Consider the following 55,786-nt stretch of genomic DNA (forward strand, 5'->3'; position numbering starts at 1 on the left):
TCCGGACCTACTGGTCCAGCCATTGCGAAGGTTGCGTGCTCAAGGACAAATGCACCAACAGCAAGGAGCGGCGCATTCGCAGATGGGAACACGAAGACGTTCTGGAACGCGTTCAGCAGCGCCTAGACAAAGACCCCAATCAACTGGCTGTTCGCAGCATGACCGTTGAGCATCCCTACGGCACGATCAAGTCCTGGATGGGTCCCACGCACTTCAAGATGTGAAGATTGAAAAACGTCGCCACCGAGATGGCCTTGCACGTCCTCGCCGACAACATGACCCGCGTCATGAAGATCATTGGGGTTCCGGCTTTGGTCGCCGCGATGAAGGCCTGAAAGGCAGCTGCTTGGCCAAAGACCCTTCTCAACGAAGCCCAATCGCCCCAGATCGCCTTAAGAATGGCATTCAGACCAAATCTGAACGATCAGAAAGGCCGACTGGCAGACCACCCGATAATAAAGCATCTCAAGAAATGCCGCAAAAACTCCAACCGTTTCCACACAGACTTCGGACGAAGTTGCCGTTCACATAACAAGCGTCAATGACAGCTTTCTTGTCGCCGAACAGGGTCGGTAGTCGACGGCGCAGAACACGTTGGGCACTGCACTATCGCTCGTCCTTTGCTCCAGCTTCACCATAACCTGCAAGTCGCAAACCCATTTGCGCATTCCAAAGGCCGCAACCGAACCGGCGCATCGGCGTGGCAATTCGCAGCAGTATAGGCCGGGCTGCACCGAAGCTCATACTGATCGATAGGTGCAGCGGTGACGTGGAGGTCTGGAGATACATTTTCGGCTTTTCCCAAGTGCCTTCATCTGTTCGCGTCCAACCTGATAGCTTCTCGGCAAGGCGAGAGATCATGGCGTCAGTATCGAGTTCGGCAAGTCCTTCCACTGGTTTACCAGTGACAAGCGCTGAGTAAACGGCGTGATGGTCACGGTCGAGAGTCTCCACGTAGCGCCAAAATGCAATGTCGTAGCTCATGTTTTGGGGCGATCTCAACGTAAACCTTATGAGCTGACGTTCGCGCATACTGCAGCATCGGTCAACTTTGATGCAAAACGGCCCGCTTCAATACGACCCTAGCCCGGACTCAAGCCGCAGGCGGCGAACTCGAATACGCCAATTGGAGGCAAAAGGGGCACGCGCAGCAACGCAGATCACCCCAGACAGCGGCCGCAACAAAAAAAGGCCCCGCACTCATGCGGGGCCTCTCATAACTCTCCAAGCCGGTTGGCTTACTTCTCGTCGTCGCCCTTCAGCGCCGCACCAAGGATATCGCCCAGGGACGCACCGGAGTCTGAGGAGCCGTACTGTTCCACGGCCTCTTTCTCTTCAGCGATTTCACGCGCCTTGATGGAGACACCCAGACGGTGTGCCTTGGCATCCACGTTGGTGATGCGCACGTCGACTTTATCACCGACAGAGAAACGCTCGGGGCGCTGCTCGGCACGGTCACGGGACAGATCAGAGCGGCGGATGAAGGACTTCATGCCTTCGTATTCCACCTCAACGCCGCCATCTTCGATGGAGGTCACGGTGACCGTCACGATGGAGCCACGCTTCACGCCGCCAACGGCTTCGGCAAACTTGTCGCCGCCAACGCCCTTGATCGACAGGGAAATGCGCTCTTTCTCGACGTCCACTTCGGACACGATCGCTTGCACGACGTCGCCCTTGCGGTAGTCCTGAATGGCCTCTTCGCCACGCTGGTCCCAGCTGAGGTCGGAAAGGTGCACCATACCGTCGATGTCCCCATCGAGGCCAACAAACAGACCGAATTCGGTGATGTTCTTGACTTCGCCTTCGACCTCTGTGCCCTCGGGGTGTGTTTCTGCAAACACTTCCCATGGGTTGCGCATGGTCTGCTTGAGACCAAGGGACACGCGGCGCTTGGCCCCGTCAATTTCCAGCACCATGACTTCGACTTCCTGAGAGGTCGACACGATCTTGCCTGGGTGGACGTTCTTTTTGGTCCAGGACATCTCGGACACGTGAACCAGACCTTCGACGCCCGGCTCAAGCTCAACAAAGGCACCGTAGTCGGTGATGTTGGTGACGCGACCGGTATGCGAGGATTCCAGCGGATACTTCGCGGCCACCAGATCCCATGGATCTTCCTGTAGCTGCTTCATACCAAGGCTGATGCGGTGCGTTTCCTTGTTGATCTTGATGACCTGCACCTTGATCGTCTCGCCAATGGCGAGGATCTCGGACGGGTGGTTCACACGGCGCCATGCCATGTCTGTCACGTGCAGCAGGCCATCTACGCCACCAAGGTCAACAAACGCACCGTATTCGGTGATGTTCTTGACCACACCGTCGACCGTCTGACCTTCGGTCAGGTTGCCGATCACTTCAGCGCGCTGTTCGGCGCGGCTCTCTTCGAGGATCGCACGACGCGAGACCACGATGTTGCCACGGCGACGGTCCATTTTCAGAACCTGGAACGGCTGCTTGAGACCCATCAATGGGCCCGCATCGCGCACGGGGCGCACATCGACCTGAGAGCCGGGCAGGAACGCAACTGCGCCGCCAAGATCCACGGTAAAGCCACCTTTGACGCGGCCAAAGATCGCGCCTTCGACACGCTCTTCTGCGGCGTATGCCTTCTCCAGACGGTCCCATGCCTCTTCGCGGCGCGCCATCTCGCGAGAGATGACAGCTTCGCCGCGCGCGTTCTCTACCTGGCGCAGGAACACTTCGACTTCGTCGCCGACTTCAACTTTGGGAGCTTCGCCGGGTTCGGCAAATTCTTTCAACTCGACGCGGCCTTCCATCTTGTAGCCCACATCGATAATGGCTTGGCCCGCTTCGATCGCGATGACTTTGCCTTTGACAACAGACCCCTCAGAGGGCGTGTCCATTTCGAAGCTTTCTTCAAGGAGCGCTTCAAACTCATCCATCATATTTGCCATATGGCGTGTTTTTCCTAACAAGTGTTTATACGGGCCGCGCGGTTGTCTCCGCCGGTCTTTCAGGTTTCAGTTGGTCCGCCGGGCCGGGTGCGACACGAAAAGAAGAAGGGCCGGGATAAACCGACCCTGCCTGAGGTTTCGCGTCTGGTGCGTGTATCCGCCCCTTGGACAACGCGCGTATAGGCCGCTGTTCGCTTGATTGCAAGGCCGATTGGGGAACTGCGCGCGGACCCGCACGGAATTGCCGAAGAGCACGTTTGGGTATGGCGCGGCTGTTGTGCCGAGAGACTTTTCTAAGGCTCGCCGATGCCCGCATCCTCATCCGCCAGAGGCGTTGTCAGCCATGAAACGCGGCGGCACCCGGATCGGCGCAGCGAACCCCTGCCCTGAGGTGCAAAACCGACCCCGCGGCACTTGGCTGCGGGATCGGAATAAACATTTTGTATTTTATCCTCAAAGTCCGATCAGTACATCCGCAAGCGCCATGAACAGCGGGATGCTAAGGATCGCGACCGGCGTACCGATGCCGGTCGAGGTGCCCACGTAGGCCGAAGAGTTCGCCTCGGGCAGCGCACCGCGCATTGTGGGCGGACCCGAGATGTCAGAGCTGGACGCGGCCATCACCGACAAGAGCACCACACCGCCCGCCGAGAAACCTGTAAGCTGGTGCGCGATATATCCAACACCAAAGCCGATCAGGCCGTGCACAATAGGCGCAGTGATCCCATAGAGGATGTAGGCATGGGCAACCTTGCGCATCTCGGAAATCCGCATCCAGGCTTCCATCCCCATGATCAGCATCAGGATCGACAGCAATCCCCGGAACATCGGCTCATAGAAGCTTTTGTAGACGGACCCCGGCTCAGCAAAGATGCCCAACGCCAGACCAACTACCAACGCAGAGATCGCAGGACTGCGGAACGTATCTACCAAAATTCCCTTGAGCAGGCCCTCCTCGATCGCACCGTCGCCCGACTTTCCGCCGCTCATGCCACCACCGGACAAGACCATCGTGCCGCCACCCACAGCTCTGGCTGCCTCGGCCTTGCGCGCCGCACTCAGCTTGGCCATGACGATGGCCGTGACAAGTGCCGCAATGTCCATGAAAGGATAGAGCGCACCGATAAAGCCTTCGTACGCGATGCCGTCGTCGTCGAGAATGGCCATCCCTGCCGCAAGGGTGGACGCTGAAACCGCCCCGAAAAGCCCCGCTGTCGCAAGGCCGTCTACCTCATTGACCCCCCGCCAGCGCGCAAGGGTCCGGCTGCCCAGAAACACGATTGTGATACCGACAAGGCCAGCCCCGATTGCAGGCACGATAAGCTCTACGAAATTGGCTTCGCGGACGGAAATGCCTGCGCCCATGCCCACCTTGAGCAAAAGCACCACGACGATAAACTTGTAGACGGGCTCCGGTATCTCAAACTTACTGCCAAGTGCTGCCAGCATCATGCCGGCAATCAGAAAGGCAAGCGTGGGCTTTTGAAACTGTTCAACCAGTGTGCTGGCAATCGTGGCGATGATATCCATGTTTCAGGTCCTTTGTTCTGCTGGACCTCAGATAGGGCAAACCGTTCATACATAAAAATATATCTTTTCTAAGATACTGTTCTATAAACTAAAAGAATGGCTACTCTCAATTATCATCATCTCCGCTATTTTCGCGAAGTCGCTACCCAAGGGCATCTCGGTCACGCGGCCGCGCGCTTGAACGTATCGGCTTCGGCGTTATCAATACAAATCAAACAGTTGGAAGATCGGCTGGGTCACGCGCTTTTTGATCGGATCGGGCGCGGCCTGGTGCTGACTGAGGCAGGCCGCATCGCACTTGATCATGCGGACCGCATTTTTTCCGCCGGAGACGACCTGCTGTCCCGCTTGGCGCAAAGAGAAGTCGGCGGCACTCCGCTGCGGGTCGGGGCCCTATCAACTTTGTCACGCAACTTTCAGCTTCAGTTCCTGCGTCCGCTGTTGGCGTCCGGTGATCAGGACATTGTCCTGAAATCGGGCGGCTCCAAAGCATTGTTAACAGATCTGGAAACACTCGCACTGGACGTGGTGCTGACAACGGAGGTGCCACAGGGCACATCGGAACTGGCGTTCGCCGCACAGAAAATCACGGAACAACCCGTCGCGTTGCATGCGCGTGCAGAGAGATTAGAGCACGACAACCTGCCGGATCTGCTGCGCACAGAACCGCTGATCCTGCCCACCGAAAGCGTCATCCGCGCAAGCTTTGAAAACCTCGTGGCAAAGCTGGGTGTGACGCCGCGGATCATTGCGAATGTGGATGACATGGCAATGGTGCGTCTTCTGACGCGTGAAGGGGCTGGTGTGGCCGTCGCACCTGCCGTCGTATTGGCCGATGAGATATCCGGGGGCAGCGTCGCAACCGCCCCCTTCGATCTGCAGATCATGGAACCCTTTTATGCTGTGACCCTGCCGCGCAAGTTTCCACATCCCGCGCTCAAGGCCCTACTGGCGCTCCCCGGCTGATCAGCTCTCAGTTGGGCCGCCCGCCTTTTTCCAGTCAGGAAACCCGCCAATGTTTGTCACGTTGGTAAACCCCATATCCTTGAGGGTCTTCCCCGCAAGGGCGGCCTGACCACCCGCACCACAAATGAGATAGATCGGTGCGTCCTTTTGAAAAATCGGGTCATAGAGCGCCTCAACCGCCGGGTCCGCTCGGAACTCAATCATACCGCGCGGCACACGGTTGGCCCCCGCAATGGTACCGCTTTCCGCAATGGAGGCCGTGTCGCGCACATCGATGAATGTCCCCTCCCCCTTGCCATGGATTGCAATCGCCTCTTCCGCGCTCATCTTCGGCACGTCTGCGTTGGCGGCATCCAAATAGTCCTTGGCGGTTTTCATCTGTAATCTTCCTTTCTCTTGATCCATCTGAATGATAGCGCCGCAACGCCCGCCAGCAATAGGCTAACTGGACTCATTGCATCGCGGTCGGCACGGCCTATTCTACGAACAGCCCTTCAGGATCGGATCCGTTCAATGCCCAAGACACTCCTTGTCACTGGTGCCTCAACCGGCCTCGGTGTTGCGCTCTCGGTGCAGGCCGCGCAAGCGGGGTTTGAAACCTACGCAACAATGCGCAACCTCGACAAGCGCGCCACGCTCGACGCTGCGGCAGCGGCGGCGGGTGTGACACTCAATGTCTTGCAGTTGGATGTCGAAGATACAGCAAGCGTCGAAGCTGCTGTTGCAAAGGTCATTGCCAATCACGGCAGGATCGACGTGCTTGTCGCAAACGCTGGTGTCGGCTTTGTCCGCAGCACCGAACAGGCCACAGAGGAAGAAATCCGCTGGGTCATGGATGTGAACTTTATGGGGCTTGTGCGCTCTACAAAGGCTGTGATCGGGCACATGCGGCAGGCCCGTTCTGGCCGGATCATCGCGATCTCTTCCGTTGGCGGGTTGGCGGGGCAGCCATTCAACGAAATCTACTGCGCCTCCAAATTTGCGGTTGAAGGTTATATTGAAGGTCTCGCGTCGTACGTTGGCCCCGCCTTCGGCCTGCACTTCACCGTGGTTGAACCGGGCGGTATTTCTTCAGAGTTTGCCAATTCCGTACTGGCGCGCCTGCAAGACAGCGGCGGCATGTTAGAGGACGAATATCTGCCGCTTTTACAGCGCTACATCGGCTCGCGTGAGGGCCGCAGCGAGGGTGTGTTCCAGACCCCGGATGAGGTGGCCAAGATCGTGATACGCTGTGCCACGCAGGATACCCCTCCGATCCGCACGCGCACCTCAGACTGGTCGGAACAGATCACCGCCCTCAAGACCTCGGTCGATCCCGACGGCCGCAAATTGCAGGCGCAGATCCTGGCAGAGTTCATGCCGGGGCTAGAATCGCGCTAGGCCAAGAGGCGCGAACCGTCATGCCGCATCGTCAGAGCGCCTGACCCTTCTTGCGCAGCTCTTCGAACAGCTTGCGATAGATGCCGTTGGTGTCTCCACCGCCGAACACCGCCCCGCCACCGGAATAGGCAGTCCCATAGGTCTTGGCCAGGGTGATGGTCTGTACCAGCCCGGACAGGAACTGATCTTTCTCCAACGGCGACAGCGGGTGGATGAATACGCCCCACAGCCGGCCATTTGCCACGGCATAGCGCGCGTCGAGTGCGGAATCGAAATTAGCCTGCATCATGCGCAGCAAATCCCCTTCGCCAAGGCCCGCTGCACCGGCAATCGGAACCATGGCGCGCATCCGGTCAGCGCGGGGGTCGGCGATTACAATGACGGGGATATCATCCAGCGTGAATTCCAAAGCAGGGCCGCGGGCGACTGCATCAGGGTCCAGCGCCTGCACGATTTCGGCCAGACGCGGCACTGTCATAGGTGGCTCGACAGTGATGCCGGGCGGTGTTTCTGGCGTGGCGCTCTCCTGCGCGGTGGCCACAAAGGGCAGAAGGACAAGGCAAAGTACGGTCAATCTTATCACGTGCATGGTCTCCTCTTTCATCCCAGCTTAGCGCTGTGAAAGGGTCGCTGGCGATACACCTTTGGGTGAGCAGCACGCGCCAGCTTCGTAATCCATTGACCATCTCGCTCGTAAGAGATGACGTTCAGCCGAACTTGCGCATCCAGGTCCAGCCAGGCAGACGACCGCCACCCGGTTTGCAATGTTTCGCACGGTAGTATCACACGCCGCCGCGTTTGGCCTCTATCACAGCCACAGCAGCCGCAATGGCGTCTTCGATGCTCATCTGTGACGTATCAATTTCGACGGCGTCGTCTGCAGGGCGCAATGGCGCATCGGCACGACCCATATCGCGCGCATCGCGTGCCTCGACGTCGGCCAGCACCTGTTCATAGGTCACGCTGATCCCCTTTTCAGAAAGTTCCGCAAACCGCCGCTTAGCCCGCACAACAGCACTTGCAGTCACAAAGAGCTTTGCGTCAGCCTCCGGACAGATCACTGTCCCGATATCGCGCCCGTCAAGAACCGCACCGCCATCGCGCCCCGCAAATGCGCGCTGAAACTCAAGCAGCGCCTGTCGCACAGCAGGGATCGCGGCGACCTCACTTGCCGCCTGGGCCACTGCGGGCGTGCGCAAGGCGTCGTTTTCCAGATCATCGGGGTTCAAGGCGCGCGCCGCTGCCTCGGGCGATGCCCCGCCAAGCACCTTGGCCCCCACGGCGCGGTACAAAAGACCGGTGTCGAGATGCGCAAAACCGAAATGACGCGCCACCGCCTTGGAAATTGTACCCTTTCCCGCCGCTGCTGGCCCATCGATGGCAACCGTGCATCCTGTCATCGCGTCTGTCCTTCTGTTCTTGCGCAGGCAAAGCGCCAGGTGACCAGCAATACCATAGCGCCGCAAGCAAGCATTGCCCACTTAAGCTGCGTCAGGCCGCTGGCATGCCTGACCACCTCATCGCTTACCGTGCTGCCTGCCCTTACCATCTGCGCGACAATCGCGTTCTCGCTCAAATCCGCCCACAAATAGGCGGCCGGCACCAGCGCAGCTGCCCCCCGCACCACCCTGTTCCAGCAAAAGGTGTTCAACCAGATGGCCCCGGACAAACAGATCGTCAGCAAAAGCGGAAACACAGTATCAAGCGCCCTGAAGATGCCCAGATACGTCGACCGCCCCAACAGCATGTTGTCCAGACCATCGAGATAGCGGCGCGCCTCATCAGGTTCATACCCCCAGACACGGCTGTCGAATATCACCATGCCAGCGGGCTCAAGCATCCCCTTGGAGACACCGAACAAAGCCAGAAACACAAGCGCCGCCAGCCCAGCACAGCCCCAAAGCAGCCTGGCTGCCCGGCTCACCCGTTCGCCCGGCTGACCTGCGCGCCCAGATCGGCCATTAGTGTCTCGAAGATCGGAAAGGATGTGGCAATGGGCCCGCCGTCATCCACCCGCACCGGCGATTGCGCCGCCATGCCAAGGATCAAAAAGGACATCGCAATCCGGTGATCAAGATGGCTTTGACACGTGGCGCCGCCTTGTACATTCCCATGCCCGCGGCCGGTCACGGTCCACCAGTCCTCGCCATCCTCTACCTTGATCCCGTTCGCCCGCAATCCGGTCGCCATCGCGTCAATCCGGTCGCTCTCCTTGACCCGCAGTTCCCTGACCCCTCGCATCACCGTCTGGCCCTGCGCATAAGAGGCCACGACCGACAAAACCGGATACTCATCAATCATCGATGCCGCGCGTGCCGGTGGCACCTCAATGCCCTTCAGATCAGGCGAAAAACGTGCGCGCAGATCAGCCACCGGCTCGCCCCCCTCTTCGCGCGTGTTTTCATATGTCAGATCTGCCCCCATCTCGCGCAGCGTGGTAAAGAGCCCGGCACGCGTGGGGTTCAGCCCAATGCCCGGCACCAGCACATCCGACCCCGGCACGATCAGGGCCGCACAAACCGGAAATGCTGCCGAGGACGGATCGCGCGGCACGACGATGTGCTGCGGTACCAACTCCGGCTGCCCTGTCAGGGTAATCTGACGACCCTCCTCTGTGTCCTCAACTGCAATCTCAGCACCGAAGCCCGCCAGCATCCGCTCGGTATGATCTCGGGTCGCCTCCGCCTCGATCACGACTGTCTTGCCGGGCACATTAAGCCCGGCCAGCAATACCGCCGATTTGACCTGCGCTGAGGGCACCGGCACATGATACCGCACCGGAACGGGCATTTGTGACCCGACGATTGTCATCGGCAACCGCCCACCCGCACGCCCCACCGCCTGCGCTCCAAAAAGCGCCAGCGGATCAGTCACCCGAGCCATTGGCCGACCATTCAGACTGGCATCCCCGCTGAAAGTCGCTGAAATGGGTGCAGTCGCCATCGCTCCCATGATCAACCGCACACCGGTGCCGGAATTGCCACAATCAATCACCTGATCAGGCTCGGCAAATCCGCCGACACCAACCCCCCGCACGGACCACGATTTTCCACCGTGATCTGTCACCTCCGCGCCGAACGCCCGCATTGCTGCAGCCGTATCCAGCACGTCCTGGCCTTCAAGCAGACCCTCGATGGTCGTCTCACCCACTGCCAAGGCACCCAAGATCAACGATCGGTGCGATATCGACTTGTCCCCGGGCACGTCCGCGGTGCCGCTCAGTGGCCCACACGCGCGCGAAATCATCGGAATAGGGTCACCGTGGCTGGACATACGTCCTCCTTCGAAAAGCTTCCGGCGCTTTTACCCCGCCCAAGAGGTGCTGCCAACGCCCCTCTTTCTCTGGCTGCAATATTCCCGGAGTTTGAGGCAGCGCCTCAATCCGATTTTGCCACAGGCAAAATCAATAAAATCTTGTGCGGGCTTGCCCGCTCCATTCCCTCACCGCCTACGGAACGTCAGATAGTGCGGCACACGTCCCTCGCGCAGCGCCTTTTGCTCATAGCGCGTGGGCACCCAATCGTCCCAGGGTTCGCGCCAGTCCACAGGTCGTTCAGCAAGCCAGTCGAATCCAAATTGCGGCACCTCAATCAAAGTCTGGCGGACATAATCGGGTATGTCCGTCGCAACCCTAAAAGCCGCGCCTGGCTTCAGGACCTGTGCCAATGGGCCCAGATGTTCGGGTGTCACAAACCGGCGGCGGTGATGTCGCGCCTTGGGCCAGGGGTCGGGGTACAACAAAAACGCCTTGTCGATGGCATGTGCGGGCAGCACATCAAACAAATCACGCGCATCACCTGGGTAAACAGCAAGGTTCGTCACCCCCGCACGCCGTATCTTGCCCAACAGCATGGCCACCCCGTTTATATAGGGCTCGCATCCGATGATGCCGACACCGGGGTTGCGCGCGGCCTGATGCACCAGATGCTCACCGCCACCAAAACCGACCTCAAGCCACACCGGCTTGTCACCGAAAAGCCCACCCAGATCCAACGGCGAACGCGATGGATTTTCGTCCCAGCTGACCGCACCGGGCGACAGTGCGGCCAGGTCCTCAGCCAGGTACCCTTTTTGGGATTTCTTCAGAGCCTTGCCTTTCAGGCGGCCATAAAAGTTTCGGCGGGGTCTTGTGGGATGTGTCATGGCAGCGGCCATAACGTGCCCGACGGCGTACTTCAACGGGGCTGTTAAGCAACGATTAACGCGTGCCCGTGTAGCCTGAGGCACCCCAAGTGCAGGACACCACATATGACCAGTCGCCGATGGCCCGCCGTACCTGACCGCCTTAGTGCTGATGCCTCTTTGCAGGTACTCATTCTGGATGACGAACGTTTTGATCGGCATCGATTGGCCAGGCTGTGTTCCGGCTTGCCGCAAGAATGTACGGTGCGCAACGCAACGGACCTCGCCTCATTTTCTGATGCGCTGGACGACGACCTGTTCGACCTGATCCTGGTGGATTACCAATTGCCTGATGGCACTGGTCTGGACGCGCTCCGCGCGGTGCGCATGTCTGTGCGCAATTTCAATGCAGCTACAATCATGGTCACCGGCCAGCCCGCAGAAGCGATTGCACAAGAAGCGCTGTTGGGCGGCTGTGCGGATTATCTGACCAAGGATGAGATCACGCCGGTCACTTTCCGGCGCGCCGTCACCAATGCCGTGCAGAAATCAGTTCTTAGCACGCAAGTAGAGGCACAAAGCTTTGCCCGCGAGGAAGTCGAAGCGGTTTTGCAACATTTCGCTGGCAAAATGGCCCGCGACATCAAGCCGATGGTCAGTCGGATGATGCGACAGGTCCGTGATCTGCGCAGGGGCGAGGATTCGGATCGGTTTGATCCGATTGATCTATCGTGCATGACCATGTGGGAAATGCTGGTAGAGCTTGAACGGCACGATGGCATCGACATGGTCACGCGCACACTCAGCAAGGGCACCGCTGCGCCAGAATCTGTCGTGACCCCGTTGCGCAAACCACCCTCTCCATTTGCGCGATTTTCGCACTGACACGCGCCTCAGGGAGACTGTTGGCGGGGCAGACGCACGGCAAACCGCCGCGACGCTGGGTGACCTGACAAAACCATCCGCGCCACCAATGCGGTTGGCATAACCATCTCAACCATTTGTGAGCGTCCGATGCGTCAGGGCTCGCGTTTACCGCTCAGCCTTGTGCAACTCCGGGCAGTTCTGAGCAGACGGAGCCGCCTCAATCACTCTGTCAGGACGCCCGCCGCGATCAGAACAGAACGATAGGGGAACCACATGCTGACATCGGGTTTGCGCATCGTTTGCACCGCAAACATGGGATCGACGCCGCGGGCAATCATATAATTGATCCGGGTATAGGTTTCGGTCTGGGTATCCTGATACATCCATTCTGCAAACTCGAACGGTGTTTCCCAGTCCCGCCGATCCCGATTCTTGTTGTAGTAGTCTTCGACCGCGCGGGCCGTCCAGGACAGCTGATGAAAACCAAGCCGACCGCCCCGCGCCATTGTCCGTTTCTCCCCCCCCAGAAAGACCGTGACGCAAGAGCTCTCGCACGTGTCCTCGACATGGGTGTTCAACCCGAAATCGATCACCAAAGACGCGAGATCAACCGACGGATAATGCCCACCACCGGTTGAATTTATCTCAAGTGTGGTGATCTGGGGATGCCGCCTGAGCACATCGCGCATGTCTTCCACGTCAGAATAGCGGATATCCAGCTCGCGCCCGTCAACCGGCACCGTGCTGTCAAAGATCAGGCGGTCGCCCAGCACTTCGAAACGCTGGCCTTCTTCCTTTTGTGCAAGCACGGGCGTGGCGACACACAGCAGGCAGGCCAGAAAGACCCGCCATAGGTGTGTTATGCCAAGCAGCCGCCTCAAATCAGACAGCTGCCTTCAACGTCTCGACCAGATCGGTTTTTTCCCAGCTGAAACCACCGTCGGCATCAGGTTCACGACCAAAGTGACCATAAGCCGCCGTGCGCTGGTAAATCGGACGCCGCAGGTTCAGGTGTTCGATGATCCCGCGCGGCGTGAGATCCATCGCCTTGGCCACTGCGGTTTCGATCTCGCTCTCGTGCACGTCGCCAGTGCCGTGGGTGTCGGCATAGATCGACAACGGTTTGGCAACTCCGATGGCATAGCTCAGCTGGATCGTGCATCGCTGTGCCATGCCTGCTGCCACGACATTCTTGGCAAGATAACGCGCCGCGTAGGCGGCAGACCGGTCCACCTTGGTCGGATCCTTTCCGGAAAATGCGCCGCCGCCATGCGGTGCCGCGCCCCCATAGGTGTCCACGATGATTTTGCGGCCCGTCAGGCCCGCGTCCCCGTCCGGACCACCGATGACAAATTTGCCGGTGGGGTTCACATGCCATTCTGTTTCGGCGGAAATCCATCCGTCGGGAAGGGTGTTGCGAATGTAGGGTTCGACAACCGCGCGCACATCATCAGACGTCATGCTTTCATCAAGGTGCTGCGTGGACAACACGATGGAAGTTACGCCAACCGGCTTGCCGTCCCGATATGTCACTGACAGCTGCGATTTGGCGTCCGGGCCAAGCTGGGCCAGATCACCGGCGTGACGCGCATCCGCCAGATTGCGCAGGATGGCGTGCGAATACTGGATCGGTGCCGGCATCAGCTCTGGCGTCTCGGAACAGGCATACCCGAACATGATACCCTGATCCCCGGCGCCGTCGTTATCCACACCTTGAGCGATATGGGCAGACTGCGGATGCAGGTGGTTCTCAAAAGCCAGGTCCTTCCAGTGGAACCCTTCCTGCTCGTACCCGATGTTCTTGACACATCCACGGGCGATGGCCTCGACCCCACCCATGAAATCGTCTAGCTTTTCGCGGGTCGACAGGCCCACTTCCCCGCCCACGACGACACGATTGGTTGTGGCAAAGGTTTCACAGGCCACACGGGCCATTTCCTCTTCTGCCAGAAAGGCATCAAGGATCGCGTCTGAGATACGGTCACAGATTTTGTCAGGGTGCCCTTCGGAAACGGATTCCGATGTGAATAGGTAGTTCTGGCGGGACATGTCGTGCTCCAATTGAAAAATCAAAGTGTCACGTCAGGAAGCCGTTGTGACACGCTCACGGGGGCTTAGCCCCGTGTTGGGTTAGGGTCAATCACTATTGCGGCGGCCTTTTCGCACTGCAGCAGCGGCCAACAGTAACACCAAAAGCAACGCAAAAGGCAAATCCCCTGTCCGGCTGTAAAGCGTGGCCCGCAATGGCGAGGGCAACGGCGCGTCAACAAATCCCGCCTGGTTCAGCGGTATAGCGGCGGTGACCCGCCCATAGGGGTCGATCATCGCGGAAATGCCGGTATTGGCGGCGCGGGCCAGCGGCAGACCCTGTTCGATGGCGCGCATCCGGGCTTGCGCCAGATGTTGCCGAGGCCCCGCACCGCGCCCGAACCATGCGTCATTGGTGATCTGGATCAGGAAATCTGGGCGCTCGGGTGCTGCATTCACATCGTGGGGAAATACAGCTTCGTAGCAGATAAGAGGCAGCGCTTTGCCTAAGACGCCAAAATCCAACAGCATCGCACCCGGTCCGCTGGAATAGCCGTTACCGTGTTGCGCGGCAAGGCCAAAGATGCCGATCCGGGCAAGCAGATCGCCCAGGGGCATGTATTCGCCAAAGGGGACAAGGTGATGCTTGTCATAGGCCTGCTTCACGCCCCCCTGCCCATCCAGCGTTACCATCGAGTTGAAATAGCGTGTCTCAGTGCGCCGCTGAGCGCCCAGCGCCACGGTCGCATCACCGCCCGCCCGCGCAATTTCCTCCAACGCTGAACCGGCAAGGTCAATGGCCCATGGGATTGCGGTTTCAGACCACAGGATCAGATCGGGCGGCGGTCTGTCGCCCAATGGCGCGGCACTGGTAAGTTGCAGCTGGCGGTCATAGAAGACCGGGATCTTCTCAGGATTCCATTTTTCGTGCTGGGCGGCGTTGGGTTGGATCAGGCGGATCACCGGCATGTCCAGTCCGGCCTGCGCTGGCAAGCCAGGCGGCAGGATCAATGCAAACAGCGCACCAAAGCCCGCCACGCCCGCCGCGATCTGACCGGAGCGGCGCGCGCGCAAACCCCATATCAGCACAACGCAAACCGATATCAGCCACAGATTGATGGCATAGGGACCAAAATGCGCCAGCGCCTGACCGGCAAGAACATCCACCGTTGACTGGGCAGGCATCGCCCAGGGAAAACCGGTGAAAACATAGGCGCGCAGCAGTTCAGCGGCACTCCATGTCACGATAAGAGGCCACGGGCGCGGCGAAAGCTTGCGTGCACTCCAAAAGGCAGCACCCCAAAAAAGAGCCAGCCCCGCCCCCATGAAGAGCAATGCAAAAGGCGCCATCCATCCGTGACGGGCGACATCCACCAGAAACGGTGAGACGATCCATTGCAGCGCGTGGATGAAATATCCGGTCCCGAACGCCCACCCCATAAGGGCCGCGCGAAGGGGGGTATCCTTTGAATGCCACAGAAAGATCACGCCAGCCATGCCCGCAACCATCAAGAGCGGCCACCCATAGGGTTCCTGACCAAAAGCGGCGAGCGCCCCGGCGAGAGCTGCCAGCACCAGCCGAAGGCGAAATATCATCCGTTGGTTCCGGTTCGCACCCGCAGACGTTTGATGCGGCGGGGATCTGCGTCGATCACTTCGAACTCTGGACCCTCCGGGTGGACCACAACTTCTCCACGCGCCGGAACGCGGCCCGAAATCATCGCCACCAGGCCACCAAGCGTATCGATCTCTTCTTGATCAATTTCATCGTGGTCGGTCAGCGACAGGCCGATTTCGGCCTCGAAGTCATCAAGGGGGGTTTTCGCGAGTGCCAGATAGGTGCCCGGCTTTTCCTGTGTCCAGAACTGGCCTTCATCGACGTCGTGTTCGTCCTCGATTTCGCCGATGACCTGCTCAATGAGGTCCTCGATGGTTACCAGCCCGTCAACCCCGCCGTATTCGTCGATTACAAGCGCCATGTGTCGCCGTTCGGCCTGCATCTTTGTCAGCAGCACACCAATCGTCATTGACGGCGGCACAAACAGCAGCGGCCGCAGCATCGCTTGCAAATCAAAGGCCTTGCTCTTGCCGTTGAAGCCATGGTTCAGGGCGAGGTCCTTGAGGTGCGCGAGACCTACCGGTGTGTCTAGCGTGCCATCATAGACCGGCAGTCGGGTCAGACCGCTGTCTTTGAAAACCGCGACCAGTTCCTCCATCGTAGACGTGACGGGGACGGCGGTGATATCCGCCTTCGGGATCGCCACATCATCGACCCGCATCCGGCGCAGATTGATCATGCCGTGGGTCGCCCTGCGTTCCGGCGCATCTGCGCCCGTGTCGGGGTCTGCGTCGCTGTCGGAGGGGCTCAGTGCCCCGATCACCCGGGAAAAGAAGCCGCCGCCTTGGGTTGCTTCTTCGATTGGTGTCTCTGTGTCCTCTGCCTGTGCGCCACGCACTGCGCTAGAGGATCCTTCTTGTTCGCCCATCGGGTCCTGACTTCTGGTTGCGCGGCCCTTTGTGCCGCTAGGTACTAATATGGGTCATCAAGGCCCAGTTTGCCAAGTATTTCAACCTCACGCCCTTCCATCAAGGCGGCGTCGGCGTCGTCAATGTGATCATATCCCAACAAGTGCAAGACCCCGTGGACGATCAAATGGGTCACATGAGCGGAGATTGGCTTGCCGGCGGCAGCAGCTTCGGCGGTGCAGGTGTCAAAGCTGATCGCGATATCGCCCAGTTCGATCTGCCCGTCGGGGCCTGGTTCGGGCAGGGCCGGCACAGTGCCGCGGCGTGTGGGCGCGCGTTCTTCTGCTGGCCAGCTCAGCACGTTTGTCGGCGTCGGCTTGTCACGAAACTGCGTGTTGAGGGCCGCGATACGCAGATCGTCGCAGGCGAGGATGGAAAGCTCGCAGGTATTGGGCCGTAGACCCGCGTGGATCAAGGTTTGCTCAACAGAGGGGACAAAAAGCGGTATCAGGCTGTGCCACCTGTCCTCTTCGATGACGATGTCGAGTGTATCCATGGTATGACTTCGGGGGCGCTGCCCCCGGACCCCCGAGGTATTTTCAAAAGGGTGAACGAAACCGCCGATCAGGCTTCGGCGTCCGCCTCGTAGGCCTCGATGATGGCGGCGACCAACGGGTGACGCACGACATCCTTGGAGGTGAAATAATTGAAGCTGATCTTCGGGATGGCAGTGAGCAGCCGTTCCGCATCCTGCAGGCCCGACGCCTGCCCGCGCGGCAGATCGATCTGGGTGCGGTCACCGGTGATCACCATGCGGCTGCCTTCACCCAGACGTGTGAGAAACATCTTCATCTGCATCGTCGTGGCGTTTTGCGCCTCGTCAAGAACCACAAAAGCATTGGACAGGGTCCGGCCCCGCATGAACGCCAGCGGCGCGATCTCGATCTTCTTTTCCTCGATCAGTTTTGCCAATTGCTTGCCCGGCAGAAAGTCATTCAGCGCGTCATAGAGCGGCTGCATATAAGGATCGACCTTGTCCTTCATGTCACCGGGCAGATAGCCCAGCTTTTCGCCCGCCTCCACCGCCGGGCGGCTGAGGATGATGCGGTCCACATGGCCACCGATGAACATGCTCACGCCCACGGCCACCGCGAGATAGGTCTTGCCCGTGCCAGCAGGGCCAATGCCAAACGCCAGCTCATTGTCGAAAAGCGATTGCACATACGCCTTCTGAGCCGCTGTGCGCGGCTCAACCCGTTTTTTCCGGGTCTGGATTTCGATCGCCTCACCGATCGGCATTTCGATCTGGTCGCCCTGCCGCGAGCCGGTGCCGACTTCGGTATCGCCCATGCGCAACAGGCTGTCGATTTCGGCCTGTTCTACTGTCCGCCCCCCCTCAAGGCGGGCATAGGCCGTATTCAGGACGCTTGCAGCCTGACTGACAGCACCTGTGTCGCCCAACACGCTAAGCTGATTACCACGCCGGACGATCTGTACCTCAAGTGCCTTCTCGATGCTTGCCAAATGGGCGTCGTAGGCACCGCAGAGGTCGATCAGCAGGCGGTTGTCAGGAAATTCCAGCACGGTCTCCGTCTGGGGTGGCATGGTGGCAGTCATCTGGTCAGTGGGCGACAAGGGCGGCTCCGTTTACGAGGGCATGGGTAAGAGATAGGCAATGGCGCGGGGAGATGAAAGGCACGAATGCAAGGGGGCCGACACGCTGTCCGCACCGACCCCATCGCTGTAGTGAAAATGCAGCAAGATCAATTCGGGTCCGAGATGTTTGAACCGCCCTTAAAGTCGCCAACTGTATGCGTGGGCGGCGCCACGCCTGAGCACACCGGCTTGCCATGTCTGTCCAGACGCGCCGAGAGGTACCCCTCGACACCATCATCAATGATCCAATGGTCGCAGCCATTGGGATCGACCCAGATCCCGGCCTGAAGCTGGCTCAGGTGCTTGCTGTCAATGCCACGGTCCACGGTCTTGTCCGACGGGTGTCCGCCGAAACCTTCGTAGTCAGAGCAGGCGCTCAGGCCAAATGCGCAGACGGTGATCAGCAGAAAGTTCGTTTTCATCAAAAGTCCGTCCTTTTAGCGAATGCAGATGATTTCGACGCGACGGTTCTTGGCCATGCCGGCCCGCGTGGCGTTCGAGGCCGCAGGCTTGCGTTCACCATACCCGCGGACATCGCTGACGCGGGCACCACTGGCTGCTGCCACTTTCGCTACGGCGTTGGCGCGGCGAAAGCTCAGACGCATGTTGTAGGCGTCAGAGGCGCGGCTGTCGGTGTGCCCTGTAACAATGTAGGATACCGCCCTGTTTTCTGCGAAAAATCGGCTTAGACGCGCCTTTCCTGCCTGGCTGATCCGGGCGCTGTCTGTTGCAAAAAACTGGTCGGACTGCATCGTGCCGCAGATATTGCCCCTGCGGCAGACCGGGATCCCCTGACGGTTGACATGCGGGGTCATATAGCCCTCTGCACCATCGTCCATGACCCAGTGTTCGCAGCCATCCGGGTCTACCCAGATAGTGGGGGTGTACACGCCTTTGTCCTTGCCCTGTTGCGATTTCGTCTGCGCGCTGGCAGCGGGTCCCTGAAGGCTTAGTCCCGCGACAACTACCAACGCCGCGAGCCCCCGCACCCACTTGGAGAACGTGTTTGCTACTGTCATATCCTTGATACCTTTCCCCCTCGAACAGGCCGTCATGTTTTTTGAACACGGGCGGCCTTGCAGTGATTTGAGGTTAGAAAAGATTTGCGGGGCTGTGAAGCTCGAATGCCGCCAATCGGCGTCAAAACGCAGGAATTAGCACCAAATATGGCAGTACCGACGATGCCAACCGCAATTTATGGGCATCTCGTCAACTGAGTAGCGGTCAAAGGTGGCGCGCAGTCAGAGAATTGGTTTTGGCATCAACGATTCTCACGCGGGCGATTTCACCCACCTGTGCTTTTGCATCATCGATGTGGACTGCGTGCAGATACTCCGACTTGCCCAGCATCTGCCCCTCCTTGCGCCCGGGCTTTTCAACCAGCACGCTGACATCACGCCCTACCATGCTGTTCTGGATCTGACGTTGGTGTGTGGTAATCAGCGCCTGCAGCTGACGCAGCCGATCGTCTGCGACCGCGGGAGCGACCTCAGGGCGTTCGGCGGCCGGGGTTCCTGGGCGTGCAGAATACTTGAAGGAATAGGCGTAGCCGTATTTGACCTGCCGGACGAGCTCCATCGTCGCCTCGAAATCCGCGTCAGTTTCTTCGGGAAAGCCGACAATAAAGTCGCCCGACATCACAATATCAGGGCGCGCGGCACGGATGCGTTCGATCAGGCGCAGATAGCTTTCCGCCGTGTGGCTGCGATTCATGCGCTTGAGAATGCGGTCAGAGCCGGACTGAACCGGCAGATGCAGATACGGCATCAGCTTGTCGACCTCGCCGTGCGCGGCGATCAGGTCGTCATCCATGTCATTTGGATGACTCGTTGTATATCGAATGCGTTCCAGCCCATCGACCGTTGCAAGAGCACGGATCAGCTCGGCCAGGGACATGCCGCCGTGATAGGCATTCACGTTCTGGCCCAATAAAGTGACCTCACGCACGCCGCGTTCGACCAGATCACGGGCTTCTGCCAGCACTTTCTCTGCCGGGCGCGAGACTTCCGCCCCGCGCGTATAGGGCACGACGCAAAACGCACAGAACTTGTCACACCCCTCCTGCACTGTAAGAAACGCCGCAGGCGCGCGTTTCGCTTTGGGCCGTGATTTCAGATGATCGAACTTGTCTTCCTCGGGAAAATCGGTGTCGAGCGCTGGTTTGCCACTGCGCACCCGCGTCTCCATTTCCGGCAGGCGGTGGTAGGCCTGCGGACCGACAACCAGATCGACGGCAGGTTGGCGGCGCATGATTTCTTCGCCTTCCGCCTGTGCGACACAGCCTGCGACGCCAATCTTGAGGTCTGGATTGACCTCTTTCAATGGCTTGAGACGTCCCAATTCGGAATAAACCTTTTCAGCCGCCTTTTCGCGGATATGGCAGGTGTTGAGCAGGATCATATCCGCGTCATCCGGCGTGGTGGTTTCCACATATCCCTGCCCGCCAAGCGCTTCGGCCATGCGTTCGCTGTCATAGACGTTCATCTGGCAGCCATAGGTCTTGATAAAGAGCTTTTTGGGGGCGGTCATTGGTCGGGTTCCGGATGCTGCTGGCAGGGCCGTGCTCTAGCAGCGTGCGGCACTGCTTGCAATGCACGCTGCTTTAACCGATTCTGCTGCAAACTTCCCGAGCAGAATGCGGACAGAGAGCGACCATGCACTTCAATAGTCTGGATCATCTGATCAAAGAGCAGCGCGAAGCACTTTTCAAAGGGCCGGTGGCCATCGTGCTGGTCGAAGATGATGTCGAGGTCGATACCACCTTGCGCCACCATCAGCAGGCCGGTTTTTCGCAGGTGCTGGCGCTGATGTCGCCAGAATTTGAACTGGCCCGCGATTTGCAGGAAAGCGTCATGCGGGTCGACTACGACGTGCACGCAGACAACGCGACACAGCAGGCTGTCAACACGATGATAGAGGCCTGCCAGGGTCAATGGCTCTATTATTGCTACAACGCTGAGTACCTGTTTCACCCATTTTGCGAGACGCGCAACATCGTCGAACTGCTGGATTTTCACAGTCAGGAACGACGCGATGCGCTGCTGGCTTATGTGGTCGACCTCTATGCAGATGATCTTGATGCGTCACCAAACGCCGTATCGCTTGACACTGCCTGTCTGGATCGTTCGGGCTATTATGCATTGGCGCGCAAGGATATTGCGCACCACGGCCACCCCAAGGAACGCCAGCTGGATTTCTTCGGCGGGCTGCGCTGGCGCTACGAAGAACACGTGCCTGCCGACAAACGCAAGATCGACCGCATCCCATTGTTTCGGGCCAAAAAGGGCCTGCGCCTGCGCGAGGACCACACATTTTCGGATGAGGAATACAATACATACGCATGTCCGTGGCATCACAACATCACGCTGTCGATCTGTTCGTTTCGCACAGCCAAAGCGCTCAAATCGAACCCCGGCAGCACTTTTGACATCCAAACCTTCAAATGGCACAACTCCGCGCCTTTTGAATGGCACTCGCGCCAGTTGCTGGATCTGGGATTGATGGAACCGGGGCAATGGTTCTAGCCCACTGATGCTGCGGCACATGCCAGTCATTGACTGACGACAGATAGCGCGAAATCCCGAATCCCGCCCAGTGTTAAAACGGGCAAAGTACGCGTGGCGATCATGCCGACCTGACGCATCTTGGCGCCTGAATTGCACGATTTACTCGAGTGGAATACAATTGCCCTCATCAAAATGGTCGAAACCTAACCGGAGCAACAGGTGCGATGAAAGCATTCAGAAACCTTTGCCGCGTCTTCTCCATTCAGATCAGCATGGTCTGCGCGGCGCTCCTGCTTATTCACCAAGCACCCGCCGCTGCCCAAAACGCGCTGGATGCTCAGATAGAAGCCGCCGCATCGGGGGACCTGCAGGCCCAGCTCAAAGTGGCTCAGGCCTATCAATACGGTCTGAACGTCGAGAAGGATGTTCAGGAGGCCATTCGCTGGTACGAAGCTGCCGCCGCACAGGAAAGCCCGCTCGCAATGTTTGAACTGGGAAGCCTTGTTCTGGATGGGATTGAAGGGACCGATACCAGTGCAGATGCGGTAGCTGCGGAAAGGATCTCGATCGCTTGGTACAGACGGGCAGCACAGCTTGGGTTCGCACAGGCGCAAAGCACGTTGGGATTAAAGTATGCATTCAGCAACCGCATTGAAAAGAACCCCAAAGCGGCACGCATGTGGATCGCGGCAGCAAAGGAAAATGGTCACAAAACGACCTCCGTTCTGGTCAAAAGACTTGAGCGTTCGATGGACAGATCAGAGATCGGCGCCGCTATCGAAATGGCCGCGACCTGCATTCAATCGGGATATACCGCCTGTGAATAATCACTATATTTCAAATACTAAATAAGGAGAAACCCATTGCGCGCCCTACTGCTTTCATTCGCAATTCTCATCGCACCGGCCGCGGCCATCGCCCAACAGGTGACTGGCACAATCACCGCCACTTTAGACGGTCAAGACAGGACCTGGTACATCACGGAATCTCCGCAAATGAGCCAAAGCGATTGGAAAGACTACGGCTATCAGATGACGGTCAGCTTGTTCGGACACACCGTTGAGAATACGACCATGTCCACCAAAGAAGCCTTGATGATCCAGTTTGCGGTGACAAACACCAATGGCACCCTGAACGTAATGAACCCCGAAGTGATCTACCTGTCTCAGGGAATGACAAAGGCGCATCTGGCCAAGCAGGAGGACGGCGCTGATGTTACACTGACCGCGGCAGAGACATCCGGCGATCGCCTGATGGTCGAAGGTACATTCCAGGCCGATCTCGTTTTCACTGAAGTAATGAAAAGAAAGAAGGATCCCGAAAACGTGCTGAACATCGCAGGCACGTTCAAGGCAGACATTGGCCCGGTTCGATAGCCGCCATTCTGCAGTCCGTCATGCCAGCATACCGGTCCGCGCCCGCCGAATAAAAACCCGGTGATCCTGAGGTAAAATTTGTGAGCGTCGCGGGTCATTGGCGCATCCGTTTCCAGATGCTGCCGAGTCAGCAGGCCAGTATGCGTCGTTTCGGTTATCTTGCTGGTAAGGCCTTGCCAACGACGCGTCGGTCTCAGCCTGGCCAGATCACCGGAAACCAATCCTCGCGCAACCGGTCCCCGGCCTTCATCCCATGGCCCGGAAAAGGCGGCGAGGTGGGACCAGGGCGTTCGACATAGCGCGCATCATCGCCCACCAACCGCAATGAGAACGCCCGGCGTCTCGCGTTTGCCGTGTTCCCACGCGCACCGTGCAGGATGCCATAGTTGAAAGCGACCGCGTCGCCCGGTTCCATCTGCCACTCTCGAACATCCATCGCTTCAGCGTCCGGATCAGGCACAGGCATATAAGGGGCGGGGTCGAAAAAGGCGTCGCCCTTGGCCCAGCGCGTGGGCAGCACCGGCTTTTCCCATTTGTGCGAACCCGCCACACAGCGCAGCGTGGCATCGGTGACAGGATCAAGCGGCGACCAGAAGCTGACCGTCTGACGGCCTTCGACAAAATAGTAAGGCCCATCTTGATGCCACGGTGTGGCCATCGACGTACCCGGCTCCTTGACCAGAACGTGATCGTGGAAAAGCTGGGCCGTGCGGCTTTGCATCAACGTCGCCCCCACTTCCGCAACGGGAGATGCATTTATCACCTCTTCGAACTCCGGAATGCGTTGCCAGTTGCAGTAGTCGTCAAAAAACCGCCCCGTCTCCTCCGGTTTGTCGTTGTTGGAGGCGTAAGGGCCCGGTTCGCTCATGTTGCGGGCAACCCCTGCGCGCAGGGTTTCAACGTGATCGGCAAACAGACCCTTGATCAGAACAACCCCATCGCGCTGATACGTGTCGACTTGATCTTGGGTGATGAACGGATGTGGCATGGCCCTGGTGGCCTAGTCCCGACGGCGCAGGCGGATGACCACATCCACGCTCGCGATCTCGGCCCCGGAGGGCGCATCTGGCAGATGGCTGATGACCAGCTGATCCGAGGGCGCGTCGGTCAGTCGTCCTTCTTCTTCCCAGTAGAAATGCGGGTGGTCATGGGTATTGGTGTCAAAATAGCTTTTGGAACCATCAACCGTCACTTCCTGCAACAATCCGGCATCGCAAAAGGCGCGCAACGTGTTGTAAACGGTCGCAAGCGATACCGCTTCGCCGTGCCCCTTGGCGGCGTCGAACAGGCTTTCAGCTGTGACATGACGATGCTGACCGTCGCCGACCAACAAGCTGGCAAGCGTCACACGCTGGCGCGTGGGCCTCAGACCGGCTTGCGCCAGCCACCTGGTGCCGTTTTCTGCATGCATCGTGGTCATCGAAGAGTCCCTTGTTTCATCATATATACTGTAAGCATAGCAGGTTTTTCAATCGCAAAACCCCGATGGGGTGTGGCATCATACTGCATGATTTGGCGATTGCGCGACGGGACGGGCGCCAAACACGGATGTCAAAGCGCGCCCTTGCAGCGGCGGCGCGGGCGGTGTTAGACCGATTCAAGCCAAAAGCCCGAGCAGGAGAGCCGATACCATGGCCGATTACCCCACCAGTTTCGACAAAGAAGGGCTGCTGAAATGCGCGCGCGGTGAACTTTTCGGCCCCGGCAACGCGCAACTGCCAGAACCGCCAATGCTGATGATGGATCGGATCACCGACATATCGGAAGATGGTGGCGCGCATGGCAAAGGCCACGTCGTGGCCGAATTTGATATCACGCCCGACCTGTGGTTCTTCGACTGTCACTTTCCCGGCAATCCAATTATGCCCGGATGCCTGGGTCTGGACGGCTGCTGGCAATTGACCGGCTTCAACCTTGGCTGGCGCGGCTGGACCGGGCGCGGCTATGCGCTGGGTGTGGGCGAGGTCAAGCTTAAGGGCATGGTGCGCCCTGACCGCAAGATGCTGACCTACCGGATCGATTTTACCAAAGCCGTGCAGACGCGACGTTTGACCATGGGTATTGCCGACGCCGTGGTCGAGGCGGATGGCGAGGTCATCTATGAGATCACGGGCATGAAAGTGGCGCTGAGCGAAAGTTGATCAGTGCGACCGCCCGCTGAGGGCGGCGGCTTAGTCTGTCAGCTCATGCGCCCAGGGCGGATTTGCGCCTGCGCGTGACACCGTAACCGCAGCCACCTTTGCAGCAAACTGCAGGGCTTGCGTGGCGGCCTCTGACGTAAGCCCTTGGATACTTTCAATGTTCAACAGATCCTGATCGGCCAGCGACGCCAGAATTCCCGCGTTGAAGGTATCACCGGCGCCGACGGTATCTACGACTGCGGCCTTCTGCGCCGGCACCGTTACCTGAGTGCCATCTGCCAGAACGGCCACTGCCCCGGCACTGCCCCGGGTGAGGATGACCATGTCTGGCCCGTTCTTGCGCAACTGGTCAATTTTGTCCGCGCTTGATCCCTTTCCGGCAACCAGCCAGTCCAGGTCTTCATCTGAGATCTTAAGGATGTTGCTGCGTTCGATGAGCCCTGTCAGACGGTCCCGGTACCGTGCTTCATCCTTTACAAAGCTCGGGCGGATGTTGGGATCGATCATCACAACCCTGCCCACGCCCTCATCGTGTAAAAGGCCCGCATAGGTCTCAGCACAGGGATCTACGGCAAGGCTGATGCCACCGAAAAAAAGCGCCGTGATCTCGTCACCAAGCGCTGGCACATCTGCTGGCGCAATCATGCGCCCCGCCGTGTTTTCATCATAAAATGAATAGCGCGCCTGGCCGGCAGTCAGTTCGACAAATGCCAGTGTGCAGGGCCTGTCCGACAGGATCAATCGCGCAGTGTCGACGCGGCTTTCTGCCAGATCGCGCTGCAGTCGCTGACCAAACATGTCAGTGGACACCCCTGACAGCAGTCCGGTTGGCTGGTCCAGACGCCCAAGGGCGATGGCCGTGTTGAACACCGCCCCGCCTGAATGCGGTGCAAACGTCGCCTCGCCCGCCGCGCTTTGCCGTGGCAGCATGTCGATCAGCGCTTCGCCGCAACACAGGATCATGCCGACTGCCCCCTTACCTGCTCATGCGACGTAAGACTGCAAAGTGGCGCGCGTGCCATTTTGCCATACCTGCGACAGTGAATTCACAAAGGCATCGCGAAAGCGCGGATCCGCAGCGAAAGCGCCATAGGCCTCCGTGCCCTTCAGCCAGACATCAGGATCGGCCTTCGCAGCAAGGGCGGCAGATTGCAGCCGAGCCCATGCGGGATCGTTTTCCACAATAATGCTGCCGTCTTCGCGGGTGCCTGCGCACATACGTGCCCACAGCGCCTCAACCAAAGCCAGACCGGTGATCGATTGGCCCGCCGCCAACGCATCCCGGATGATCGGATGCACAAAACCCCGGTGGCGCGACAAACCGTCAAAGGCAACACGGCGCGTGGTGTCGTGAATCCTGGGGTTGGCAAAGCGGTCGGTAATCAAATCCACGTACGACAAGGGCATCATGCCCGGTACGGCCCCGACCTGCGGCGCGATCTCTGTGCGCTGCACCTTGTCAAAAAAGGCTGCAATATCGGCATCGGCCATGCAGCCAGCAATCGTATCAATTGACAAAAGCTCGCCCGCGTTTGCCAGCACCTGATGACCCGCATTGAGGATGCGGATTTTCATCGCCTCATACGCGTGTACATCGTTGGTGAACGTGGCACCGACAAGATCCCAGTCAGGTCGACCTGCGCAAAACCGATCTTCGATCACCCATTGGCGAAAATTCTCATGCGTCACCGGTACGGCATCGCCGATCCCAAAGCCGCGCACCATTTCAAGCTCTTTCGCGCCGGTCGCAGGGACAATGCAATCGACCATCGAATTGGGGAACGCCCCTTGCTTGTCGATCCAGTCGGCTAAGTCAGGATCAGTAGCACGCGCAAGCGATACGACCACCGAACGGGTGATGTCGCCATTTCCTTGCAGGTTATCGCAGCTTTGCACCGTAAAAGGACCGCTGCCGGCATTCCGCCGCGCCTTCAGCCCCGCAACAATCGCGCCGAAAACGGTGGAAGGCGCCTCTGGCCGGGCGATATCGTGGCGAATATCGGGGTGGTCGAAATCCAGCCCTCCGTCACCGGGTGCAATGAAATAGCCCCCTTCGGTCACCGTGAGCGCAACGATACGGATACGCGGATCCGTCATGCAGGCAATCAGCGCGCGGTTGTCTTCCTCAACAGGCAAAAAGTCGATCATGGCACCGGTCACTTCGACCGCGCTGTTTTTCGGGTCCAGTTCGATGAGCGTCGTCAGGCAGTCCTGCGCCAAAAGCTTTTCACGCATCACCGCATCGCCTGCCCGCACGCCTGCGCCGATAATGGCCCAGTCCTGTGCCCGGCCATCCTGCATCAATCGATGAAGATACCACGCCTGATGGGCGCGGTGAAAATTGCCCAGGCCCACATGGACGATCCCCGGCGTAAGCGCGGCCCGGTCATAGGTCGGTCGCGCAACGGTTGCTGGAAGCTGATCAAGTGTTGCATCGCACAGGGCAACAGGGGCTGCGGATTTAGCTTGGGTGCTCATCAACTCATCCAGTTTCCGCCATCGACGTTATAAGTCTGGGCGACAATGTAGTCAGCCTCGGCCGAGGCAAGGAACACGGCCATACCGGTCAAATCTTCTGCCCGCGCCATGCGACCGAAAGGCACCGCCTCACCGACCTCTTTCTTCTTCTGACCCGGGGCCTTGCCCTCGTACTTGGCAAAGAAGGCGTCGACGCCATCCCAATGCTCACCGTCCACCACACCCGGTGCTATGGCATTCACGTTGATGCCGTGCTCAATCAGGTTGAGACCTGCCGATTGGGTCAGGGAAATCACGGCGGCCTTACTTGCGCAATAGACTGCAACCAGCGCTTCACCGCGTCGCCCTGCCTGGCTGGCCATGTTGATGATTTTGCCGCGAATGCCGCGATCGATCATGTGGCGGGAAACGGCCTGCATCACAAATAGCGTGCCCGAGACGTTGATATCAAAGACGCGGTCGTACTCAGCGCGCGAGATTTCAACCAGCGGGGCTGCGGTGAACAAGGCCGCGTTATTGATCAGGATGTCGATCTGGCCAAAGTGACCGACAGCCTGTGCAAGCCCCGCATCAATGCTGTTTTGGTCCGTCACATCCATCTGCACTGCCAGCGCACTGTCCCCCAGCGCACTTGCGGTTTCAGTCGCCCGGGCGGTGTCTATATCTGCAATCACGACCTGCGCGCCTTCGCGAATGTAGGCTTGTGCAAACGCGCGCCCGATGCCGCGGGCGGCACCGGTGATCAACGCTGTCTTGCCAGCCAGCCGCGTCATGCGATGCGCAGGCCCTGCGCATCAAAGCGGTGGATCTCGTCCGCACGAGGGGTGAGGTGGATCGTATCCCCGTGCTTGAGGCTGACGTCGCCGATGGCGCGGACTGTGATCGTTTCACCAAGGCCTGTATTGTGAATATGAAAGAACGTGTCAGATCCCAAATGTTCCGCCACACCAACCGTGCCTTCCCACGTTCCGCCGCTCTCAACCACATCAATGTGTTCCGGGCGGATGCCGATGGTATCGGCATCGTGCTTGGCTGCTTCCGGACCCGTGATCAGGTTCATCTTGGGCGATCCGATAAAGCCCGCCACAAAGGTATTGCGCGGACTGCGGTACAGCTCCAGCGGAGAGCCGACCTGTTCGATGACACCCGCCTGCAAGACCACGATCTTGTCAGCCATAGTCATTGCTTCGACCTGATCGTGGGTCACATAGATCATGGTCGTTTCAAGCTTTTTGTGCAATTCCGAGATTTCCATGCGCATACCCACGCGCAGCGCGGCATCAAGGTTTGACAGCGGCTCGTCAAACAGAAACGCCGCCGGTTCACGCACAATCGCCCGGCCAATGGCCACTCGCTGGCGCTGCCCACCCGAAAGCTGCCCCGGACGGCGATCCAGATAGTCCTTGAGATTGAGCACAGAGGCGGCGTTTTCCACGCGCGCATCGATTTCGGACTGGGGCATCTTGGCCATGCGCAGCGGAAAGGCGATGTTCTTGCGCACCGACATGTGCGGATAAAGCGCGTAGGATTGGAACACCATCGCCAGCCCGCGTTTGGCGGGAACAAGCGCGGTTGCATCCTTGCCATCAATCTCGATATGGCCGGTGGTGATGTCCTCAAGCCCGGCAATCAGCCGCAAAAGGGTGGATTTGCCGCAGCCTGAGGGGCCGACAAAGACGGTGAATTCGCCGTCATGGATGGTCAGGTCCAGCGGTGGAATGACCTCCACATCGCCAAAGCTCTTGGTCACCTGGTTGAGTTGAATTTGTCCCATGTGTCAGGTTCCTTATTTCACCGCGCCAAACGTCAGGCCACGGACAAGTTGTTTCTGGCTGAACCAGCCAAGGATGAGGATCGGCGCAATCGCCATGGTCGAGGCAGCACTCAGCTTCGCAAAGAACAGGCCCTCGGGGCTGGAATAGCTTGCGATGAAGGCCGTCAGAGGCGCGGCGTTGACAGCTGTCAAGTTCAGGGTCCAGAAGGCCTCGTTCCAGGCAAGGATAAAGTTCAGCAACATCGTCGACGCAATGCCCGGGATCGCCATGGGCGTGAGGATATAGAGCACCTCTTCGCGCAGAGTCGCGCCATCCATCCGGGCCGCTTCAAGAATTTCCACGGGGATTTCGCGGAAGTATGTGTACAGCATCCAGACAATAATCGGCAGGTTGATCAGCATCATCACGATCACAAGACCCGCGCGGCTGTCCAGAAGTCCAAGCTGAATGAACAGCAGGTAGATCGGGTAGAGCACACCCACGGCTGGCAGCATCTTGGTCGACAGCATCCAAAGCAGGATGTCCTTGGTGCGCTTGGACGGCACAAAGGCCATCGACCATGCCGCCGGAACCGCGATGATCAGACCAAGGATCGTAGAGCCCCCGGCAATGATGACCGAATTCCACAAAAACCGCGCGTAGTTCGACCGCTCCATCACGATGCTGTAGTTTTCCATCGTCCAGTCAAAGTTCAGAAAAATCGGCGGGGAGGCGATCGCCTGTGCCTCGGTCTTGAACGACGTCAGAATGGTCCACAGGATCGGGAAGAAAATCAGCAAACCGACGGCCCAGGCAAACCCGGTGTTCATCAACTTGCGGCGGGGTGTAATTGCGCGTGCCATGATCAGTTATCCAGGTTCTTGCCGACGATCCGCATCAGGAAGATCGCGACGATGTTTGCAAGGATGATGGCATAGACGCCACCGGCGGAGCCAAGACCGATATTCTGGCTTTCCAGCACACGCTGGAAGATCAGGTAGGACAACGTTCGTGTGCCAAACGCACCGCCTGTGGTCACGAAAATCTCGGCGAAGACGGCCAAAAGAAAGATCGTCTGGATCAGGATCACAATCGTGATCGCGCGGCTGAGGTGCGGCAGGATGATATGGTAAAACCGCTTCAGCGTCGGCGCGCCATCCATTTCAGCGGCCTCCAGCTGCTCGCTGTCCAGCGACTGGATCGCGGTGAGCAAAATGAGTGTTGCAAAGGGCAACCACTGCCAGCTGACAATCATGATGATGGCGGGCATGGCCGCGTCTGATAGCCAACTGACCGGTTCGGCCCCGAAAAAACGCCAAAGATGCGCAAAGAGGCCATTGACCGGGTCCATGAACATGTTCTTCCAGACCAGCGCGGACACCGTCGGCATCACAAAGAACGGCGCGATCACAAGGATACGCACAATCCCCTGCCCCCACATGGGCTTGTCCAGCAGCAGGGCCAGCAACACGCCAAGTGCGACGGTAATGATCAGGACGCTCAGAACAATCGTGAGGGTCGTCAGAACCGCAGGCCAGAACGCGCTTGATGTGACAAAGCGGACGTAGTTGTCAAAACCGGTCCACCCCTGATCACCGCCACGCAGGGGCAGATAGGTGCGGAACGAAAACCACAGGGTCATGATCAGCGGCACCAGCATCCAGCCCAAAAGCAGAATTACTGCGGGGGCCATCATCAGTCGGGCTGCAGATCGGGAAGCTTTGGTCGCCATTGGATGCATCTCCTCCGTTGACAGCCTGCGTAAACCAGAGCTGCCGGGTTGCGACATCAAAAACGTTGGAAATCGTGAGATCAAAGGGCGACGGGCACGCCGCCCTTTGAGGTATCAGAACGGGGCGGCTTACTTGTAGCCGGCGGCTTCCAACGCTTCGTTGGTGATCGCCTGCGCCTTTGCAAGCGCTTCCTCGACGGTCTGCTGACCGGCATAGGCTGCCGAGAATTCCTGACTCACTTCGGTCCAGAAGCCAGCCCATTCGGGGATCGCAGCGAACTGAATGCCGACGTAAGGAACGGGGTCCACGGTCGGGTTGTTCGGATCAGCCGACAGGATCGAGTCCAGCGTCATCTGCGCGAAAGGAACGGCCTGATAGTCAGGGTTTTCGTACAGCGACGTACGCGCGCCCGGAGGAACGTTGGCCCAACCTTCCTTGGCAGCGACCAGCTCGATGTAGTCCTTGGAGGTGGCCCACTCGATGAACTGCTTTGCTTCGGCTTCCTGCTGCGTACCTGCAGGGATGGCCAGCGCCCATGCCCAAAGCCAGTTGGCCTTCTTGTCGACGCCTTCGCTGTTGGGTGCCAGTGCGAAACCAACGCTGTCAGCAACCTCGGAGTCGTTGGGGTTGGTGACAAAGGATGCCGCCACGGTGGCGTCGATCCACATGCCGCATTTGCCCTGATTGAACAGCGACAGGTTCTCGTTGAAGCCGTTCGTCGCATAGCCGGACGGGCCGGATTCTTCCATCATGCCGGTGTAGAAGTTCAGCGTGTTCGCCCAGGCCTCGGAATCGAGCTGTGCGTTCCAGTCCTCATCGACAGGACGTGCGCCAAATGAGTTGGCCATGGTGTTGATAAAAGCACCGCCTTCACCCCAACCGGCCTTACCACGCAGGCAGATGCCGTTGATCTCGTTGTCACGATCCGTCATCGCAGCCGCCGCTTCGCGGATGAACTGCCAGGTCGGCGCGTCGGGCATTTCCATGCCGGCGGCTTCCATCAGGTCCGTGCGATACATGATCATCGAGCTTTCGCCATAGAACGGCGCCGCATACAGCGTGCCATCATGGCTCAGACCGCCACGCATAGCGGGCAGGATGTCATCGACGTCATATTCCGCAGACAGATCGTCCAGGGGCACCAACCAGCCATTCGATCCCCAGATCGGGGTTTCGTACATGCCGATGGTCATGATGTCGAACTGACCACCCTTCGTAGTGATGTCCGTGGTGACGCGCTGGCGCAGAACGTTTTCTTCCAGCGTCACCCACTCCACGCCGATGCCTGTCGCTTCGGTGAAGGTGTCGGTGTAGCCCTGCATGCGGATCATGTCGCCGTTGTTCACCGTGGCGATCGTGATTGTCTTGCTGTGGCCGTCGGCAAAAGCCGATGTGCCGGCCATCACGGCAAGCGCGCTGACCACGCCAAATGTTGCGTGCCTTGTCATAGATGTTCCTCCCAAAACGCAAATTATTTTGCTGCTCGTGAGGCTAGAAGAAAGATAACGCGGGGTCAATAAATATTTTACGCGCGTAAAATTCCAGCCGTTTCAGGCCGATGCCCGCAAAACCAGATGACTGGAAAAGAGCACTTCCAGCCGGGTGTGGAAACGTCCGTCATTACGAATCAGATCGAAGAGCATTTCGACGGACCGGTTCGCGACGGTGTCGTAATCATGTGCCACAGTGGTCAAAGACGGGCCGGTGAAGCGTGCAAATGGATGGTCATCGTGCCCGGCCACCCGCATCTGGCAATCAGCGTCACGCCCCACCTTTACTCCATGTTCGTAAAAGGCCGCCAGAACACCGATGGCGAGGCGGTCATTGCTACACAGCAAGGTATTGGTCGGCATCTTGCCGCGTTCCAGCAACGTGACAGCCCCCTGATAACCGATCTCTTCGAAAGCCCAGCCTTCTCCCTTTGCCTGCTCGATCCGAGGCTCCAGCCCCAGTTGCTCCATTTTGGCGACATAGGCCGAGGCGCGTTTGCGCGCGTTCGGGTTGGCGGGTGTTTCCATCTCGAAAAAGAACGGCGGCTCGCCCGACCGGCAAAGGTATTCGACGCTTTGATTGATAAAACTGGCATTGTCAGAGCCTACGAAAGCCGCACCGACCCCTTCGATATTACTGTCAAACAGAACAGTCGGGACGTCCTTGCAAAACTTTTCGATCTCTGCGCGATTTGACGTTCGCCCCAAGGGCGCAAGCAATACCCCCGCCGGTTTCAACATGCGCAGATCGTTCAGAATGTCGATTTCGGTTTCTGTCTTGCCATGCGCGGAATAAAGCGTTGGGCGGTACCCCGCCGCGATGCACCGCTGTTCAAGATTGCGCGCGATTTCGGCAAAGAAAGGATCCGCCAGATAGGGCACCACGATGCCCAAATTCTTGGTCAGCTTGCGGTTCTGGTTCATCGCAAAAATATTCGGGCGATAGTCGTGCAGATCCAGGGCGGCCTCTATCCGCGCCCGGGTCGAGGCACGAACGCTGTCCGGGTTGTTGAAATACTTCGACACCGTCGGGCGCGAAATACCGCTGAGTGCGGCAAACTCTTCCATATTGCGAACTTTGCTCATGGCTCCCCCGGGTTTGTCTGCATCTGGGATTATGGCAGGAAGTTTCCGAATTAACACTCACATTTTTGCGCGCGTCAATTTACCGGTGGGGAAAGTTTCCAATTTGAAAGGTCGGCGCGGGCTCAGTCGGATTCCCCATGCAGCGTATTTGCCCCGGCCATGTACACGCTGATCCGGTCAAACTGCGCCCCGGCGGCATCAAAAAAATTGCAGTTGGACTTGTGGGTCAGACTGCCGTCCAGCTCCACGTTCTCAACAAGAAACTGCACCGCGATCCGATTGTTCGCCGGATCGCTTACAAAGCGAAAATCTCGGTGTCGCACTTCCTCATGGGCCGACCAGAGACGGTGAAACATGCCTGCAATTTCGTCATGCCCACGCAAGTCAACGCCATGGGTTTCCACCGTGAACACACAATCGGGGGTCAACAGGGCCAGAATACCATCCAGATTTTCCGCATCCACGGCTGTGAAATACCGCAAAACCATCTCTTTCAGCGTGTTCTGCACGGGGTGTCATCCTTTGCAAGCGGGGTCCATACTGGCGATATTGCGGGCAGGACAAAAGCCCTATCTGGTTGCGCCACGCCTGTGCTCTGGCCTAGATAGCATCAAAAGAGATCAAAGGAGTGCGCGTATGCGCCGTGTCGTCGTCACTGGACTTGGGATCGTTTCCTCCATCGGGAACAACGCCGAAGAAGTCACCGCAGCGCTCAAGGCGGGCACGTCGGGCATCGAGGCCAGCGCAGAGATGGCCGAGCACGGATTTCGCAGTCAGGTCGCGGGCACGCTCAAGATCGATGTGTCCGAACATGTGGACAAACGCACATTGCGGTTCATGGGCCCCGGCGCGGCCTACGCCTATATCGCCATGGAGCAGGCAATCGCCGACGCCGCTCTGGGCGAAGACGTCATTTCCAATCCACGCACAGGACTGATCGCAGGCTCTGGCGGGCCCTCAACCAGCGCGATGAAAACGGCGCATGATGTGGTGGACAAGACGGGTGCCACCAAGCGCATCGGGCCTTTTGCCGTGCCCAAGTGCATGTCCTCGACCATCAGCGCAAACCTCAGCACAGCGTTCAAGATCAAGGGCATCAACTATTCCATCACCTCGGCTTGCTCTACGTCGTTGCACTGCATCGGCTCAGCAGCCGAACAGATCATGCTGGGCAAACAGGACGTGATGTTTGCAGGCGGCGGCGAAGAACTGGACTGGACGCTGAGCTGCCTCTTTGACGCCATGGGCGCGATGTCCTCGAAATACAACGACACGCCCGAACGCGCCTCCCGCGCCTTTGACGCGGACCGCGACGGGTTCGTGATTACCGGTGGCGGTGGGATTGTCGTGCTCGAAAGCCTGGAACATGCCCAGGCGCGCGGGGCGAAAATCTATGCGGAAGTGACTGGTTTCGCGGCCACCTCCGACGGGCACGACATGGTTGCGCCCTCGGGCGAGGGCGGCACGCGCGCGATGCAACTGGCGCTCGAAACCCTGCCAGAGGGGCGCAATGTCAGCTACATCAACGCCCATGGCACATCTACCCCAGTGGGCGATGTCGGCGAAATCGAGGCGGTCCGGAGGGTCTTTGGTGAAGGCACCACACCACCTGTCAGTTCCACCAAGTCGATGACAGGTCACGGGCAAGGGTCAGCCGGCGCTATGGAGGCAATTTTCTGCCTCCTCATGCTCGAGCACGACTTCATCACACCATCGATCAATGTGGAAACACTCGATCCGGCCTTGAAACCCGAAGAGATTGCGACCGAATTGGTCGAGAACGCGGGCCTTGATTCAGTCATGACCAATTCCTTCGGTTTTGGCGGCACCAACGGGTCGATGATCCTCTCAAAGTTCAAGGGGTAAGCCATGTCAGACCTTCTGAAAGGCAAGCGCGGCCTGATCATGGGCGTGGCCAATGAACGCTCCATCGCCTGGGGCATCGCGAAAGCCATGGCAGAGGCCGGCGCGGAGCTGGCGTTCACGTATCAGGGCGACGCCTTTGGCAGCCGCCTGAAGCCGCTCGCCGAAAGCGTTGGCAGCGATTTCATGGTAGACGTGGACGTGACCGATGATGCCTCATTGGATACCGCGTTCGAGCAATTGGCCGCGCGCTGGCCCTCCATCGACTTTGTGGTCCACGCAATTGCGTTTTCCGACAAGAGCGAACTGACGGGCCGGTTCTTGAACACCACCCGCGCGAACTTCAAACATTCCATGGATATCTCGGCTTACAGCTTTATCGAGGTGGCCCGCCGGGCCCATCCGCTGATGTTGGAAAACGGCGGCACACTGATGACGCTGACTTATCAGGGCTCAAACCGCGTGGTGCCGAACTACAATGTGATGGGTGTGGCCAAGGCGGCGCTAGAAAGCGCCACACGCTATCTGGCCAACGATCTGGGCCCCGATGGCATTCGTGTGAACGCGATCAGCCCCGGCCCGATGAAAACCCTGGCGGGGGCCGCCATTGGCGGTGCGCGCAAGACCTACAAGCACACCGACCAGAACGCGCCCCTGCGCGCCAACGCAACGCTGGAAGCCGTCGGAGGTACCGCCGTCTATCTGGCCTCGGATGCGGGTGCCTGCACCACCGGCGAGATCATCCGCGTTGACGGCGGATTCCATGTTCTGGGGATGCCGCAGCAGGAATACCTCTGACACCCGCAGTTCAGCGCAATACCGGCGTCTGCCACAACCAGACTTTCATGCCTCCGTGGGCGACCGCGGCCCCTTGTGGCATCCACGGCAGGCCAGTCGCCTTGGCCAGCGGCGGTTCTGAGGTCACCAGCCCAATCCGCCATCCCTTGAAGTGCAACAGCATGGTCTGCCCGAATGTGCCATAGAGTGGATAGAGCAGCTTCTTGTTCCCGATCCGCGCGCCATACGGTGGGTTGACGATGACCAATCCTGGCGGGCCTTCAGGCGGGCGCACCTCAGCCGCGCCATGACAGGCAAAGACCGTCGATGCCGACACCCCTGCCCGCGCGGCGTTGGCGTTGGCCATGCGGATCGCGCCCGCATCGCGATCAGAACCGAAACTCTGCACCGCAGACACCGACCCCTCGCCAACGTCACGCAAATCCGAGAACCGCTCGGCATCGTAGGATGCCAGTTGCTGAAACGTGAAATCGCGCGACCGTCCGGGGTAAAGCCCTGCCGCGATCTCTGCCGCTTCAATGACAAATGTGCCCGAGCCGCACATCGGATCCACCACCGACTCTTGCCCATCATAGCCACAGGCACGCAGAAACAGCGCGGCAAGGTTTTCCCGCATGGGCGCTTTTCCGACGGCTTCCTTGTGGCCGCGCTGATGCAGGGCCGCGCCGGACGTATCGATACTGATCGTGACCTGATTGTCGATGATCCGCACCTTGAGCACCACCTCGGCGTCAGCCGAGACCGGAATGCCATGACTGTCCCGCAACGCCGTCTCGATCCGCTGCTGTGCCGCCTTGGCGTGATAAATTTTGGAGGCCTTGCAGTTAACCTGCACCTTCACAGGCACATCCGGGCGCAGGACATCGCCCCAGGGGAACTTGCGGCTGCGCTTGTCAAGTTGCGCCAGATGAAACGCCATGAAAGATCCGATGCGCGCCAGCACGCGCGCGGCGCCACGCATCTGCAGATTTGCACGCCAGACCTCGGACCAATCGCCCTGCACCGTCACGCCACCGGGAACGGCGACCGGATTGACGAAACCCTTTTCGTGCGCTTCCTGACAAAGGACGGGTTCAAGGCCGGGCGGGCAGACCAGAAAGATCTCGAAATGCTGCATGCCCTCTCCTTACGCGCTGCTGTCCAATGAGGCGACGGGCTTTTTCAAAAATCCGTCGGGACTCTGAAAGTTCCGCTGAACTGTCAAGATTTGGCCGCAGTGTTCTGCAACAGCTATGGCAATGACCCTTGCGTACACATATCGCGAACAAGTGCGCGTCTCGCGTCAAGACCGGTCGCGGCGCGCGTTTTTCTGGGCCAAGGTCGTCAGCTTTGTGTTGATGATCACGGTGGCCGCCACCCTGCGCGCAGACCCGGAGTTGCGCCGCGTGCTGATAAATGCGGGCATGGATGCGGTTTCAAGGGTCATGCAGGTATCCGGGCAACAAAGTCATATCGCGCAGCACGCCCCGGCAAAAAGTAGCTGGAAACCGAACAAAACCTCTAATCCGACGGGGGCTGCCCCGCTCACACCCGACATCAAGGTCAACCGCTATGGCGCGACCAAACCCGCACAGGCCGTCACGCTTGAGCAGCGACTGAACAATGCCCCCGGCGTCATCCGGCCCTAACCGATCTTCATCAGCTCGATATCAAACTGCAGATCCTTACCCGCCAGCGGGTGATTTGCATCCAGCGTCACGGTTGCCTCGTCAAGTTCCACCACCATCACCGGCAGCGCCTGCCCGTCTGGTGTCTGCATCTGCAGCTGCGTACCGACCTCAAGCGGGATATCCGCCGGGATCCCTTCCCGGGGCACGGCCTGACGCATTTCGGGGTTCAGCGGGCCATAGGCGTCCTGACAGGCAATCTTGACAGTCTTCTTGTCACCGACCTGCATCCCGGGAATGGCAACATCCAGACCGGGAATGATCTGGCCCGAGCCCACCTCGAATTCCAGCGGGTCCCGCCCGTCAGAGCTGTCGAACGTGGTGCCGTCAAGCAACGTGCCTGTATAGTGAATAGCGACTTTATCGCCAGATTTAACTTCGGCCATCGGTTTGGTCCTATCTGTCGGGGGGAATGGAGGAGGAGGCCGCGTGTCTTGCGCGGGTGCTCAGTTCGGCGACAACCTGTCAAAGCGACAGCCAAGAGTAAACCCCGGGGCCAGGGCAAATTCTGGCCTTTCACCCCCCGCCGCCCCGTGACAATCTGGCGCGAAGGATTGCCCGGAGACCCCAATGCCCATCACAACATGTGTCTTTGACGCCTACGGCACGCTTTTTGACGTTGCCGCCGCCGCCCGCCAGGCCGCGTCAGAGCCGGCCTTTGCCGCCATCAAGGATACCTGGCCGCAACTGGCCGAACACTGGCGCCTCAAGCAACTGCAGTATTCCTGGCTACGCGCGGTCGCACGGTCCCATACGGATTTCTGGGAAGTCACCCAAAACGGCCTGGATTGGGCCTTGGAAAAAACCGGCCACGAGGGTGATCCGGCCCTGCGCGAAAGGTTGCTTGCTTTGTATTGGGAATTGCAGGCTTACCCGGAAGTACCGCAGATGCTGCGCACGCTGAAAGACGCGGGTCTCAACACTGCAATTCTGTCCAATGGCTCTCCGGAAATGCTGGACGGCGCCGTAAATTCCGCCGGGATCCGCGATGTGCTGGATGTCTCGCTCTCGGTCGAAAGCGTGGGCATCTTCAAACCCGACGCCTCTGTTTACGATCTGGTCGGGACCCACTTTGGCTGTGTCAAGGCCGAGGTGCTTTTCGTCTCTTCCAACGGATGGGACGCGGCAGCGGCAACGGGGTATGGGTTTACCACCGCATGGGTTAATCGCGCAGGCGAGCCAATGGACCGCTTGCCCTGGACACCCGCCCGCGTTCTGACCGATCTCACTGGCATTCCTCAACTGGCAGGTCTCTGATGGCACATTTCACTTCTTCCGATGGTCTTGAACTTTACTTTACGGACGAGGGGACCGGCCTGCCGATCCTGTGTCTGCCCGGGTTGACCCGCACCACAGCAGACTTCGACTATGTGACACCGCATCTTGCAGACAACAGGCTGATCAAGATGGATTATCGCGGGCGCGGACAATCGGATTTCGATGACAACTGGGAAAACTACGCCCTGCCCATCGAATGCCGCGATGTTCTGGAATTGCTGGATCATCTCGGTATCGAAAAAACCGCGATCCTCGGCACGTCGCGCGGTGGGCTAAACGCCATGGGGCTTGCGATGGGCGCAAAAGACAGATTGCTGGGCGTGGCCCTCAACGATATCGGACCGGAAATCGACCCGAAAGGCATCGCATTCATCATGGGGTATCTGGGCCGCAATCCGACGGCCAGAACCCACGCCGAAGCCGCCGCGATCATGCCGCATGTTTTCACCGAGTTTGACAACGTCCCCGAAGAGCGCTGGATGCGCGAGGTGGTCAAGAATTATACCCAGACTGACGACGGGCTTCAGATCACATATGACCCCAAACTGCGGGACGCGCTTGAAGCCCAGGGCGCGCAGCCTGCGCCAGACCTGTGGCCCTACTTCGACGCCATGGCGGGCTTGCCGCTGGCCTGCATCCGGGGCGCGAACTCGAACCTCTTTGCGGCAGACACCCTTGCTGAGATGCAGCGCCGTCGCCCTGACATGATCACCGCCGTCGTCCCCGGACGCGGACATATTCCCTTTCTGGACGAGCCCGAAGCGATTGCCGCGTTGCGCACATGGGTGGAGGCGATGCAATGAACATTGATATGATCCGCGCTGCAGCTGAACGTCTGAGCGGTCATGCGCGGCGCACGCCGTTCTTGAATTCGCCCTTTATTGACGACATTGCGGGCCGCCGGGTCTGGGTCAAGCCTGAGTGTTTGCAACACACAGGCAGTTTCAAGTTTCGCGGGGCATGGTCGGCGCTGTCAGCCATGGACGATGCCCAGCGCAGTGGCGGCGTCGTCGCGTTTTCCAGCGGCAACCATGCGCAAGGGGTGGCCTATGCTGCCAAACTGCACGGCGTCGCCGCCGTGATCGTCATGCCGTCGGATTCCCCCGCGCTCAAGATCGCGAACACGCGCGCCTTCGGGGCTGAGGTGATCCTCTATGACCGCGAGACTGAAAACCGCGAGGAAATTGGCGCTGATCTAAGCGCAAAACGGGGCCTGACCCTGATCAAGCCCTTCGATGAACCGCAAGTGATCGCCGGGCAAGGCACTTGCGGTCTGGAAATCGCAGAGCAGGCGGCTCAGGCCGGGGTGACCAAAGCCGACGTGATCGTCTGCTGTGGCGGTGGCGGTCTGACATCCGGCATCGCCCTGGCGCTTGAAGCCGAAGCGCCAGGCCTGCGCGCCCGCCCGGCAGAGCCGGAAGGGTTTGACGATGTGGCGCGCTCATTGCGTTCTGGCGGGATTGAGCGGAATAACCGCAGCGCAGGCAACATCTGCGACGCTATCCTGACCCCGCAACCGGGCGACATCACCTTCCCGATCCTGCACCGCCTATGTGGCCCGGGCCTTGTGGTCAGCGAACACGACGTGCTGGCGGCCATGGGCCATGCCTTCAACCGCCTCAAGGTTGTGGCGGAACCGGGCGGCGCTGCTGCCCTTGCCGCCGCGCTTTTTCGCCAAGATGAAATCGACGGCGAAGATGTGATTGTCACCATTTCAGGCGGCAACGTTGACGCACCAATGTTTCAGCGCGCCCTGGAGACCCTATGACCCAGTTCACCATCGCCAGTTTCAACGTCAAAAACCTGATTGGGCCGGATCAGGAATACTACAAGTTTCAATCCTACACACCCGAGGAATACGCCTGGAAAGAAGACTGGCTGGCAGATCAGATCACGGCATTAAACGCCGATATCATCGGTTTTCAGGAAATCTTCGACGAACAAAGTCTGCGCGACACCATCGCGCGCGCCGACACATACGGGCTGTCCAATAATGAGGCCGCCCTGCCCGGTGAGGACAAACGTTACCGTCACCGCGCAATTTTTGACCGGCTGGCCTATCGCGACTACGGCAATGCCGCATTGGCTTTTGCCCCAAATGTGCATGACGGGCAACCGGGGCAGCGGCGCCCGGGGCTGGCTGTGCTGTCACGGCTGGGGTTCGCCGACGAACCGCAGATCATTCAGGTGCTGGATCAGCCGCTTGATATTCCATTCAAAACCTTTGGGGATGGCGATGGGGGCTATTACCGCATCCAGAAACTCAGCCGCCCGATCCTGAAAGTGCGGGTGCCTGTTGGGGGCACTGTTGTGACCGTGTTTAACTGCCACCTCAAATCCAAGCTGGGTGAATTTATCAAGCAGGAAGGGGCGGACGAATATCCCGCAGAAGCAGACCTGACAAACTACGACCCGGTAAGCCGCGCACTGGGGGCTGCACGTTCGGCGATGCGTCGGATGGCCGAAGCCTGGGTGCTGCGCGGTGCCATCATCGGAGAACTGAAGCAGAACCGCCCCGTGATGGTGCTGGGCGATTTCAACGACAGCGAAAACGCTGTCAGTTCCGAGATCATTTCGGGCGAGGTTCCGTTCCGCAACTATGCCTGGATGCTGCGCCATGACGCCCAGCACCGCGGCGATAGATACTCAGATGAAGAAAGCGCGCAGATCACCGAAGACATCGAAGCTGTGCGTCTGCACTCAGCGGAAAAACTGTTTGTAAGTAAAAGCTTGCGCGACATGATCTATACGTCGGCGTTTGGCGGCGTCTACGAAAGCATCGACCGGATTCTGATGTCGCGGCATTTTCTGTCTGACTGGCAGGACCACATCGGCCATATGGCGTATTTCAGTGTGCTCAACGATCATCTGACCGATGGCAGCCACCCGGAGGCGCCCTATAACAAGCTCGCCTCAGACCACGGGCAGATCATGGCGACCATTCAGATGCGGGAGGGATCGTGATGCAGATATTCGATACCGGGGACGTCCGTCTGCACTATCGTGTGGATGGGCCCGACGACGGCGCGCCGGTGGTCTTTGCCAATTCTCTGGGCACGGATCTTCGGCTTTGGGATCCGATTTTGCCCCTCCTGCCTCAGGGGTTGCGCATCATTCGATTTGACAAGCGCGGGCACGGGTTGTCCTCTTGTCCCCCGGCACCTTACTCCATGGGCGCGCTGATTACCGATTGCGAGCGCCTGCTGGACCATGTTGGTGTGAAGGAATGCGTTTTTGTAGGTCTGTCGATCGGCGGCATGATCGCCCAGGGTCTCGCGGTCAAACGGCTTGATCTGATCCGCGCAATGGTGCTTTCGAATACCGCAGCCAAGATTGGCACGCCGGATCTTTGGGCCGAGCGGATCAAGGGCGTCGAACACGGTGGCATAGAAAGCCTTGCCGATGCCGTGATGGAGCGCTGGTTCTCCGCCCAATTCTGCGCCACGCCGGAATTGGAACTTTGGCGCAATATGCTGGTGCAGCAGACGGCCGCAGGCTATGCGGGCTGTTCGGCGGCCATATCCGGCACGGATTTCTACACGCCGACCAGCGGTTTGCGCCTGCCGGTGCTGGGCATTGCAGGATCCGAAGATGGCTCTACCCCGCCCGATCTGGTGCGTGAAACGGTTGACCTGATCCCGGCGTCCAGGTTCCATCTGATCCGCAAGGCGGGGCATCTGCCTTGTGTTGAACAACCTGCGGAATACGCCCGCGTGCTTACCGACTTTCTCAAATCGGTGGGGCATATCTAAATGGCCGCCAGTGTCTTTGACAGCCCCCTCTACAGCCAGCTTTTCCCGACCGGAGAGGTCGGGCGCCTGTTTTCTGACGGGGCCGCCGTTCGGGCGATGCTGCTGGTCGAAGGGGCATTGGCCAAGGTTCAGGGTGGGCTTGGCGTCATTCCCGAAATCTCTTCCGCCGCGATCCATCGCGCCTCGCTCGAGGTGCAGATCGACCCCGGTGCGCTTGCCGAAGCGACGGGTCAGAACGGGGTCAGCGTGCCCGGTCTGGTCACCGCTTTTCGCGCTGAGATGAAAGCACCCGAACACGCCCAGTACGCCCACTGGGGCGCCACATCCCAAGACATTATCGACACCGGGCTGATGCTGCGCCTGCGCCAGGCACTTGCCCTCGCCGAGGCAGATTTGATCATGGTTGCCAAAGCCCTGGGCACCAGCGCGAAAGATCATGCGGGCCTTGCCATGCCCGCCCGGACCTACGCGCAACACGCCACACCGACAACCTGGGGCGCAGTTCTGGCACAGTTTGGCGCACCGCTGATTGACGCGCTGGACGCGCTCGAACGTCTGCGGGCGGCGTCGCTATGGGTATCCCTGTCCGGTGCTGCCGGCACCGGGTCCGCACTTGGGCCGCAGATCGCAGAAACCCGCAAGGGCTTGGCCGAAGCCTTGGGGTTAGCTGATCCCGCTCGGTCCTGGCATACGGATCGGGGTCCGATCCTGCGCATTGCAGACTGGCAGGGTCAGGTCATGGCTGCCCTGGGGCATATGGCACAGACCCTGATCGCGCTCAGTTCCAGCGATGTGGGCGAAGTGGCCCTTGGCCCGGCAGGTGCGTCATCGACCATGCCGCAAAAACAGAACCCGGTGGGCGCAAGTGCCATGCTCGCACTGAGCCAGCAGTTCAGCGGACTGCGCGCCAGCCTTCAGACCGCAGCCCATCATACGCATCAACGGGACGGGGCGGCGTGGTTTACCGAATGGATGGTCGTCCCTCAGCTTTGTCTGGGCCTTTCCGCCGCGCTGCATCACGCCAAAGCGCTGGCAGAGCACATGACGCCACACCCGGTGCAGATGGACGCAGCGCTGGCAGCCGGTCTGGGCCTTGTGAACGCCGAAGCACTAAGTTTCGCCCTTTCGAAAACCATGCCCCGACCAGAGGCCCAAAAAGCGGTCAAGGCGCTTTGCCACGAAGCACTTGCCAAGCGCGCGCCGCTGGAAGGTCTGGCCCGGGCAGCCTACCCCGATCTGCCGCCCGAGGTTTTTGACCCCGCAACGGGCATCGGCGAGGCCGAGGCGCAGGCCCATGCCTTTGCCACCCGCGCCCGCGTGCTCTGACCCCTATGCGCCCCGCAGTCCTGTTCATTCTGTTGACCGTCATGATCGATGCGATGGGCATCGGTCTGATGATCCCGGTGATGCCGGACCTCATTCAGGAGGTCCATGGTGGCACACTTGCGCAGGCCGCCCTTTGGGGTGGCATCCTGTCGACGAGCTTTGCGGTGATGCAGTTTCTCTTTGGCCCGGTCCTTGGCGGCCTCTCGGACCGGTTTGGTCGCCGGCCCATCCTGCTGATCTCCACGCTGGTCATGGCGGCTGACTATGTCGTGCTGGCCGTTGCGGGCAGTGTGTGGCTGTTGCTGGCAGGAAGGATCGTGGGCGGGATCACAGCGGCCACGCAATCCACTGCAGCAGCCTATATGGCGGACATTTCAGCGCCGGAAAAGCGCGCGGCAAACTTTGGCCTCATCGGCGCAAGCTTTGGCGCCGGCTTTGTGCTCGGGCCGCTGATCGGTGGTTTTCTGGCCGAATTCGGCACGCGCGCGCCATTCTGGGCCGCCGCGGTTTTGTCAGCATGCAACGCAGCACTTGGATACTTTGTGTTGCGCGAAAGCGTCAAAGACGAGAACCGCCGCCCGTTCTCGCTGTCCCGTGCAAACCCCTTTGGCGCGCTCAAACACCTGGGAAGGCTGCCCGGAGTCAAGCAGTTGCTGCTGGTCTATTTTCTTTATCACGTTGCCTTTGCGGTCTACCCATCGGTCTGGCCCTATTTCGCAGTAGAGCGTTTCGAGTGGGAGCCTCGGATGATCGGCGTCTCGCTGGCATTCTTTGGGGTGGTCATGGCGCTGGTACAGGCCGGTCTGATCCGCGTCGCCCTCAGGTTTATCGGAGAACGTGGCACCGTTGTGGCAGGTCACCTGTTTGCGATCGCGGGCTATTGCGCACTCTCTCTGACAACCTCAGGCTGGATGGCGCTCATGCTTACCCCGCTGGCGGCATTGGGCGGTGTCATTGCGCCTGCATTGCAGGGCATCATGTCGCAACGTGTGGCAGACAATGCGCAGGGCGAGCTGCAGGGCGCGCTTACCTCTGCGGGATCGCTGGCGATGATCCTGTCCCCGCTTGTGATGACCGCGACGTTCTCGCGGTTTGCCAGCGAAGGGGCACCCGTCTATCTGCCCGGCGCACCTTTTTTACTGGCGATGGGGCTGGCGCTGCTGGCGTTGGTTTTGTTTCTGCTGCGGCCACGACGGCGCTCGACCCCAAGTTAGGCTGTGTTTCAACTCTTGCGCGGAAGACAGAATCCGCGCAACCCTGCCGCAAAACCAGACCAGCCCGAAAGGACGCGCCACGTGCAAACCATCAAAGCCGCCGTTGCCCATGAATTTGGCGCCCCCCTTGTCATCGAGGACGTCCAATTGCGCGCGCCCGAGGGCAGCGAAGTGGAGGTCACACTCGAGGCCGTGGCGATCTGCCATTCCGATATCTCCTTTGCCAGCGGCGGCTGGGGCGGGTCATTGCCAGCCGTCTACGGCCACGAAGCCGCCGGGCGCATCACCGGCATGGGTCCGAATGTGCGTGGACTCAAAATGGGCGATCCGGTGATTGTCACGCTCATTCGCGCCTGCGGGACGTGCCCCTCATGTGCCGGGGGCAAACCGACCGTCTGCGAAACCCCGGTTGATGGGGATCACGGGCCCTTGAAAACCGCTGATGGCGGCAAGCTCAATCAGGCGATGGCATCTGGCGCATTTGCCGAAAAAGTTGTGGTCGAAGCGGTGCAGGTTGTGAAAATCACCGACGAGATCCCCATGCCGTCCGCGTGCCTGATTGCCTGCGGCGTCATCACCGGCGTGGGTGCCGTCGTCAATGCTGCCAACCTGCGCGCAGGCCAGGACGTGGTGGTGATCGGCGCAGGCGGCGTCGGACTCAACGCCATTCAGGGCGCGCGGATCGCGGGGGCGCGGCGCATCGTGGCCGTAGACATGAGCGAGGAAAAGCTGGACATCGCCCGCGAGTTTGGTGCGACCGACGGTGTACTGGCGACCGACGCCAAACCATGGCGCAAGGCGATGAAGGCGATGGGTCGTGGCGCGGACGCGGTGATCGTGACAGTGGGTGCTGTGCCTGCCTATGACGCCGCCCCCAGGTATCTGGCAGGCGGCGGCAAGGTGATCATGGTCGGCATGCCGCATTCAGGCGCGATGTCGACCTATGAGCCAGTTATGCTGGCCGCAACCGGCCAAGGCATGGTCGGTTCCAAAATGGGCGATGTTGTCATCCAGCGGGACATCCCATGGATGGTGGACCTGTATGAACAAGGCCGTCTGAAACTGGATGAGCTGATATCGGGCACATGGTCTCTGGATCAGATCAACGAAGCCATCGAAGATACCAAGACGGGTGCTGCGCGGCGCAATGTCATCGTCTTTGACACCTGACACTTCAGAGGGCTGGCAATGAAACTTCAAGATCTCGACGTCATCATCACCAGCCCGCCAGCCCCCGGCTGGGGCGGGCGTTACTGGATTCTGGTGAAGGTCACCACCGATACCGGCGTGACCGGTTGGGGCGAATGCTATGCCTCTTCTGTCGGCCCGCGCGCGATGGAACACGTCATCCGGGATGTGTTCGAACGCCATATGGCAGGCGAAAATCCCGAGAACATCGAACTGATGTTCCGCCGTGTCTATTCCAGCGGCTTTACCCAACGCCCCGATCTCACCGTCATGGGCGCCTTTTCCGGGCTGGAGATCGCCTGCTGGGACATCCTTGGCAAAGACCGCGACCGCCCGGTCTATGCATTGCTGGGCGGCAAGATGAACGACCGCATCCGCGCCTATACCTATCTCTACCCCCTGCCCCACCACGATCTCGGTGCCTTCTGGACCTCACCCGAGATGGCAGCCGAGGCCGCCGCCGATTGCGTGGCTCGCGGATACACCGCGATCAAGTTTGATCCGGCAGGCCCCTACACCCTCCGGGGGGGACATATGCCCGCGATGTCGGACATTTCGATGTCTGTCGCGTTCTGCAAGGCGATCCGCGAGGCTGTGGGCGACAAGGCCGATCTGCTCTTTGGCACTCACGGTCAATTCACCACCGCAGGCGCAATCCGTCTGGGACAGGCGTTAGAACCCTATGCGCCCTTGTGGTTCGAAGAGCCCATTCCGCCAGACAACGTCGAAGAAATGGCCAAGGTCGCGCGCGCTGTGCGCATCCCTGTCTCCACTGGCGAGCGGCTGACGACAAAGGCCGAATTCGCGTCTGTCTTGCAATCGGGAGCGGCCACGATCCTGCAACCCGCACTGGGCCGCGCCGGGGGCATCTGGGAGATGAAGAAGGTCGCCGCATTGGCAGAAGTCTTTAACGCGCAGATGGCGCCGCATCTTTACGCCGGGCCCGTAGAATGGGCCGCGAACATCCACCTGGGCGTCAGTATTCCCAACATCCTGATGGCCGAAACCATCGAGACGCCCTTCCATGATGCCCTGATCAAAAGCGCCATACGGGTAGAGGACGGCTTCATCCCCGCGCCGACAGCCCCCGGATTGGGGATCGACGTGGACGAAGACCTGGCCCGGGCCCACCCCCTGACCGGGGATCACCTGCACCTCGAGATGCGCGAAGAGCCCTGTGATTACGTCAATGGCAATGCCTTCGAAGGCGGCGCACCAGCCCCGCGGGACTAACGAACACCACGCGCGCAGTCTGGCAGGCCGTGCTCAGGTTTCCGGATCCTGCGAGGTCAGTTCCAACGCGCTCAGGGCTTCGGCATGGGCGTTTTGCAAGGCGGCAGGGTCGCGGCTGGCCTCTTTGATGGCAATCTGACTGATAACCTGCACGATCAACCCTTTCACCGCGACATAGCTGTGCAGAATGGCCTGATCCCCCTTGGCATGGGCAAGGTTGTAGCTGAGCGTTCCAAATGGGGCGCCAGCGGCGGTCGCTGAACTAAGGTCGATAAATTCAAACCCGCGACCAAGAGCAACGGCCTGCTGCGATACACTGTCGATGATCAGGGATTCGATATCGGACTGCACCGCGTCCTCTTCCGGCACCTCCTGCACCACCACCTTTGATAAATACCCTGCCTGATGCAGCCAAAAGCTCATGCCCGTCGTTTCGCCGCCATCCAGACGCGAAAACGTTTCACCCTGGCAGAATGCGGCACCCGGCCCAGCCACATCACAGGCGGAGGTTTTTGTTTCGGCTCCTGCCGTATGCGAAAGGGACAAAACGAAGAAGGCTGAAAAAAGAAAACTTTTCATTGGAACTCCGGCAAAGGGTCACGCGTTATATTATCTGACGAAAATTTTCGTCACCGATCAAACGCTGCCGGATCACGTTTCGGTTTGTAGCGGATTTGCATGAAAAGTGATGCAATTTTGCGTCACGCGCGCTCAATAAAGCGGCGACAAGGCTTTAGAACACCAGATATAGCGCTGCCGCTGACATCACCACAAAAAGGCGTCAGGTACGCGACGCCTCGAACGCAGCCCATGCGCCCTCGAATGCCTCGAAATCGATCCGCTTGCCCTTGGTGGCGTCCAGCACGACTTTTTCAGACTTGAAAAGCTGCGCAATGGCCGCTTCCAGTGCCGGTATCACATCCTGCGGGATCACCACTGCACCGTGCCTGTCTGCATGAACAAGTGCGCCGGGCGCGACAGACATGCCCTGCACTTCGACAGGCTGGTCAAAGTCCACCACATGCACAAATCCATGGCTTGGCCCGATCGACCCTGCAACCACAGGAAACCCGTCCGGCAGATCGCCAAGATCGCGCATCACACCGTCCGTCAGCGCACCGGACAAACCAAAGGCCTTGTGCACGTTTGTGTTGATTTCGCCCCAATAGGCACCGATGGCGTTTGGCACATCCATATCCTGAACCACGGCCACACCCGGGCGCGGGCCTTCGGCCATGTACTTGTAGTAGGCCATGCGCCGCGCCCTGATCACATCAGCATCTTCGGTGGGTGGGTTCACCGCCTGAATGCGGGCGGTACGCGCGTAGCCCACCATCGCCGCACCGGGGGCAGAGGATTGCATCGTCCCACGGGTGAAATCATTGAACCCCCGCTTGCCCTGCGCCACCTCGATGGCATTGCACACCGTAGGCGTATCGCAGCGTTTCAACAGCGCGTGCAGGCTCTCGTTCATACCCGCGCACTCGCCAGTTTAGCGCCCTGCGACATCGCATTCATCTTGGCATAGGCAATCTCCGGATCGACCGCGCCATAGCCCGCAAAGGTGCCAAATCCGCAGTCAGAGCCTGCTATGACGCGCTCCGGCCCGACGATGTCCGCAAAGCGTTCGATCCGCTGGGCCACGACCTCGGGGTGTTCGACAAAGTTCGTAGTGGTATCGACCACGCCGGGAACCAGTACCTTATCGTCCGGGATATCGCCCTTTCGGTCCCGGAACACGGTCCATTCATGGGCATGGCGCGGGTTGGACGTTTCAAAAAGCACATAGCGGGATTTGGTCGACATCAGGGTGTCGAACACCTTTTCCATCCCGATATCGCAGACGTGCGGGCCTTCGTAGTTCCCCCAGCAGATGTGAATGCGCACCTTGTCCTGTGGCACGTCCTGCAACGCGTGGTTCAGCGCCTCGACATGGCTGTTTGCAATCTTAAGGAATTCTGCGTCGCTCAGATCATTGAACAGCATGTGCCGCGATAGCGCCAGATCAGGGCAATCAAGCTGCAGATCAAGCCCGGCAGCAACGATGGTCTGGTACTCCTCTTTCATCGCATCGGCGAGGGCTGCCAGATAGGCCTCGCGCGACTTGTAGTGATCGTTTTGAAGAAACAGCGAAATCACACCGGGCGACGCGGCATTCATGAACCCCCGCTCGGCGCCGTGCTCTGCCATCGCAGCCTTAAGATTGCTGATGTCCTTGTTAAGCTCTTCCTGCCCTTTGGATCTGACGTCACCGGTACACATTGGTCGCGCGTATTGAGGGGTGCCGCCATCATCTGCCAGCCGCTTGAGGAACGAGGGGAATTTCTTGAGGTCCGCAGGCGCGTTGCGCGGGCTGTCGCCGGAAAATCCGGTATAGCGGTCTTTGACGTAGGTCGCATAGCTGATCTTAGATGTCTCGCCATCGCTGACGATATCGACACCCGCCTCGATCTGGCGGCGCACCGTTTCAGAGACATTGCGCGTCATGCAGGCGTCGAAATCCGCCTGCGCGTAGGGGGTTTCGTTTTCGCGGGCAAAGATGAAATCCACGACCTCCTGTGGCCGCGGCATGGAGCCGACGGACGTTGTTTTGATGCTCATTTCAGGGTCCTTCAATTATGAGGGTCGCGTCATCACCGCCGCCCGTCAGCCGAACCGGCACAGGTGCGATAAGTTGGTTATATCGGTCGTTAAACGGCGTCGAGATTTTCTCAAGCCCGGACCCAAGAGGGGCCGGAAACCCCGTCGCCGTCCAGGTCTTTGCGCAAAACCGGCGGGCGTCCTGCAGGGCTGGTCCAAGGCCACTGACTGACAGTGTGAACTTTCTCAGCACGCCAATCCTCAGTGACACAAACGAGGCCCGTTCAAGCGCCTCAAAAAGCGGATCGTCCATTGCCACCTGCGCATGCCACGCCCGGTCAGGCTTGCTGTACCTCACAACCGGCAGGCGGTACCGATAGCCATCGACCAGATATTCGATATCGCGGCGCTGGGACTGGCTGGGCCGGATCAGCTGATCGCTGAAAAAGGCCGTGAAATACCAGGGCCGCGCGACGTTTGATAAACTGCGCCGGGTATCGAGCACGGGCTTATTCTGGACAGACCGGGCTGCACAGACAAACCCAACACCGGATTGACCAAAGCTGACGACACCTGCGGCATAGATGCCATCATCGCTGGTGCGTGACGCCCAGTCTTGTGCGTACACCACCCCGACCTGCAGGCCCACAAAGCAGACGGCAGCAAGGGCGGAACGGAACAGGCGCGCTGTGTGTCTCATCAGATCATCCCAGATGCCGGCTGAGAAACGCCAGCCAGTTTTCGTTGCAGATCTTGGTGATCAGCGCCTCACCATAGCCATGCTGGCGCATCGCCTCTACCAGATTTGGCAGGTCACCGGCATGGTCAATGCCTTCAGGCATCGGCGCGCCGTCGAAGTCTGATCCCAGCCCAACGTGATCCTCGCCCGCCATTTCAAGCATATGATCAAGTTGGCGCAAGCAATCCTCCAGGCCCGCCTTGCCCGTGCGCCAGCCGTCATCGCTTAAAAACAGCGTTGCGAAATTCAGGCCCGCCATGCCTTTCGTCTCGCCGATCGCCCGCAGTTGCGCATCCGTCAGATTGCGGGCGTTGCGAGCCAGTTCCCAGGCGTTGGAATGGGTGGCGACCAACGGCAGGCCCGCCTCGCCCACATCCCAAAATCCCTTCATGGTCAGATGACTGGTATCGATCATGACGCCCAATTCGGCGCACCGCGCGATCAGGCGCTTGCCGTCTGCCGTCAGGCCTGCGCCGGTATCGCCATCGGTGTTGTTCTCAAATGGCACACCCTGCCCAAAGATCGTATGCCGCGACCACACCGGTCCAAGCGACCGCAGGCCCATTGCGAAAAGCGCATCCAGCGCCAGCAGATCCGACCCGATGCAATCGGCCCCCTCCAGATGCAGCACACAGGTCAGCCTGTCAGAAACAAAACTGCGCCCCAGCGTCTGCGCGTCTGTACAGATGTCAATGTAGCCCGCAGACTGCAGCTGCGCCGCAATCCCCGCCTGTCCGATGGCGGCGACCAATGCCTGACGTTCCGGCAGGGCGGTCGGCATCGGCAATTCCAGATCCCCCCCCTCGAAGATGGACAGATCAAAAGGCGCGCGCTTTCCCGGAGAATAGAGCGCAAAGAACCCGCCGCCAAATCCCCCTGCTGCGGCATGAGGCATGTTGATATGACCAACCGGCTGCGCAAAGTCGCGCACCGGGTCGTCAGATCCGCACCATAACCGACCCAGCGCATCGTTATGTCCGTCAAAAACCCGCATCATACGTCCCGGGCGTGATCATAGGGGGCCGTATCCGGAACCCGGGCGACAACCCTGACCTCATGCATCACCCCCGGTGTCGCAAGGGCCGCCACGCCAATGGCTGTCCAGGCCGGAAAGGGTTGGGTCACCACACGGGCGCGGACAGTGCGAAAACTGGGTAATGTTTCATGGATATCAACGTGATAGCTTGTCATCTCCACAACATCAGACCACCCGCAACCCGCCTCTTCCAAGACGGCTGCGACCCGCTCAAACGCGATACGCGCCTGATCCTCCGGGGTAGGTGGCGCGCCGGGCTTGTCTGCAAAGTGGCCCGTCATGCCGGTAAGGAAAAGAAACCCATTCGCCACCAAACCGGGCGACATCTGCCAATCGTCGACATAACCTTCGAAACCCGGTGGATTTATCTGGCGATGGTCGCTCATCCTTTCCAGGTCGCTCCGGCTGCGTCATCGGTGGCGATGATGTGGTACAGGGCCGCCTCTCCGGTCATCGAAGGCTGGGCTGAATGGGCAAGGTTCTCAGGAACCGACATTGTATCGCCGGGGGCTAGGGTCGCGCTGCCGCCGTCGTAATCCACACGCCAATGGCCCTTGACGGGCATCAGCACCGAGGGTCGGTCGTGCTGATGTTTGGTCGCCGTGGCAGAGCCACGCGTGATGAAATCCACCTCAAAGCCCGGCTTGTCACGGATAATCCCGGTCTCACCGATGACTTTCACCGGCTTTTCCCCTGCCAACGCCACCATATCCAGATACCGCCTGACATAGCCACCAACCACCTGCATGGCACTTGGACAATCAACTTTCGCAAGCTCTTCCTTGGTCAAAAGCGGCATCGGCGACATGCCGCCCGGCAGGCTCTCGCCTTTCTTGCTGTCATATAGTTTGCCGTTCTCCCCCAGCACGAGCCCGTGATCGGCAGCATCCTGAATGACATGCGGTGCCCAGATTACGCCTCCGCCAGCGTCATCGCCCCCAAGGATCGCCATGATCATCCCATAGTCCGTGCCAATGTTTTCGAACCCGCGAAAGATGTTGGTGGGGATGTTAAAGATATCGCCCTCCTCCATGATCACCTCACCCGCGTCACCCCTTTCGCCCCAGAAGAACCGCCAGCGGCCCTTGAGCACGAAAAAGACCTCAGCCGTACGGTGGTTGTGCAGAGAGTTGCGGCATTTCGGCGGCTGGCCCGCCGCCCCGATGTTAAAGCCGTGCGGAATGGAGATATGGACATGCTGATCGGGGCTTTCAGAAACCCCGCCGCCGATGATGGTGAAATTCTCTTTCTGATCGGATCCGGGCGTGTGCGCGTCGATAAAGGCGGTCTTGCAGGGCTGCAGATCGCCATAGCGAACGATGCGGGATTCCATGTCTTGGGGGGTCATGTGGGTGTCCTCAGTTTGGCCAGCTCGGCCTTCAGTTCAGCGTTTTCAGTTTCCAGTCGCGACAGTTCCGGCCCAACCAGAGCGGTCATTTCCTGCGTGTCAAAGCGTGGCGTAATGAATTGCGGACAGTTCCAGTCAAAGGCGGCGATGCGGATGGTCATCACGCGTTCGATGCGGCCCTGTCCTTCGGTCTGCAGGTCTTCGACCATCTCCTGCGCATCCGCTGCATTCACAAGCGTCGCGTAGCCCTGCAGCTTGAGCCGGGCTTTGCGGGCATAATCCATCGCAAAGACCGACACGCGATCGTCCCCTGCCAGATTGCCCTTGGTGATCAATTGCCTGTTGCCGCGATAATCGGCAAATCCAATGGTGCGGTCGTCCAGTACCTTCAGAAATCCAAGCGGTCCGCCGCGATGCTGGATATAGGGCCAGCCGTCACTGTTGACGGTCGCAATGTAAATCGACGTCCGGGACGTCAGAAAGCTCCGCTCCTGTTCACCCAGCGGCTCATCATGCTTGGCATCATAGCGGCGCGCATAGGCGCCTTTGGCGCCGATGGCGTCCTGCTCCGCCTCCACCTGCGCCGTGAACATGATGTCCGCGTAAGAAGTCATGCGTTCCCTCGTGACCGGCCTATCCGGTTTGCAACAGGATCTGTTTCCAGACCATCGCCTCATCATAGATGACATACTCGCGCCGCAGGCCCCATGGCCCGAATTCGGCGTGACAAATGCCCAGCACATAGACATCTTTTCCCGTCGGCGTGCCAAAACTGCCCCAACCGTCATGCTTGCCCGTCAGCGACCAGCGGATCGCCGCGCGGGGGGGCATCATTGGATCATCGCGTCCGATAACGTGATCAATCTGAAACTTGGCGCTTGGAAACGATGCCCGCAGGCCCATCCAGAATGCATCTGCCGATCCATGGCTGTGGCCGGTCACCCCACCGGGGTATTCGGTCACAACCGCGCGGTCATATTCAGCCGGGATCACCGCCATATCCGCGCCCATGATCCGGGTCAGGATATCGCTGTACCTCGCGCCCCATTCATTGTCATTGCCGCGCCCCTTGTAGGGCCCGGGCTGGTCGATGGCCGGTGTCATCGGTTGCACGCAATGCGCAGGCCCGCCTTCGCGTGCGATAAGATCGGCGGCGTATTGCTTGGGCTCCCAGCCCATCTGCCGCACAATCGCCCCCTGATCGCGGATCAACCACTCATCGTTGATTTGATTGTTAATCGCATGGCAATCGGCCAGGATGCGATACACCAGTTTTTTGCCCGTCGCCGCCCCATACATGCCGTCGTTGAGATGTGTTGCGGTGCTCAGCAACCGATGCGAGCTCAGCATTCCGTCCTCCGGCGTTCCGGACCAGATCACATCCTCGCCCAGCAAGGTCCGATCCGGGAATTCCGCCAGCGTCGCCATCGTCGCCCCGATGACATTCTGATTGCCGATCACCACTGACCCGGGAGAGCGGACGACGATGTCGTCACTGTAATACTGGTGCAGCGTGGCAATGCCACGGTCTTCCCAGATCTCCTTGGTGATGCCGATGATGTAGTCCGGGAAATCGGCAAATTTGGGGTCGAAACCTTTCATGGGGTCTGTCCTTTGGGCAAGCGGGCTGACCCGCGAATGATCAGGGGGCCGTCGATGCAGATGCGTTTTGCCGGGGTGGCTGCATCGTCAAGCCGGGTCATTAAAAGGGTGATCGTCTCTGCCACCATCGCATTCGCCCTTTGGCGCACCGTGGTCAGATCATAGCTGGGCCAGGCGGCAAGCTGCACATCGTCATAGCCCACAACAGACACGTCGCCCGGCACATCGATCCCCATCTCAAAGCGCAGGGTGTCCATGGTGGCAAACGCCATGTGATCATTCGCCACAAAGACCGCATCGGGCGGTGCATCACGGTCAAACATCCGCCGCGTTGCCTGCTTGGCCATGTCAAAATCGAAGTTGGCAACCTCGCGCGCGACAATGCGCACTCCGGCTGCCATCAATCCCCCCTTGAAGCCCGCCTCGCGGTCGATCTGGGTCGAGGCCCCTTCCCATCCGGCGATATACCCGATCCGCTCATGTCCGCCCGCCACCAGGAAGTCCGCCAGCTTGCGCCCCCCCGCCATATTGTCAGAGGTGACAGAGGACAGCCGGTCATCAAACTGGTCCCGGTTGAAAAGCACGATGGGGATGCCTGCATCCTCGCACCGACGCGTCAGATCATTTGAGATCCCGACAGAGGCGATGACAATCCCGTCCACCTG

Annotated in this window: 60 protein-coding genes, 1 pseudogene and 1 riboswitch (1 of these 62 cut by a window edge); of the genes and pseudogenes, 20 read left to right on the top strand and 41 right to left on the bottom strand. The window is 59.5% G+C overall.

Annotated features, from left to right (window positions below; genetic code table 11):
* Window positions 1-335, top strand: a pseudogene (locus H9Q16_RS09675) (transposase); the annotation flags it as partial.
* Window positions 336-606: 271 nt separating this feature from the next.
* Here H9Q16_RS09675 and H9Q16_RS09680 read toward each other — a convergent pair.
* From H9Q16_RS09680 to H9Q16_RS09690, 3 genes are all read right to left on the bottom strand, one after another.
* Window positions 607-984, bottom strand: coding sequence for a hypothetical protein (locus H9Q16_RS09680; RefSeq protein ID WP_191075232.1), 378 nt, complete (start codon window positions 982-984; stop codon window positions 607-609).
* 254 nt (window positions 985-1,238) lie between these two features.
* Window positions 1,239-2,918: a 30S ribosomal protein S1 gene (rpsA, locus tag H9Q16_RS09685; RefSeq protein ID WP_191075233.1), complete on the bottom strand. Its 1,680-nt coding sequence runs from the start codon at window positions 2,916-2,918 to the stop codon at window positions 1,239-1,241.
* Window positions 2,919-3,371: 453 nt separating this feature from the next.
* Window positions 3,372-4,448: a sodium-dependent bicarbonate transport family permease gene (locus H9Q16_RS09690; RefSeq protein WP_191075234.1), complete on the bottom strand. Its 1,077-nt coding sequence runs from the start codon at window positions 4,446-4,448 to the stop codon at window positions 3,372-3,374.
* A 96-nt stretch (window positions 4,449-4,544) separates the two neighbouring features.
* On the opposite strand from H9Q16_RS09690, the gene H9Q16_RS09695 reads away from it, so the two are divergent.
* Window positions 4,545-5,414, top strand: a complete 870-nt coding sequence (locus tag H9Q16_RS09695) for a LysR family transcriptional regulator (protein WP_191075235.1) — start codon at window positions 4,545-4,547, stop codon at window positions 5,412-5,414.
* On the opposite strand, the gene H9Q16_RS09700 is transcribed toward H9Q16_RS09695, so the two are convergent.
* Window positions 5,415-5,792, bottom strand: coding sequence for a rhodanese-like domain-containing protein (locus H9Q16_RS09700; RefSeq protein ID WP_191075236.1), 378 nt, complete (start codon window positions 5,790-5,792; stop codon window positions 5,415-5,417).
* Between the two features lie 135 nt (window positions 5,793-5,927).
* On the opposite strand from H9Q16_RS09700, the gene H9Q16_RS09705 reads away from it, so the two are divergent.
* Window positions 5,928-6,794 (top strand): SDR family oxidoreductase, encoded by an 867-nt coding sequence (locus tag H9Q16_RS09705; RefSeq protein WP_191075237.1) that lies wholly within the window; start codon window positions 5,928-5,930, stop codon window positions 6,792-6,794.
* 31 nt (window positions 6,795-6,825) lie between these two features.
* Here H9Q16_RS09705 and H9Q16_RS09710 read toward each other — a convergent pair whose 3' ends face one another.
* The 5 genes from H9Q16_RS09710 to trmB form a co-directional block, all read right to left on the bottom strand.
* On the bottom strand, window positions 6,826-7,383 hold the full coding sequence (locus H9Q16_RS09710) for a polysaccharide deacetylase family protein (RefSeq protein ID WP_191075238.1): 558 nt from the start codon (window positions 7,381-7,383) through the stop codon (window positions 6,826-6,828).
* 193 nt (window positions 7,384-7,576) lie between these two features.
* A complete protein-coding gene (locus H9Q16_RS09715; RefSeq protein WP_191075239.1) occupies window positions 7,577-8,194 on the bottom strand; it encodes a (d)CMP kinase in 618 nt (205 codons plus the stop codon).
* Entirely contained in the window at window positions 8,191-8,718 is a 528-nt protein-coding gene (locus H9Q16_RS09720) for a hypothetical protein (protein ID WP_191075240.1), read from the bottom strand. Before H9Q16_RS09720 ends, H9Q16_RS09715 begins: the two co-directional genes overlap by 4 nt.
* Complete coding sequence (aroA, locus tag H9Q16_RS09725) at window positions 8,715-10,067, bottom strand: 3-phosphoshikimate 1-carboxyvinyltransferase (protein WP_191075241.1); 1,353 nt, start codon at window positions 10,065-10,067, stop codon at window positions 8,715-8,717. The genes H9Q16_RS09720 and aroA overlap by 4 nt, the downstream gene beginning before the upstream one ends.
* Window positions 10,068-10,235: 168 nt before the next feature.
* On the bottom strand, window positions 10,236-10,949 hold the full coding sequence (trmB, locus tag H9Q16_RS09730) for a class I SAM-dependent methyltransferase (protein ID WP_191075242.1): 714 nt from the start codon (window positions 10,947-10,949) through the stop codon (window positions 10,236-10,238).
* 93 nt (window positions 10,950-11,042) lie between these two features.
* Between trmB and H9Q16_RS09735 the strand changes: the two genes are divergently transcribed.
* A complete protein-coding gene (locus H9Q16_RS09735; RefSeq protein ID WP_191075243.1) occupies window positions 11,043-11,801 on the top strand; it encodes a response regulator in 759 nt (252 codons plus the stop codon).
* Window positions 11,802-12,004: 203 nt separating this feature from the next.
* Here H9Q16_RS09735 and H9Q16_RS09740 read toward each other — a convergent pair whose 3' ends face one another.
* From H9Q16_RS09740 to miaB, 9 genes are all read right to left on the bottom strand, one after another.
* Entirely contained in the window at window positions 12,005-12,664 is a 660-nt protein-coding gene (locus H9Q16_RS09740) for a hypothetical protein (RefSeq protein WP_191075244.1), read from the bottom strand.
* Between the two features lies 1 nt (window position 12,665).
* Window positions 12,666-13,832 carry a methionine adenosyltransferase gene (gene metK, locus H9Q16_RS09745; RefSeq protein WP_191075245.1) on the bottom strand — a complete coding sequence of 389 codons (1,167 nt, stop codon included), beginning with the start codon at window positions 13,830-13,832 and terminating at the stop codon, window positions 12,666-12,668.
* Between the two features lie 4 nt (window positions 13,833-13,836).
* Window positions 13,837-13,888, bottom strand: a riboswitch (SAM-SAH riboswitch).
* Window positions 13,889-13,919: 31 nt separating this feature from the next.
* Complete coding sequence (lnt, locus tag H9Q16_RS09750; RefSeq protein WP_191075246.1) at window positions 13,920-15,407, bottom strand: apolipoprotein N-acyltransferase; 1,488 nt, start codon at window positions 15,405-15,407, stop codon at window positions 13,920-13,922.
* Window positions 15,404-16,297: a hemolysin family protein gene (locus H9Q16_RS09755; RefSeq protein WP_191075247.1), complete on the bottom strand. Its 894-nt coding sequence runs from the start codon at window positions 16,295-16,297 to the stop codon at window positions 15,404-15,406. Before H9Q16_RS09755 ends, lnt begins: the two co-directional genes overlap by 4 nt.
* 44 nt (window positions 16,298-16,341) lie before the next feature.
* Entirely contained in the window at window positions 16,342-16,833 is a 492-nt protein-coding gene (ybeY, locus tag H9Q16_RS09760; RefSeq protein ID WP_191075248.1) for an rRNA maturation RNase YbeY, read from the bottom strand.
* Between the two features lie 68 nt (window positions 16,834-16,901).
* Entirely contained in the window at window positions 16,902-17,882 is a 981-nt protein-coding gene (locus H9Q16_RS09765; RefSeq protein ID WP_246455696.1) for a PhoH family protein, read from the bottom strand.
* 158 nt (window positions 17,883-18,040) lie between these two features.
* The gene (locus H9Q16_RS09770) at window positions 18,041-18,355 is read right to left on the bottom strand and encodes a hypothetical protein (protein WP_191075249.1); all 315 of its coding nucleotides are present in this window, start codon (window positions 18,353-18,355) and stop codon (window positions 18,041-18,043) included.
* 15 nt (window positions 18,356-18,370) lie between these two features.
* Complete coding sequence (locus H9Q16_RS09775; RefSeq protein ID WP_191075250.1) at window positions 18,371-18,952, bottom strand: OmpA family protein; 582 nt, start codon at window positions 18,950-18,952, stop codon at window positions 18,371-18,373.
* A 205-nt stretch (window positions 18,953-19,157) separates the two neighbouring features.
* Complete coding sequence (gene miaB, locus H9Q16_RS09780) at window positions 19,158-20,462, bottom strand: tRNA (N6-isopentenyl adenosine(37)-C2)-methylthiotransferase MiaB (protein WP_191075251.1); 1,305 nt, start codon at window positions 20,460-20,462, stop codon at window positions 19,158-19,160.
* A gap of 125 nt (window positions 20,463-20,587) precedes the next feature.
* Between miaB and H9Q16_RS09785 the strand changes: the two genes are divergently transcribed.
* The 3 genes from H9Q16_RS09785 to H9Q16_RS09795 all read left to right on the top strand — a co-directional run bounded on the left by H9Q16_RS09785 (window position 20,588) and on the right by H9Q16_RS09795 (window position 22,815).
* On the top strand, window positions 20,588-21,457 hold the full coding sequence (locus H9Q16_RS09785; protein ID WP_191075252.1) for a hypothetical protein: 870 nt from the start codon (window positions 20,588-20,590) through the stop codon (window positions 21,455-21,457).
* A 206-nt stretch (window positions 21,458-21,663) separates the two neighbouring features.
* Window positions 21,664-22,266 carry a tetratricopeptide repeat protein gene (locus tag H9Q16_RS09790; RefSeq protein WP_191075253.1) on the top strand — a complete coding sequence of 201 codons (603 nt, stop codon included), beginning with the start codon at window positions 21,664-21,666 and terminating at the stop codon, window positions 22,264-22,266.
* A gap of 168 nt (window positions 22,267-22,434) precedes the next feature.
* Window positions 22,435-22,815, top strand: a complete 381-nt coding sequence (locus H9Q16_RS09795) for a hypothetical protein (protein ID WP_191075254.1) — start codon at window positions 22,435-22,437, stop codon at window positions 22,813-22,815.
* A gap of 193 nt (window positions 22,816-23,008) precedes the next feature.
* On the opposite strand, the gene H9Q16_RS09800 is transcribed toward H9Q16_RS09795, so the two are convergent.
* Together H9Q16_RS09800 and irrA are read right to left on the bottom strand one after the other, a co-directional pair.
* Window positions 23,009-23,803 (bottom strand): phytanoyl-CoA dioxygenase family protein, encoded by a 795-nt coding sequence (locus tag H9Q16_RS09800; RefSeq protein ID WP_191075255.1) that lies wholly within the window; start codon window positions 23,801-23,803, stop codon window positions 23,009-23,011.
* Between the two features lie 12 nt (window positions 23,804-23,815).
* On the bottom strand, window positions 23,816-24,235 hold the full coding sequence (gene irrA, locus H9Q16_RS09805) for an iron response transcriptional regulator IrrA (RefSeq protein ID WP_191075256.1): 420 nt from the start codon (window positions 24,233-24,235) through the stop codon (window positions 23,816-23,818).
* Between the two features lie 211 nt (window positions 24,236-24,446).
* Between irrA and fabA the strand changes: the two genes are divergently transcribed.
* A complete protein-coding gene (fabA, locus tag H9Q16_RS09810; protein WP_191075257.1) occupies window positions 24,447-24,956 on the top strand; it encodes a bifunctional 3-hydroxydecanoyl-ACP dehydratase/trans-2-decenoyl-ACP isomerase in 510 nt (169 codons plus the stop codon).
* 30 nt (window positions 24,957-24,986) lie between these two features.
* On the opposite strand, the gene H9Q16_RS09815 is transcribed toward fabA, so the two are convergent.
* The 9 genes from H9Q16_RS09815 to H9Q16_RS09855 form a co-directional block, all read right to left on the bottom strand.
* Window positions 24,987-25,919, bottom strand: a complete 933-nt coding sequence (locus H9Q16_RS09815; protein ID WP_191075258.1) for a carbohydrate kinase family protein — start codon at window positions 25,917-25,919, stop codon at window positions 24,987-24,989.
* A gap of 21 nt (window positions 25,920-25,940) precedes the next feature.
* Entirely contained in the window at window positions 25,941-27,434 is a 1,494-nt protein-coding gene (locus H9Q16_RS09820) for a mannitol dehydrogenase family protein (protein WP_191075259.1), read from the bottom strand.
* Window positions 27,434-28,207, bottom strand: coding sequence for an L-iditol 2-dehydrogenase (locus H9Q16_RS09825; RefSeq protein WP_191075260.1), 774 nt, complete (start codon window positions 28,205-28,207; stop codon window positions 27,434-27,436). Before H9Q16_RS09825 ends, H9Q16_RS09820 begins: the two co-directional genes overlap by 1 nt.
* Window positions 28,204-29,208, bottom strand: a complete 1,005-nt coding sequence (locus H9Q16_RS09830; protein WP_191075261.1) for an ABC transporter ATP-binding protein — start codon at window positions 29,206-29,208, stop codon at window positions 28,204-28,206. Before H9Q16_RS09830 ends, H9Q16_RS09825 begins: the two co-directional genes overlap by 4 nt.
* Before the next feature lie 12 nt (window positions 29,209-29,220).
* Window positions 29,221-30,051 carry a carbohydrate ABC transporter permease gene (locus tag H9Q16_RS09835; RefSeq protein WP_191075262.1) on the bottom strand — a complete coding sequence of 277 codons (831 nt, stop codon included), beginning with the start codon at window positions 30,049-30,051 and terminating at the stop codon, window positions 29,221-29,223.
* A gap of 2 nt (window positions 30,052-30,053) precedes the next feature.
* Entirely contained in the window at window positions 30,054-30,920 is an 867-nt protein-coding gene (locus tag H9Q16_RS09840; protein WP_191075263.1) for a carbohydrate ABC transporter permease, read from the bottom strand.
* A 129-nt stretch (window positions 30,921-31,049) separates the two neighbouring features.
* On the bottom strand, window positions 31,050-32,324 hold the full coding sequence (locus tag H9Q16_RS09845; RefSeq protein WP_386260528.1) for an ABC transporter substrate-binding protein: 1,275 nt from the start codon (window positions 32,322-32,324) through the stop codon (window positions 31,050-31,052).
* 147 nt (window positions 32,325-32,471) lie between these two features.
* The gene (locus H9Q16_RS09850; RefSeq protein WP_191075265.1) at window positions 32,472-33,497 is read right to left on the bottom strand and encodes a LacI family DNA-binding transcriptional regulator; all 1,026 of its coding nucleotides are present in this window, start codon (window positions 33,495-33,497) and stop codon (window positions 32,472-32,474) included.
* 122 nt (window positions 33,498-33,619) lie between these two features.
* Window positions 33,620-34,006: a nuclear transport factor 2 family protein gene (locus H9Q16_RS09855; RefSeq protein ID WP_191075266.1), complete on the bottom strand. Its 387-nt coding sequence runs from the start codon at window positions 34,004-34,006 to the stop codon at window positions 33,620-33,622.
* Window positions 34,007-34,133: 127 nt separating this feature from the next.
* On the opposite strand from H9Q16_RS09855, the gene fabB reads away from it, so the two are divergent.
* Together fabB and H9Q16_RS09865 are read left to right on the top strand one after the other, a co-directional pair.
* A complete protein-coding gene (gene fabB, locus H9Q16_RS09860) occupies window positions 34,134-35,363 on the top strand; it encodes a beta-ketoacyl-ACP synthase I (RefSeq protein ID WP_191075267.1) in 1,230 nt (409 codons plus the stop codon).
* 3 nt (window positions 35,364-35,366) lie between these two features.
* A complete protein-coding gene (locus tag H9Q16_RS09865; protein ID WP_191075268.1) occupies window positions 35,367-36,158 on the top strand; it encodes an enoyl-ACP reductase FabI in 792 nt (263 codons plus the stop codon).
* 10 nt (window positions 36,159-36,168) lie between these two features.
* Here the strand turns inward: H9Q16_RS09865 and H9Q16_RS09870 are convergent, their stop codons facing one another.
* Window positions 36,169-37,275 carry a THUMP domain-containing class I SAM-dependent RNA methyltransferase gene (locus tag H9Q16_RS09870; RefSeq protein ID WP_191075269.1) on the bottom strand — a complete coding sequence of 369 codons (1,107 nt, stop codon included), beginning with the start codon at window positions 37,273-37,275 and terminating at the stop codon, window positions 36,169-36,171.
* Between the two features lie 121 nt (window positions 37,276-37,396).
* Between H9Q16_RS09870 and H9Q16_RS09875 the strand changes: the two genes are divergently transcribed.
* Entirely contained in the window at window positions 37,397-37,786 is a 390-nt protein-coding gene (locus tag H9Q16_RS09875) for a hypothetical protein (RefSeq protein ID WP_191075270.1), read from the top strand.
* Here the strand turns inward: H9Q16_RS09875 and H9Q16_RS09880 are convergent.
* The gene (locus H9Q16_RS09880; RefSeq protein ID WP_191075271.1) at window positions 37,783-38,211 is read right to left on the bottom strand and encodes an FKBP-type peptidyl-prolyl cis-trans isomerase; all 429 of its coding nucleotides are present in this window, start codon (window positions 38,209-38,211) and stop codon (window positions 37,783-37,785) included. The two genes, H9Q16_RS09875 and H9Q16_RS09880, sit on opposite strands and share 4 nt — an antisense overlap.
* A gap of 184 nt (window positions 38,212-38,395) precedes the next feature.
* Here H9Q16_RS09880 and H9Q16_RS09885 point away from each other — a divergent pair, with 184 nt between their 5' ends.
* The 9 genes from H9Q16_RS09885 to H9Q16_RS09925 all read left to right on the top strand — a co-directional run bounded on the left by H9Q16_RS09885 (window position 38,396) and on the right by H9Q16_RS09925 (window position 47,816).
* Entirely contained in the window at window positions 38,396-39,082 is a 687-nt protein-coding gene (locus H9Q16_RS09885) for a haloacid dehalogenase type II (protein ID WP_191075272.1), read from the top strand.
* Window positions 39,082-39,906, top strand: coding sequence for an alpha/beta fold hydrolase (locus tag H9Q16_RS09890; protein WP_191075273.1), 825 nt, complete (start codon window positions 39,082-39,084; stop codon window positions 39,904-39,906). The genes H9Q16_RS09885 and H9Q16_RS09890 overlap by 1 nt, the downstream gene beginning before the upstream one ends.
* Complete coding sequence (locus H9Q16_RS09895) at window positions 39,903-40,871, top strand: threonine ammonia-lyase (RefSeq protein WP_191075274.1); 969 nt, start codon at window positions 39,903-39,905, stop codon at window positions 40,869-40,871. Before H9Q16_RS09890 ends, H9Q16_RS09895 begins: the two co-directional genes overlap by 4 nt.
* Complete coding sequence (locus H9Q16_RS09900; RefSeq protein ID WP_191075275.1) at window positions 40,868-42,067, top strand: endonuclease/exonuclease/phosphatase family protein; 1,200 nt, start codon at window positions 40,868-40,870, stop codon at window positions 42,065-42,067. Before H9Q16_RS09895 ends, H9Q16_RS09900 begins: the two co-directional genes overlap by 4 nt.
* Window positions 42,067-42,855, top strand: a complete 789-nt coding sequence (pcaD, locus tag H9Q16_RS09905) for a 3-oxoadipate enol-lactonase (RefSeq protein WP_191075276.1) — start codon at window positions 42,067-42,069, stop codon at window positions 42,853-42,855. The genes H9Q16_RS09900 and pcaD overlap by 1 nt, the downstream gene beginning before the upstream one ends.
* Window positions 42,856-44,181, top strand: coding sequence for a lyase family protein (locus H9Q16_RS09910; RefSeq protein ID WP_191075277.1), 1,326 nt, complete (start codon window positions 42,856-42,858; stop codon window positions 44,179-44,181).
* Window positions 44,182-44,186: 5 nt separating this feature from the next.
* Window positions 44,187-45,395, top strand: a complete 1,209-nt coding sequence (locus H9Q16_RS09915; RefSeq protein ID WP_191075278.1) for a TCR/Tet family MFS transporter — start codon at window positions 44,187-44,189, stop codon at window positions 45,393-45,395.
* 81 nt (window positions 45,396-45,476) lie between these two features.
* Complete coding sequence (locus H9Q16_RS09920; protein ID WP_191075279.1) at window positions 45,477-46,565, top strand: zinc-binding dehydrogenase; 1,089 nt, start codon at window positions 45,477-45,479, stop codon at window positions 46,563-46,565.
* Window positions 46,566-46,583: 18 nt separating this feature from the next.
* Window positions 46,584-47,816 carry a mandelate racemase/muconate lactonizing enzyme family protein gene (locus H9Q16_RS09925; RefSeq protein ID WP_191075280.1) on the top strand — a complete coding sequence of 411 codons (1,233 nt, stop codon included), beginning with the start codon at window positions 46,584-46,586 and terminating at the stop codon, window positions 47,814-47,816.
* 33 nt (window positions 47,817-47,849) lie between these two features.
* Here H9Q16_RS09925 and H9Q16_RS09930 read toward each other — a convergent pair whose 3' ends face one another.
* From H9Q16_RS09930 to H9Q16_RS09975, 10 genes are all read right to left on the bottom strand, one after another.
* Entirely contained in the window at window positions 47,850-48,395 is a 546-nt protein-coding gene (locus H9Q16_RS09930) for a hypothetical protein (protein WP_191075281.1), read from the bottom strand.
* Between the two features lie 202 nt (window positions 48,396-48,597).
* A complete protein-coding gene (locus tag H9Q16_RS09935; RefSeq protein WP_191075282.1) occupies window positions 48,598-49,290 on the bottom strand; it encodes an RraA family protein in 693 nt (230 codons plus the stop codon).
* Entirely contained in the window at window positions 49,287-50,417 is a 1,131-nt protein-coding gene (locus tag H9Q16_RS09940) for a cobalamin-independent methionine synthase II family protein (protein ID WP_191075283.1), read from the bottom strand. Before H9Q16_RS09940 ends, H9Q16_RS09935 begins: the two co-directional genes overlap by 4 nt.
* A 1-nt stretch (window position 50,418) precedes the next feature.
* The gene (locus H9Q16_RS09945; protein WP_191075284.1) at window positions 50,419-51,096 is read right to left on the bottom strand and encodes a hypothetical protein; all 678 of its coding nucleotides are present in this window, start codon (window positions 51,094-51,096) and stop codon (window positions 50,419-50,421) included.
* Between the two features lie 4 nt (window positions 51,097-51,100).
* Complete coding sequence (locus H9Q16_RS09950; protein ID WP_246455698.1) at window positions 51,101-52,129, bottom strand: dipeptidase; 1,029 nt, start codon at window positions 52,127-52,129, stop codon at window positions 51,101-51,103.
* Entirely contained in the window at window positions 52,129-52,557 is a 429-nt protein-coding gene (locus H9Q16_RS09955; protein WP_191075286.1) for a RidA family protein, read from the bottom strand. Before H9Q16_RS09955 ends, H9Q16_RS09950 begins: the two co-directional genes overlap by 1 nt.
* A complete protein-coding gene (locus H9Q16_RS09960) occupies window positions 52,554-53,519 on the bottom strand; it encodes a cupin domain-containing protein (RefSeq protein WP_191075287.1) in 966 nt (321 codons plus the stop codon). Before H9Q16_RS09960 ends, H9Q16_RS09955 begins: the two co-directional genes overlap by 4 nt.
* On the bottom strand, window positions 53,516-54,133 hold the full coding sequence (locus H9Q16_RS09965; RefSeq protein WP_191075288.1) for a pyridoxamine 5'-phosphate oxidase family protein: 618 nt from the start codon (window positions 54,131-54,133) through the stop codon (window positions 53,516-53,518). The genes H9Q16_RS09960 and H9Q16_RS09965 overlap by 4 nt, the downstream gene beginning before the upstream one ends.
* 19 nt (window positions 54,134-54,152) lie before the next feature.
* Window positions 54,153-55,121, bottom strand: coding sequence for a nuclear transport factor 2 family protein (locus H9Q16_RS09970; RefSeq protein ID WP_191075289.1), 969 nt, complete (start codon window positions 55,119-55,121; stop codon window positions 54,153-54,155).
* A protein-coding gene (locus H9Q16_RS09975) for a LacI family DNA-binding transcriptional regulator (RefSeq protein WP_191075290.1) crosses the window boundary here: on the bottom strand, window positions 55,118-55,786 show its 3' portion. 348 nt of this gene lie beyond the right edge of the window; the window shows 669 of its 1,017 coding nt (coding positions 349-1,017); the start codon falls outside the window, past its right edge; it ends in the stop codon at window positions 55,118-55,120. Before H9Q16_RS09975 ends, H9Q16_RS09970 begins: the two co-directional genes overlap by 4 nt.

Origin of the sequence: Sulfitobacter aestuariivivens (assembly GCF_014763045.1) — a bacterium.
GTDB lineage: Bacteria > Pseudomonadota > Alphaproteobacteria > Rhodobacterales > Rhodobacteraceae > Sulfitobacter > Sulfitobacter aestuariivivens.

Coding starts and splice junctions, on each gene's coding strand:
- H9Q16_RS09935 (WP_191075282.1), bottom strand. CDS start 49,290: ATGAACGAGAGCCTGCACGCGCTGTTGAAACGCTGCGATACGCCTACG.
- H9Q16_RS09840 (WP_191075263.1), bottom strand. CDS start 30,920: ATGGCGACCAAAGCTTCCCGATCTGCAGCCCGACTGATGATGGCCCCC.
- H9Q16_RS09815 (WP_191075258.1), bottom strand. CDS start 25,919: ATGATCCTGTGTTGCGGCGAAGCGCTGATCGACATGCTGCCACGGCAA.
- H9Q16_RS09695 (WP_191075235.1), top strand. CDS start 4,545: ATGGCTACTCTCAATTATCATCATCTCCGCTATTTTCGCGAAGTCGCT.
- trmB (WP_191075242.1), bottom strand. CDS start 10,949: ATGGCCGCTGCCATGACACATCCCACAAGACCCCGCCGAAACTTTTAT.
- metK (WP_191075245.1), bottom strand. CDS start 13,832: ATGTCCCGCCAGAACTACCTATTCACATCGGAATCCGTTTCCGAAGGG.
- H9Q16_RS09690 (WP_191075234.1), bottom strand. CDS start 4,448: ATGGATATCATCGCCACGATTGCCAGCACACTGGTTGAACAGTTTCAA.
- H9Q16_RS09890 (WP_191075273.1), top strand. CDS start 39,082: ATGGCACATTTCACTTCTTCCGATGGTCTTGAACTTTACTTTACGGAC.
- H9Q16_RS09775 (WP_191075250.1), bottom strand. CDS start 18,952: ATGACAGTAGCAAACACGTTCTCCAAGTGGGTGCGGGGGCTCGCGGCG.
- lnt (WP_191075246.1), bottom strand. CDS start 15,407: ATGATATTTCGCCTTCGGCTGGTGCTGGCAGCTCTCGCCGGGGCGCTC.
- H9Q16_RS09940 (WP_191075283.1), bottom strand. CDS start 50,417: ATGAGCATCAAAACAACGTCCGTCGGCTCCATGCCGCGGCCACAGGAG.
- H9Q16_RS09915 (WP_191075278.1), top strand. CDS start 44,187: ATGCGCCCCGCAGTCCTGTTCATTCTGTTGACCGTCATGATCGATGCG.
- H9Q16_RS09875 (WP_191075270.1), top strand. CDS start 37,397: ATGACCCTTGCGTACACATATCGCGAACAAGTGCGCGTCTCGCGTCAA.
- H9Q16_RS09850 (WP_191075265.1), bottom strand. CDS start 33,497: ATGAGCAAAGTTCGCAATATGGAAGAGTTTGCCGCACTCAGCGGTATT.
- H9Q16_RS09925 (WP_191075280.1), top strand. CDS start 46,584: ATGAAACTTCAAGATCTCGACGTCATCATCACCAGCCCGCCAGCCCCC.
- miaB (WP_191075251.1), bottom strand. CDS start 20,462: ATGACCGCCCCCAAAAAGCTCTTTATCAAGACCTATGGCTGCCAGATG.
- H9Q16_RS09830 (WP_191075261.1), bottom strand. CDS start 29,208: ATGGGACAAATTCAACTCAACCAGGTGACCAAGAGCTTTGGCGATGTG.
- H9Q16_RS09705 (WP_191075237.1), top strand. CDS start 5,928: ATGCCCAAGACACTCCTTGTCACTGGTGCCTCAACCGGCCTCGGTGTT.
- H9Q16_RS09960 (WP_191075287.1), bottom strand. CDS start 53,519: ATGACCCCCCAAGACATGGAATCCCGCATCGTTCGCTATGGCGATCTG.
- H9Q16_RS09795 (WP_191075254.1), top strand. CDS start 22,435: ATGAGCCAAAGCGATTGGAAAGACTACGGCTATCAGATGACGGTCAGC.
- H9Q16_RS09965 (WP_191075288.1), bottom strand. CDS start 54,133: ATGACTTCTTACGCGGACATCATGTTCACGGCGCAGGTGGAGGCGGAG.
- H9Q16_RS09715 (WP_191075239.1), bottom strand. CDS start 8,194: ATGACAGGATGCACGGTTGCCATCGATGGGCCAGCAGCGGCGGGAAAG.
- H9Q16_RS09710 (WP_191075238.1), bottom strand. CDS start 7,383: ATGCACGTGATAAGATTGACCGTACTTTGCCTTGTCCTTCTGCCCTTT.
- H9Q16_RS09700 (WP_191075236.1), bottom strand. CDS start 5,792: ATGAAAACCGCCAAGGACTATTTGGATGCCGCCAACGCAGACGTGCCG.
- H9Q16_RS09735 (WP_191075243.1), top strand. CDS start 11,043: ATGACCAGTCGCCGATGGCCCGCCGTACCTGACCGCCTTAGTGCTGAT.
- rpsA (WP_191075233.1), bottom strand. CDS start 2,918: ATGGCAAATATGATGGATGAGTTTGAAGCGCTCCTTGAAGAAAGCTTC.
- H9Q16_RS09785 (WP_191075252.1), top strand. CDS start 20,588: ATGCACTTCAATAGTCTGGATCATCTGATCAAAGAGCAGCGCGAAGCA.
- H9Q16_RS09835 (WP_191075262.1), bottom strand. CDS start 30,051: ATGGCACGCGCAATTACACCCCGCCGCAAGTTGATGAACACCGGGTTT.
- H9Q16_RS09930 (WP_191075281.1), bottom strand. CDS start 48,395: ATGAAAAGTTTTCTTTTTTCAGCCTTCTTCGTTTTGTCCCTTTCGCAT.
- H9Q16_RS09945 (WP_191075284.1), bottom strand. CDS start 51,096: ATGAGACACACAGCGCGCCTGTTCCGTTCCGCCCTTGCTGCCGTCTGC.
- H9Q16_RS09845 (WP_386260528.1), bottom strand. CDS start 32,324: ATGGCCGGCACATCGGCTTTTGCCGACGGCCACAGCAAGACAATCACG.
- H9Q16_RS09765 (WP_246455696.1), bottom strand. CDS start 17,882: ATGCCACCCCAGACGGAGACCGTGCTGGAATTTCCTGACAACCGCCTG.
- H9Q16_RS09870 (WP_191075269.1), bottom strand. CDS start 37,275: ATGCAGCATTTCGAGATCTTTCTGGTCTGCCCGCCCGGCCTTGAACCC.
- irrA (WP_191075256.1), bottom strand. CDS start 24,235: ATGACCACGATGCATGCAGAAAACGGCACCAGGTGGCTGGCGCAAGCC.
- ybeY (WP_191075248.1), bottom strand. CDS start 16,833: ATGGATACACTCGACATCGTCATCGAAGAGGACAGGTGGCACAGCCTG.
- H9Q16_RS09825 (WP_191075260.1), bottom strand. CDS start 28,207: ATGACGCGGCTGGCTGGCAAGACAGCGTTGATCACCGGTGCCGCCCGC.
- H9Q16_RS09755 (WP_191075247.1), bottom strand. CDS start 16,297: ATGGGCGAACAAGAAGGATCCTCTAGCGCAGTGCGTGGCGCACAGGCA.
- H9Q16_RS09970 (WP_191075289.1), bottom strand. CDS start 55,121: ATGAAAGGTTTCGACCCCAAATTTGCCGATTTCCCGGACTACATCATC.
- H9Q16_RS09950 (WP_246455698.1), bottom strand. CDS start 52,129: ATGCGGGTTTTTGACGGACATAACGATGCGCTGGGTCGGTTATGGTGC.
- H9Q16_RS09900 (WP_191075275.1), top strand. CDS start 40,868: ATGACCCAGTTCACCATCGCCAGTTTCAACGTCAAAAACCTGATTGGG.
- H9Q16_RS09680 (WP_191075232.1), bottom strand. CDS start 984: ATGAGCTACGACATTGCATTTTGGCGCTACGTGGAGACTCTCGACCGT.
- fabB (WP_191075267.1), top strand. CDS start 34,134: ATGCGCCGTGTCGTCGTCACTGGACTTGGGATCGTTTCCTCCATCGGG.
- H9Q16_RS09820 (WP_191075259.1), bottom strand. CDS start 27,434: ATGAGCACCCAAGCTAAATCCGCAGCCCCTGTTGCCCTGTGCGATGCA.
- H9Q16_RS09885 (WP_191075272.1), top strand. CDS start 38,396: ATGCCCATCACAACATGTGTCTTTGACGCCTACGGCACGCTTTTTGAC.
- H9Q16_RS09910 (WP_191075277.1), top strand. CDS start 42,856: ATGGCCGCCAGTGTCTTTGACAGCCCCCTCTACAGCCAGCTTTTCCCG.
- H9Q16_RS09895 (WP_191075274.1), top strand. CDS start 39,903: ATGAACATTGATATGATCCGCGCTGCAGCTGAACGTCTGAGCGGTCAT.
- H9Q16_RS09800 (WP_191075255.1), bottom strand. CDS start 23,803: ATGCCACATCCGTTCATCACCCAAGATCAAGTCGACACGTATCAGCGC.
- aroA (WP_191075241.1), bottom strand. CDS start 10,067: ATGTCCAGCCACGGTGACCCTATTCCGATGATTTCGCGCGCGTGTGGG.
- H9Q16_RS09865 (WP_191075268.1), top strand. CDS start 35,367: ATGTCAGACCTTCTGAAAGGCAAGCGCGGCCTGATCATGGGCGTGGCC.
- H9Q16_RS09955 (WP_191075286.1), bottom strand. CDS start 52,557: ATGAGCGACCATCGCCAGATAAATCCACCGGGTTTCGAAGGTTATGTC.
- H9Q16_RS09880 (WP_191075271.1), bottom strand. CDS start 38,211: ATGGCCGAAGTTAAATCTGGCGATAAAGTCGCTATTCACTATACAGGC.
- fabA (WP_191075257.1), top strand. CDS start 24,447: ATGGCCGATTACCCCACCAGTTTCGACAAAGAAGGGCTGCTGAAATGC.
- H9Q16_RS09770 (WP_191075249.1), bottom strand. CDS start 18,355: ATGAAAACGAACTTTCTGCTGATCACCGTCTGCGCATTTGGCCTGAGC.
- H9Q16_RS09790 (WP_191075253.1), top strand. CDS start 21,664: ATGAAAGCATTCAGAAACCTTTGCCGCGTCTTCTCCATTCAGATCAGC.
- pcaD (WP_191075276.1), top strand. CDS start 42,067: ATGCAGATATTCGATACCGGGGACGTCCGTCTGCACTATCGTGTGGAT.